Raw genomic sequence first — 57671 nt, forward strand, 5'->3', positions numbered from 1 at the left:
TCGCCGCTCTTTACCGTGAGGCGTACGGTCAGTCACCCGGCCGGGTGCTGCAGGCCCGGCGCGGCGGATCCGATCACGAGGGGTAAATTCTCGGACACTTCGCTCTGAGGTCCACGAGGCTTCGCTCAGGACGCTAGACGCCCATCCGGGCGCAGTCGAGTCTGATCGCATGACGACGCCCGCCCCCTCGCCGCTGACGATCGTCCCGCGCCTGGCAGACGCGCTCCACGAGGGAAACGAGCCGGCCGTCATGGTCGCGAACCTGCTGCGCACGTCCGTCGATCATGCGGACGTCGAACGGGCCGCGGTCGCTCTGAGCGACGATGCCGGGCGACTGGATCTCGTCGACGCCACCGATCCCGTGGCGCGCGAACTGCTCCGAATTCAGTCCGCGCACGACTGCGGCCCCTCGGTCGAGGCGCACGCGTCGGGCCGGCGAGTCACCTGCGACGGTGCACTCGAGATGCTGCGGCGCTGGCCGCGGTGGACGAGCGCCGCGGTCGCCGCCACCGTCACCGGTGTCGTGTGTCTCCCCCTTCGCTGTGGTGACGAGGTTCTCGGCACCCTCGACGTCTACACCGCCGGCGACGCCACGGTGGCGTCGGCGAGCCTCACGGCGCTCGAGACGTACGCGGCGGTCACGGCCGTCGGGCTCCTCACGCGCCGCCGCCTCGACGAGCAGGGCCTCCTCGCCGAGCAACTCCGCCGTGCACTCGACTCCCGCGTCGTGGTCGAGCAGGCCAAGGGCGTTCTCTGCGCCTCCACGGGAATGCCGTTGTCCCGAGCCTTCGGGGTCTTGCGTGCGCAGGCCCGGCACGAGCGGCGCCCCATCGGCGACGTCGCGGCCGAGGTCGTCGCGACCCTCACGGGTCCTCTTCGAGGCCACGGGGCCGCCGCGGCGACCGCACCCTGTTGACGGGGCCGACGAGACCGGCCCGGTCGGCGGCCCCCCTCCGGCCGTGACGCGGCAGAGCGGATTCAGCGCGACGGCATCACTGCCGGGCGCTCCTGACGCGACGGTCAGGCGGTGTCGAGGCGCGCGAGTTCCTCATCGGTGAGGTCGATGGCTGCGGCGGCCGCGGAGTCGGTGATCGACTGGGGCCGCTTGGCCCCCGGGATGGGGATGACGACTGGGGCCTGCGCCAGCTCCCAGGCGAGAGCGACCTGCTGCGGGCTCACGCCGCGCTCGTCGGCGATCTCGGCGAAGGCCGGGTGCTGCTCGGCGAGCTGCTTGGCCTCGTTCAAGCCACCGAGCGGTGACCAGGCGAGGAACGCGAGTCCCAGCTCGGCGCAGAGGGCGATCTCGTCGGCGCTGCTGCGAAAACGAGGGTTGAACTGGTTCTGCACGCTGACGAGCCGGGAGCCGAGCACGTCACGAGCGATGCGGATCTGCGTCGGATCGACGTTGGAGACACCGACCATGTCGATCTTGCCGGATTCGGCGATGTCGCGGACGACCTCCAGCGTCTCGGTGAAGTCGCGCGTGGGATCGGGGCGGTGGAGCTGCCAGAGCGCGATCTGCTGGACGCGCAGACGAGCGAGGCTGTCGTCGACGGCCCGGCGCAGGTGCTCGGGGCTGGAGTCGAGCTCCCAACCACCGCCCTCGGTGCGGACGTGGCCGCCCTTGGTCGCCAGCAACACCTGCGAGCGCACTCCCAACTCGTCGAGCAGACCCGCGACGAGGGTCTCGTTCTGGCCCATCCCCGAGGCTCCGTCGATGCCGTGGCCGTAGGCGTCGGCGGTGTCGAAGAGCGTGACGCCCGCATCGAGCGCGGCTCGCACCGTGTCGAGCAGTTGGTCACGCGGTGGTTCACCGTCCTGGTTCATCGTCATGAGCCCGAGGCCGACCGCCCCGACCTCGTGGCGGCCGATCTCGTCGTTGCCGATGGTGCGAGTGCGCATGAGGTTCTCCTGATCGGGCGGGTGGCGGAGCCGGAGGTGTGTGCGTTCACGGTAGTCGCGAGTGGGGGATGCGCCACTCCAGACTGCGAGCGCCGGAGCGGACGGGTCAGAGGCGTTCGAGCAGTGCCTGTGCGTCCCAGGGAGCATGGCAGTGGCCGTCGTTGTCGAAGTACACGTAGACGTCGCGGCCGGCGTCGCGATGGCCGCGAAAGCGCGCGGCCCATTCGTCGAGAAGGGTGCCGCCGCGGTACGGGCTGTCGTAGAGACCCGCGGGCCCGTGGAGCCGGACGTAGACGAAGTCGGAGGTCACCGCGTCCAGGGCCGCGAATCGTCCGCCGGTGTCGGCGACGACCGTCGCGACGTCGTGCTCGGCGAGCAGCCGGATCGCGTCGTCGGACTCGAAGGAGCGGTGCCGCGGTTCGAGTGCGTGCCGGAGGGGCAGGTCGACGACCGGGTCGAGCAGGACGCGGTCGCCGGAGATCTTGTCGTCGTGTCCCGCGGCGAGTGCTGCCGCCTCGGTCGTCGTACGCGGCAGCTCGGCGAAGAACGCCGCGAGCAGGGCGGGGTCGAACACCTGGCGTTCGGGCAGTTGCCAGAGGAACGGGCCGGTGTGCGCGCCGAGTGCCAACACGCCGGAGGCGAAGAAGTTGGCGAGCGCCGCCCGGGGGTCGCGCAGCCGCTTCATGTGGGTGACGTAGCGGCTGCCCTTGACGGCGAAGACGAAGTCCTCGCGCACTCCCCCGGCCTCACGCGCCCACTTCTCGTACGAGCTCGGCCGTTGCAGCGAGTAGAACGACCCGTTGAGCTCGACGGTGTCGAAGTGCTCGGCGTTGTAGGTGAGCTCGGCCCGCTGCGGCAGACCGGCGGGGTAGAAGTCGCCACGCCAGTACGGGTAGGTCCAGCCCGACGTGCCGACCCTGATCCGCGCCATGCGACGAGGCTAGAGCAGGCCGGCGGAAGTGCGGCCATCGAGGCGTTCGACGGCGCGGTCGGCGAGGATGGGGGTGGCCGCGCACAGGGGTTGTCGCGACATCGCGGCGATGTGTACGGTGCTCACATCGTACTCGCGGGCCGCGCGAGACGCGCGAGAGGATCACTCATCATGACCACCCCCACCACCCCGTGCCTGTGGTTCGACGGCGACGCCGAGGAGGCGGCCGAGTTCTACGTCTCCGTCTTTCCCGACTCCCGCATCACCGGCGTGCAGAAGATCGTCGATGCCGATCACCCCACCGGGATGCCGGTCGGCTCGGTGCTCGCGATCTCGTTCGAACTCGAGGGCCGGCCGTTCTTCGCCCTCAACGGAGGGCCGGGATTTCCGTTCACCCAGGCCGTGTCGTTCCAGACGTTCTGCGCGACCCAAGCCGAGCTCGACGCCCGTTGGGACGCGCTCGTCGAGGGCGGCGAGCCCGTGCAATGCAGCTGGCTCGTCGACCGGTTCGGGCTCAACTGGCAGGTCGTGCCGCAGGCGTACGCGGACGCGGTGGCCTCCGGTGACCAGGACGTCATCGGTCGCGTCCACGCCGCACTGCTGACCATGGTCAAGCCCGACGTCGCCGCCATCGAGGCCGCGGCGCGGGGCGAGTGACGTGGCCGGCCACCGCATCTTCGGGACCCCGCTCGCCGACATCCACCCGCACTACGTCGCCAAGGCGGAGCGCAAGGGGCACACGCGTGCGGAGGTCGACCTCGTCATCCGGTGGCTCACCGGTTACGACCAGGCCGGGCTGCAGGAATCGTTGGAGCAGAACACGACCCTCGAGGACTTCTTCGCCGCCGCCCCCGCGATGAATCCGAAGGCTTCTCAGATCACCGGATCGATCTGCGGGTACAAGGTCCAGGAGATCGAGGACCCGCTCATGCAGCGCATCCGGTACATGGACAAGCTCGTCGACGAGGTCGCCCGCGGCAAGAAGACGACGTCGATTCTGCGCGGAGACGACCCGGCGGACTTCTGAGGCCCCGGGCGCGACACGAGGGCCGGGATCGGCGCGCCCCCCGCCTAGACGACGAGGGAGAGCAGCAGAGCGAACACGAGGCCGCAGACGGAGATGACGGTCTCCATGACCGACCAGGAGAGCAGGGTCTCCTTGACCGTCATGCCGAAGTACTCCTTGACCATCCAGAAGCCGACGTCGTTGACGTGGGAGAAGAACAGCGAGCCGGAGCCGATCGCGATGACGAGGAGCGCGACCTCGGCCGGGCTCTGGCCGGCGGCGAGGGGAGCGACGATGCCCGCGGCGGTGATCGTCGCCACCGTGGCCGAGCCGGTCGCGAGGCGGATGCCGACCGCGACGAGCCATCCGAGCACGAGGACGTTGAGATTGGCCCCCTTGGCGTACTCGGCGATGAGGTCACCGACGCCGGAGTCCACGAGGGTCTGCTTGAACCCGCCACCCGCGGCGATGATGAGCAGCGTTCCGGCCATGGGTGGCAGCGACTTCTCGATCGACGTCTTGATGCCCGCACGCCCGGAGCCCACGGCGTAGCCGAGGAACACCATCGTGGCGAGGGTGCCGAGGAGCAGCGCGACGATGGGGGTGCCGAGCACGTCGAAGGTCGTACGAACCGGGTTGCCCTCGGGCATGGTGATCTGGACGATCGCGCGGCCGAGCATGAGGACGACCGGGAGCAGCACGACGGCGACCGTCGTCCAGAACGACGGGGTGCGGCCGGCGCGCTTCTCGTCCATGGCCGAGACGTCCTCGGCCGTCATCATCGCGCTCGACTCGGGCGGCTGCTGCGGGCCGAACGGCGCGACGATCCGGCCGAGGATCGGCCCGGAGACGATCACGGTCGGGACCGCGATGACGAGGCCGAACGCGAGGGTGAGGCCGAGGTCCGCCTTGAGCGCGTCGATCGCGACGAGCGGCCCGGGGTGCGGCGGCACCATGCCGTGCAGCACCGAGAGGCCCGCGAGCGCGGGGATGCCGACGAGCAGCAGCGGGAGTCTGGATCGCCGCGCCACCATGAGCACGATGGGGATGAGCAGCACGACCCCGATCTCGAAGAACATCGGCAGTCCGATGAGCGCCGCCGCGCCGGCGAGGGCCCACGGCAGCGTCTTGCCCGGCACCCGGTCGACGATGCGGTCGACGACCCGGCCTGCCCCACCGGAGTCGACGAGCAACCGCCCGACGATCGCACCGAGGGCGACGAGTACGCCCACGTTGCCGAACGTCTCGCCGACGCCTTTGGTGAAGCTCTTGACGGCAGCATCGGGCGCCACCCCGGCAGCGAGGGCGAGCGCCGCCGAGCCCAGCATCAGGGCGAGGAAGGGGTTGAGCTTGGCCCACGAGATGAGGACGACGACGACCCCGATGGCGAGGAGCGTGGCGATGACGAGTTGAACCTGCGCGCCGGCCCCCGCTGCCGTCGCCAGGGCGGATGGACTGGAGAGGACGTCTGCCATGTCGGCATCCTTCCAAAACTCACCCGAATTCTGAGCTGGGAGAGCGACATGATCGGGCCGAGGGCCGGGCGCGCGGCGACCGGTTGGGCCAGGCGGGAGCGATCCGAGCCGCGGGGCGAGGAGCGCGGCTGGGAGGCGCCGCGCACCCCGCCCCTGGCCCCACGACTCCGGTGGCCACCGCCCATGGATCACCCGAGGCCGAGGTCACTCACCTCGAGCGCAGACGATCGAACACCCCGTACATGAAGTTCGTGCCGGTGGCGAGGGCGTCGACCCAGATGCGTTCGTCGTTGCCGTGCATGCCGATGAGCTGCTCGTTGGTGATGACGTAGGGGTACACGCCGTAGCCGGGGATGCCCTTCTTGCGCCAGGGGCCGAGTGACGTGCCGGCCTCGAAGAGCGCCGGGGTGAAGGTCGCCTCCGGGTAGGTCTGGCGCGCCGAGGCGCTGATGGCGGAGAACAGCGGGTTGTCAAGCGCGGCAGGTGCGGTGGCCCAGGTCTCGTCGAGGGTGGCGAGCTGTTCCTCCTCGCTCACGCCCTCCGGGGTGACGAGGGTGACTTTCACGTCCTTGTCGCGCAGGATCTGGCGCACGGTGGCGAGGAACTCGCGCGGCTTCTGCCCGCCGGGGACGGCGCGGCAGTTGACGCGGCAGGTGGCCTCGGAGGGGATGACGTTCTCCTTGTAGCCGGATTCCTCGATGACGTACGCGGCGGTGGTGCGCAGCAACGCCGAGTGCAGGTGCGGGTAGGCGGACCGTGCGACGACGAGCTTGGCGGCGCGCTCGCGCATGCGCTGGTCGCGGGCGTCGAGCAGCATCGAGATGGCGCGGGCGAAGCGGCGGTCGTCGGTGGCGTTGGCGAGGGCCGAGAAGTACTGCCGGGTGACCGGGGTGAGACGCACGGGGGCGAGGTGGTCACCGAGTTCGGAGACCGCACGCGAGAGGGCGACGATCGCCGAGTCGGGCATCGGCTTGGACGAGTGGGTGGCGGTGCCCTTCGCGGTGAGGTCGAGGTTGAAGTAGACCTTGTCCTGGCGCGTGACGGTGACGAGCATCGGGGTGGTGCCGTCGCGCTGGGCGAGGAACCAGCCGCCCTCGGTGAGCACGGCGCCGGCATCGAGCTTGTCCCAGTGCGTCTTGGCCAGCCATGCGGAGCCGTAGTCGCCGGCCTCCTCGTCGGCGTCGGTGAGCACGATGATGTCGCGGTCGAAGGTGTGACCTTCGGAGAGGTGCCGCAGGAGGGCGGAGATGAACGCGGCGTTCGCGCCCTTCATGTCGAGGGTGCCGCGGCCGTAGATCTCGCCGCCCTTGACGGTGCCGGCGAAGGGATCGACCGACCAGTTCTCCTTCTCCACGGGAACGACGTCGCTGTGACCGAGCAGCAGGATCGGCTTGTTCGCGCTGCTCGTGCCCTTGATGCGGGCGATGAGGTGGACGTTGTCGGTGATCGGGGTGGGGATGATCTCGGTGGAGACGCCGGCTCGTTCCCACACGGCCTTGAGCATCTCGGCGTGGGCGCGGGTCTTGCCGCCCTTGCCGAAGTTCTGGGTGTCGAACGACACCATCCGCTTGAGCAGGTCGAGGGAGTCGAGGTCGGACTTCGGGATGGTCGCGGTGGGCGCCGCGGCGGCGGTGGCAGGTGCGTCGGCGCGGGCGAGTCCTCCGAGCCCGAAGGCCGTGGCGCCGACGGCGCCGGCACTGCCGAGGAGGAACCCGCGTCGACCGACGGATCCGCGGGATGCCCGGTGATCCTCGGTGGCGATGTGATCGGTCATGTCGTGCCTCCTACAGGGGTGAGGGGAATCTGCCCATCCGCTCATGACGGGCACGCGCCGACAATGCGCGCGGCGCGTGGCGTCGGTGAGCGGCACACCCGCTGCGACGAGCGGTCACGTTGCGGCCGAACGGGTTTCGCGCCGTTCGGCCCGATCTCCGACGGGCGTCGGGGCGGCATCGACCCCGGGCCCGCGCGCCCACCCCCACTCGTCCGGCTCCCGGCGAGATGTGAGGACAGGCTTACCTCACAACGCGCCTGACCTGCAGACTCGCGCGCCGAAACGCATTTACACGGCTTATTCCGGGTGTAATCTTCGGGACATGGGTCCCAATGTCGACTTTCCGCTCTGGCTGCGCGCGACGCACCTGATCAACTTCGTCCTCATCGGCATGCTCATCCGCTCCGGCATCGAGATGCTCGCCTCACTCCCCCGGCTCTGGTGGCGCAAGGACTGCGCCCCCGGCACCGAGTGGCTGCGCTTCACGCGGCGCAAGCTGCCCAAGGAGGAGGGCGTCTACACGTCCCTGATGGATGAGATGTCCGTCTCTCCGCTGTTCGCGCTCCCCGGGCGCGAGAACATCGGCCTGGGTCGGCACTGGCACGGCCTGTCCGTGATGCTGTGGGTCCTCAACGGCCTCGTCTACGTCACGTTGCTGTTCGCCACGGGCCTGTGGCGGCGCATCGTGCCGACCTCGTGGGACGCGGTTCCCGAGGCGTGGGAGTCGGCGAAGATCTACGCGGGCCTGCACGCACCCTCGATCGAGCACTTCCAGCCCTACGACGCCCTGCAGATGTTCGGGTACACGTTCGTGATCTTCGTGCTCGCGCCGTTCATGATGCTCACCGGCCTGGCGATGTCCCCGGCGATTCGCAGCCGCTTCCCGCGGTACGTGAGGTTCTGGGGCGGCCACCAGGGGGCGCGGTCACTGCACTTCATCGCCATGGTGCTCATGACCGGGTTCGTCGTCATGCACGTCGGTCTCGTGTTCCTCGTCCACCCCGAGCACAACGTGGCGCACATGATGATCGGCGACGTCGACACCGCGCGGGCGGCGCAGGCGTACACGATCGTCATCGCCACCTTGATGATCGTCGGCATGTTCTGGATCCTGCTCAGCTACTGGAGCCTTGCCGATCGCGCTCGCACGCACCGCATCCTCGTGCCGCTCACGGAGTTCGGTCGCAAGCTCTTCCTCAACCACCTGCGGCCGCGCAACACCCGTCAGACGGCGTACACCGACGACGACATCTCGGAGTTCCACTGGACCAACGGCCTCCCGCCGACCGAGGACGAGTCGGTCGAGTGGGTCGAGGGGCGTGACAACGGTTGGGCGAACTGGTCGATCACGATCGGCGACGACACGAGCGGTCGCAGCCGGGTCCTCACGCTGGAGGACATCAAGGCGTTGCCGCAGACCTCCTACATCGCCACGCACACGTGCATGCAGGGCTGGTCGGCGACCTCCCGGTGGACAGGCGTGCGCCTGCGTGACCTGCTCGCCCTGCTCGGCCCGAAGCCGGAGGACGCGCAGTACGTGCTCGTCGACTCCCACGGCCTCGCCCAGAAGATGTACGACAACCGGCCGCGCGAGCCGTTCTACGCCTGCTTCGACCTCGACACCGCGTTCGAGGACGACACGATCCTCGCCTACGAGCGCAACGGGCACCCCATCGAGAACCACCTCGGGGCTCCCGCGCGTATCCGGGTCGAGTCGAACCACGGCTACAAGCACGTGAAGTGGGTCCGGTCGGTGCGGTGGATCCACGACTACGCCGACTATGGTGACGGCCGCGGCGGCACCCGTGAGGACTCCGCCCTCCAGGCTCTCAACGGAAGGATCTGATCGGCCGATGAGCGAGATCGTCTCCACCCGCTTCGCCGTCCGCGGCGTGCACTCCGACGACGACGTGCGCAAGGCCCTGCAGGCGCTCTTCGACATCTTCGCCGACGAGGGCCTGGGTCAGGCGACCTTCGAGCTCGCCGGCGGCCCGACGGCCGACCTCGTCGTCAAACACCAGGCCTCCGTGGTCCCCGACCGCGACGCGATCGACGCCGCGCTCGCCCGCGCCGGGGACTACCGCCTGGCCGGGTGACACGGCCGACCGAGCGACAGGACGGCATCACGCTCGCCGATACTCGGTCCCCCGCGGGCCCGCCGGCCGTCTACCGTCGGGGCATGACGGTCATCCGGCTCCGCCCCCTGCGCGCCGACGAGCGAGAGCTCTTGCAGACGGCCACCTTGGGCAACGTCAACTGGTGCGGTGAACGCTTCACCAGGCATGACGTCGTGGCGCGGCCCGAGTTCTCGCACTACACGCACATCGATCCGGCACGTGGCGACTTCGGGATCGTCGCAGAGTCCGACGACGCCACGGTAGGAGTGTGTTGGGCACAGTTCCTGCCGGCGGACGAACCGGGATTCGGATTCGTCGCCGAGACCACACCCGAGGTCAGTGCGTGGGTGTCGCCGGCAGCCAGGGGCCGCGGGGTCGGCCGCCGACTCATGGAGTCCCTCATCGTCACGGCGAGGGAGTCCGGCCTCGAACGACTCAGCCTGTCGGTCGAGGACGGCAACGTCGCCAGACGTCTCTACGAGTCACTGGGGTTCTCACCCGTGGCCGGCCGCGAGGACGAGGGCGTCATGCTGCTCCGACTGTGACCTGCACGCTCGTGGAGGCCCCCGGGCCGATGGCCTGATCCCCCGCCGCGTAATCCCGTCGAGACCTGTCTCCGCTCTCTGGAACAATGAGGCCCATGACCGACACCCCCCAGCGTCCGAGCATGCCCGCGATTCCCGACAAGCCGTCCGTCGACGGTCTCGAGGACCGCTGGGTCGACGTCTGGGCGCGTGAGGGCACGTACACCTTCGACCGGTCGCGGGCCATGCAGGTGCCGCGCGAGCAGGTGTACGCGATCGACACCCCGCCGCCCACCGCGAGCGGATCGCTGCACGTCGGTCACGTGTTCTCCTACACGCACACCGACTGCCTCGCGCGGTACAAGCGCATGCGGGGTCTCGAGGTGTTCTACCCGATGGGCTGGGACGACAACGGCCTGCCCACCGAGAAGCGGGTGCAGAACTACTACGGCGTGCGCGGCGACGCCTCGGTGCCGTACGTGGAGAACTACGAGCCGAAGTTCCGCGGCACGATGTCGGCGAAGGACGTCAAGGACGCCTCCAAACAGGAGCCGGTGAGCCGCCGCAACTTCATCGAGCTGTGCGACGAGCGCACCGTCGAGGACGAGAAGACCTTCGAGCACCTGTGGCAGCGGCTCGGGCTCTCGGTGGACTGGGACATCAGCTACCGCACCATCGACGACCGCAGCCGGGCCGTGAGCCAGCAGGCGTTCCTCGACCACCTCGCGGCGGGCAACGCCTACCAGTCCGAGGCTCCCGGCCTGTGGGACGTGACGTACCAGACCGCCGTGGCGCAGGCCGAACTCGAGGCCCGTGACTACCCGGGTCACTACCACCGGGTCGCGTTCCACCGCCCCGACGGGTCGCCGGTGTACATCGAGACGACGCGCCCCGAGCTGCTGCCGTCGTGCGTGGCGCTCATCGCGCACCCCGACGACGAGCGCTACCAGTCGTTGTTCGGCACGAGCGTGACGAGTCCGGTGTTCGGCGTCGAGCTGCCCGTGCTCGCGCACCCGGGCGCCGAGATGGACAAGGGCGCGGGCATCGCGATGTGCTGCACGTTCGGTGATCTCACCGACGTCACGTGGTGGCGCGAGCTCGGGCTGCCCATGCGCTCGCTCGTCGGCCGCACCGGTCGCATGGCCGCCGAGACCCCCGAATGGCTCTCCGGTGACGGTGCGTCGTTCTACGCCGAGAACGTGGCGGGCGCCACGACGTTCGCGGCCCGCAAGGCCGTGGTCGAGGGTCTCGTGGCCTCCGGCGATCTCGACGGCGAACCCAAGGCGACCCAGCGCAAGGCCAACTTCTACGAGCGGGGCGACAAGCCGCTCGAGATCGTCACGAGCCGCCAGTGGTACATCCGCAACGGAGGCCGTGACGCCGAACTGCGCGAGGCGCTCATCGAACGCGGCCGGCAGGTGGCGTTCCATCCGGAGTTCATGCGCGTGCGCTACGAGAACTGGGTGGGCGGCCTCAACGGCGACTGGCTCATCAGCCGTCAGCGGTTCTTCGGCATCCCCATCCCGCTGTGGTACCCCATCGACGAGCACGGGGAGCCGGTGTACGACTCCCCCATCGTGCCGTCGTTGGAGTCGCTGCCCGTGGACCCGTCGGCCGACGTGCCGCCCGGGTACAGCGAGTCGCAGCGTGGTGAGGCCGGTGGGTTCGTCGGCGACCCCGACGTGATGGACACGTGGGCGACCTCGTCGCTGACCCCGCAGCTCACCACGGGCTGGGGCGAGTTCGGTGGTGACGCCGAGCTGTTCGACCGGCTCTTCCCGATGGACCTGCGTCCGCAGGGCCAGGACATCATCCGCACGTGGCTGTTCTCGACGGTCGTGCGCGCCCACCTGCTGCAGGACTCCGTGCCGTGGCGGCACGCGGCGATCTCGGGATGGATCCTCGACCCCGACCGCAAGAAGATGAGCAAGTCCAAGGGCAACGCGGAGACGCCCGAGGGCATGCTCGACCAGCACGGTTCGGACGCGGTGCGTTACTGGGCGGCCTCGGCGCGCCTGGGTACGGACGCGGCGTTCGACACCGGCCAGATGAAGGTCGGGCGCCGGCTGGCGATGAAGGTGCTCAACGCGAGCAAGTTCGTGCTCTCGTTCGGCGAGGCCGAGGGCGAGGGCGATCTGCTCACGCAGGTCACCGAGCCGCTGGACCGGGCGATGCTCACCTCGCTCGCCCAGGTGGTGGAGCAGGCCACGGCCGGGTACGAGAACTACGACCACACGCGGGCGTTGGAGGTCACCGAGACGTTCTTCTGGACGTTCTGCGACGACTACCTCGAACTCGTCAAGGCTCGTGCGTACGGCAGCGACGACGGCAGTGCGATCTCGGCGGAGACGGCGAGCGCCCGCGCGGCGCTGCGTCTGGCGCTGGGGGTGTTGTTGCGTCTGCTGGCGCCGGTGCTGCCGTTCGCGACCGAAGAGGTGTGGAGCTGGTGGCAGACCGGTTCGATCCACCGCGCGTCGTGGCCGGAGGCGTCGGAGGTGATGCCGGCGGAGTCGGGTGACGCGACGATGCTGGCCTCGGTCGGCCAGGCGTTGGGTGGTGTGCGTCGGGCGAAGTCGGACGCGAAGGTCGGTATGCGGGCGACGGTGTCGTCGGTGACGATCGCGGGCCCGGACGCCGCGCTGGAGGCGGTGCGCGCCGCGGAGGGCGACCTGCGCGCGGCGGGCCGGATCGACGGCGACATCACCTACGCCCCCGCCGACCACGTCGAGGTGCGGGACGCCGAGCTGGTCCCCCCGCCCCCGAAGAACTGACCCAGCCGCCCTTTCCACCCAATCCTCCCGGCAGGAGGATCGCTGACAGGAGGGCCGGAAACGTCGGCTGTCTCGACATGGCCTCCGGCGGACGATCCGGGCACCCGGCCCCACGCCAGCCGCTCGGGATCCCCCTCGTGAAGTCATCGCCGCCGAGGCAGCGTGCCGAGGGGATCCCGGGCGGCCCGTTCAACCACGAGCGAAGCGAGTCTGGTTGAACGGAACAAAGAGTCGCTTCGCGACTACGGCTCGACGGTCACCTTGATGGCTTCGCCCTTCTTGACGATGTCGAAGGCCTGGAGGACGTCGTCGAGGGGGAGGTGTTTGGTGATGAGGTCTTTGACGGGGATCTGGCCGGTGGAGACGTACTGCAGGGCGGCCTTGTGGTGGCGGGGGGCGGAGCCGTTGGCGCCGTGGATGTGCAGCTGGCGGTAGTGGACGAGGTTGGAGTCGCACTTGATGAAGGGGTCGGTCTTGGGGAGGCCGCCGAAGAAGGAGATGCGTCCGTTGCGGGCGGCCATGGAGATGGCCTGTTCCTGGGTGATGTTGGCGGGGGTGGCGGTGATGATGACATCGGCGCCGCGGCCGCCGGTGAGTTCCATGATCTTGGCGACGACGTCCTCTTCGGCGGAGTTGACGACGTGGTCGGGCTTGACGGCCTCGGCGGACATCGCGAGGCGGTCGGCGTTGATGTCGACGAGGACGACGGGGCCGACCTTGTGGACGCCGCGGGCGATGCGGATGTGCATGCAGCCGATGGGGCCGGCGCCGAAGACGACGGTGAAGTCGCCTTCTTCGATGCCGAGTTGCTCCTGGGCGTTGATGGCGCAGGCGAAGGGCTCGAGGGCGGAGGCCTCGTCGAAGCCGACGTTGTCGGGGATGCGGTTGAGGCCGTCGACCTTGAGGACCTGCATGGGGACGATCATGTACTCGGCGAATCCGCCGTCGTACTGGTAGCCGATCGAGGTCTGGTTCTGGCAGACCTCCATCCAGCCCTTCTTGCATTCGTGGCATTCGCCGCAGGGGACGGCGGCGATGACCTGGACGCGGTCGCCGACCTCGAAGCCGCCGAGGGCGTTCTCGCCGACCTCGACGACCTCGCCGGCGATCTCGTGGCCCATGACCGTGACTCCGGTGATGTTGACGTGGCCGTTGTTGAAGATCTTGACGTCGGTGCCGCAGGTCGAGCAGTTCTTGACCTTGATCTTCACCTCGTCGGCGCCGCACACGGGTTCGGGAACGTCCTCGAGTCGGACGTCTCCGGGGGCGTAGAACCTCAGGGCCTTCATCGCTTGCTCCTTTGCATGCGCCCGTCCACATGTCGGTTTGTGTGGGATTCGGACGCGTCCAGCCTGCACCTCTGACGCTCTCGCGTCAAGAGACCCCTTGACCGGACCCAAGCAGACAGATATAAAAGCGTTCAGAGATCCACGATGGTGTGGGTCCACGCAGACAGGAGTGTCCTTCATGGCCACCACAGCAGCGGCCGACGCCGCCCCGAGGACCTCCGTGCGGGTCCGGGTCCAGCAGTTCGGCACCTTCCTCTCGAACATGATCATGCCGAACATCGGCGCGATCATCGCCTGGGGCTTCGTGACCGCCCTGTTCATCGACGTGGGCCCGTTCCCCAATCCGCAGATCGCGGCGATCGTCGGTCCGAGCATCTACTTCCTGTTGCCGATCCTCATCGCGTACACCGGCGGCACGATCATCCACGGCACCCGCGGCGGTGTCGTCGGCGCGTTCGCGGTCATGGGTGTCATCCTCCCGGCCAGCGGTGATCTCGTCGTCAAGGCCGCGGAACTCTACCCGTGGACCAACGGCCACCAGGCCCCGATGTTCATCGGCGCGATGATCATCGGCCCGCTGGCCGCCTGGGTGATGAAGAAGTTCGACCAGTGGGTCGACGGCCGCCTCAAGCCCGGTTTCGAGATGCTCGTCAACAACTTCTCCGCGGGCATCATCGGCCTCCTCATGGCCATCGCGGGCATGTTCCTGCTGGCTCCGGTCGTGCTGCGGATCGTCGGGTGGCTCGGTGACGGTGTGCACTTCCTCGTCACCCACCACCTGCTGCCGTTGACGTCGATCCTCATCGAGCCGGCGAAGATCTTCTTCCTCAACAACGCGATCAACCACGGCGTGCTCACTCCGCTCGGCATCGAGCAGGCGGGCGAGGCCGGCAAGTCGGTGCTCTTCCTGCTCGAGGCGAACCCCGGTCCGGGCCTCGGCATCCTCCTCGCCTACATGGTCTTCGGCCGCGGTGCCGCTCGGGCTTCGGCTCCGGGTGCTGCGATCGTGCACTTCCTCGGCGGCATCCACGAGATCTACTTCCCCTACGTGCTCATGAAGCCGAAGCTCATCCTCGCCGCGGTCGCCGGCGGCATGACCGGCGTGTTCATCAACGTGATGTTCGACGTCGGCCTGCGCGCCCCTGCGGCACCCGGTTCGATCATCGCGATCTACCTGCAGACGGCGAGCGACAGCTACCTCGGCGTGACCCTCTCGGTGCTCGCCGCCACCCTCGTCAGCTTCGCGGTGGCCGCTCTGCTGCTCAAGACCGACAAGGCCACCGACGACGGTGACCTCTCCGCGGCCACCGCGTCGATGGAGTCGATGAAGGGCAAGAAGTCCTCCGTCTCGGGCGTGCTCGCCGGCGACACCACCGACGGCTCCCACGAGGGCCCGATCCGCACCATCGTGTTCGCGTGCGACGCGGGTATGGGCTCCTCGGCGATGGGCGCCTCGGTGCTGCGCAAGAAGGTGCAGCAGGCCGGGTTCGCCGACGTCTCGGTGACGAACAAGGCCATCGCGAACCTCACCGACACCGTCGACCTCGTCGTCAGTCACCAGGACCTCACGCCTCGAGCCCGGCAGCGGACCGGCTCCGCGATCCACGTCTCGGTCGACAACTTCATGAACAGCCCGCGCTACGACGAGATCGTCGACCTGCTCGAGCGCACCAACCGCGAGGGCGTCGGTCGCGCCGAGACCGATGTCGATCGCCACGCCGCCGTCGCCGCTCCGACGTCAGCTCCCGCCGACTCACAGAGCACCGATGCCGCTGGAGCCTCCTCGCCCCTCCCCCTCGAGGGGATCCGCCTCGGCGGCCGGGCCGACAGCCGCGATGCCGCCATCGACGAGGCCGGGCAGCTGCTGCTCGACCAGGGGGCGGTCGACCAGGCGTACGTCGACTCGATGCACGAGCGGGAGGCCTCGGTCTCGACCTACATGGGCAACCTGCTCGCCATTCCCCACGGCACCAACGAGGCCAAGAGCGCGATCCGTCGCACCGGGCTCTCGTTCGTCCGCTACGACGAGCCGGTCGACTGGAACGGTCAGCCGGTGCGTTACGTCGTCGGCATCGCCGGCGTCGGCGACGACCACCTCGCGATCCTCGCCCAGCTCGCGGGCATCTTCCTCGACGAGGAGAAGGTCGCGCAGATGGACCGCGCGACGAGCCCGGAGGAGATCCAGCGCCTGCTGTCGGGGATCACCGTCTGAGGCCGAACCCGCCCGTGAAGAAGGCTCCCGGGGGCGTGCCGATGATTCGGCACGCCCCCGGAGTCATGTCGTCAGGTCGCGAGGCCGCAGACCTCGACCGACGATGTGATGATCAGGCCGATTCGCGCTCGTCGCCACGCTTGCGGCGACGTCCGTCGGCGCCGCCGTGGCGCACCACCGTGGGCGTCACCCGGTCGAGCACGACCTCGCGCGTGACGACGACGCGCGCGATGTCGTCGTCGCTCGGCACGTCGAACATGACCGGCTGGAGGACCTCCTCCATGATCGCCCGCAGACCACGAGCACCCGTTCCCCTCGACAGTGCCTGCTCGGCGAGGGCCTCGACCGCGCCGTCGGTGAACTCGAGGTCGACCCCGTCGATCTCGAACATGCGCTTGTACTGCTTGATGAGCGCGTTGCGCGGCTCGACGAGGATGCGCACGAGCGCCTCGCGATCCAGCGGCGCGACCGTGGTGATCACCGGAAGCCGGCCGATGAACTCGGGGATGAGCCCGAACTTCATGAGGTCTTCGGGCATGACGTCGGCGAAGTACTCGGCGGGCGCCTTGACCGCCTGCAGGGCCGCGCCGAACCCGAGGCCGGTCTTGCCCGCGCGCGACTCGATGAGCTTCTCCAGCCCCGCGAACGCACCGCCCACGATGAACAGCACGTTGGTCGTGTCGATCTGGATGAACTCCTGGTGCGGGTGCTTGCGCCCGCCCTGGGGCGGCACCGACGCGGTCGTGCCCTCGAGGATCTTCAACAGTGCCTGCTGCACACCCTCACCGGAGACGTCCCGGGTGATCGACGGGTTCTCGCTCTTGCGAGCGATCTTGTCGACCTCGTCGATGTAGATGATGCCCGTCTCGGCCTTCTTGACGTCGTAGTCGGCGGCCTGGATGAGCTTGAGCAGGATGTTCTCGACGTCCTCGCCCACGTACCCGGCCTCGGTGAGCGCCGTGGCGTCGGCGATGGCGAACGGCACGTTGAGCATGCGCGCGAGCGTCTGCGCCAGGTAGGTCTTGCCGCACCCCGTGGGGCCGATGAGCAGGATGTTCGACTTCGCGATGTCGACCGGCTCCTCGCCCTTCTTGAGCGACTCCCCCGCCTGGATGCGCTTGTAGTGGTTGTAGACGGCGACGGCGAGCGCCCGCTTGGCCTCGTCCTGACCGATGACGAACTGCTGGAGGAAGTCGAAGATCTCGCGCGGCTTGGGCAACTCCCCCAGGCCGAGCTCACTGGCCTCGGCGAGCTCCTCCTCGATGATCTCGTTGCACAGGTCGATGCACTCGTCGCAGATATAGACACCGGGCCCGGCGATGAGCTTCTTGACCTGCTTCTGGCTCTTACCGCAGAACGAGCACTTGAGCAGGTCACCGCCCTCTCCGATACGTGCCACGTGTCCTCCCTCGTCGTTCGCCGAACTCGTCGCCCTCTCGGGCCCGTCGCGTACGTGACGGTACCGCCCCCACTTGGTTACGTCCTCCATTGAACCCCGGTGTCGGGCGGCACGGCGCCTCTGTCCGCTGAGGGCGGACAGAGGCGCATCGTGCGACGAGGTGGTGGCTCAGATCTGGATCGCTCCCGTGGCGAGACCGACGACGCCGGCTGCCGCGGCGACGACGACGATCGCGGCGATGGCCATCTCGTACGGTCGGAACACCGGCAGCCGAGCCTCTCGACGGGCCCAGACGTAGAGGCCGGCCCCGACCACGTAGAAGATGCACGCGAGCAGCAAGTACTGCAGCTCGGCGGCGTAGACGAGCCAGACGGCGTAGACGACGGCCACGAGCGCGATGACGAGCGCGCCCAGACCGATGTGCCGGTCGCCGGAGCCACCGTCACGCAGCGCCGTGACCACCGCGTACGTCACCGACCAGAAGTACGGCAGCAGAACGAGGGCCGAGGCGAGGTAGATGAGCGTGTTGTAGGTGCCGGCGTTGACGAGCGTCCACACGAGCATCGCCTGGATGCACAGGCTCGTCATCCACAGTGCGTTGACCGGCGCGCCGTTCTTGTTCTCCTTGGCGAGCCAGCGCGGCATGACCCCCTCCTGCGCCGGCTTGAGGAGGATCTCGGCGCACAACAGGGTCCAGCTCAGCAGGGCGCCGAGGATCGAGACGATGAGGCCGATCGAGATGAACCACGTTCCCCACGGACCGACGACGCTCGAGAGCACCGCGGCCATCGACGGCTTGGACAGCCCTGCGACGTCGGCCTGGGCCATGACGCCGTACGAGACGAGGTTGACGAGCACGAGCAGGGCCAGGACGGCGAGGAAGCCGACGACCGTGGCCTTGCCGACGTCGGAGCGCTTCTGCGCCCGAGAGCTGAAGATGCTCGCGCCCTCGATGCCGATGAACACCCAGACGGTCACCATCATCATGTTCTTGACCTGGTCTATGGTCGAGCCGAGCGGCTCGCCGTCCAGGGTGACCGTGCGTCCCCAGAAGTCCGCGGTGAAGATCCCAAGATCGAAGGCGACGACCGCCAGCACGACGAAGAGGACGATCGGGACGATCTTGGCGATCGTCACGACCGTGTTGAGGATCGCGGCCTCCTTGACGCCGCGAAGGATGAGCAGGTGGTAGCACCACAAGAGGACCGAGGCTCCGACGATCGAGGCCGGGGTCGGACCGAACGAACCGCCGACGCCCTCGACCTCGCGGAAGATCGGGAAGAAGTTGCCGAGCGTGCCGAACGCCATGACGAAGAACGCCACGTTGCCCACCCAGGCGCTGATCCAGTACCCCCACGCCGAGGTGTACCCGATGAAGTCGCCGAAGCCGGCTCGGGCGTAACCGTAGACGCCGCCGTCGACCTCCGGCCGGGCGGTGGACAGGGTCTGGAACGTCAGGGCCAGCATGAGCATGCCGACGCCCGTGATCGTCCATCCGATGAGCACGGGGCCGGGGGCCGCTGCGCTCGCCATGTCGGAGGGGATGTTGAAGATCCCCGCCCCGATCATCGAGCCGATCGCGAGCGCGGTGAGCGCCGCGAGCGGAAGACCGCCCGGCCTCTGGACCGCTGACCCCGCACTGCCTTCGTTCGCTCCCGGTACGAGCCGGTCGGAGATCGTCGCCATGACCTGTCCTCTCGTCTGCGCCACGTCGCGCACTGCCAGGATGACGGCGCGAGGGTGCGCTGCGCAGGAGTTTCATACCGTCCGGTCGGTACAGTCGATGTGACGTCGGTCATACGACGACGAAGGGCCGGTGGTGTCGAACACCACCAGCCCTTCGAACAGGCCTGCGCGCCGGCAGAACTCGCGCGCGGCCGGCCGGCTCAGCCCTGCTTGGACGCCTTACGGCTGACGAGCACCTCGTCGATGATCCCGTAGCTCTTGGCCTCCTCGGCCGAGAGGAACTTGTCGCGCTCGATGTCCTCGTTGACCTGCTCCGGCGTGCGGCCGGAGTGGTCGGCGAGGGTCTGCTCGAGCCAGGTGCGCATGCGGAAGACCTCGTTGGCCTGGATCTCGATGTCGCTGGCCTGACCGTAGTCACTGCCACCGAGGGCCGGCTGGTGGATGAGCACGCGGCTGTTCGGCAGCGCGTACCGCTTGCCCGGGGCGCCGGCGGCGAGCAACACGGCGGCCGCGCTCGCGGCCTGCCCGACGACGAACGTCTGCACGTCGGGGCGGATGAACTGCATCGTGTCGTAGATCGCGGTCATCGCCGTGAACGAGCCACCGGGGCTGTTGATGTACATGATGATGTCGCGGTCGGGGTCCTGGCTCTCCAGCACGATGAGCTGGGCGATGAGGTCGTCCGCCGACGCGTCGTCGACCTGGGCGCCGAGGAAGATGATGCGGTCCTCGAACATCTTCGTGTACGGGTCGGTGCGCTTCATCCCGTAGGAGGTGCGCTCCTCGAACTGCGGCAGGATGTAGCGGCTCGAGGGAACGGCGACGCGATCGGGCGCGGTGGCCATGCGGGGCGTGATGATGTCCATTCGGTACTCCAAGTCTCTTAGGTCAGGACTGCGTGCCGCCGGCGCCGGGCGCCTGGACCGCACGGGAGAAGACGTGGTCGACGAAGCCGTACTCCTTGGCCTCCTCGGCACTGAACCAACGGTCGCGGTCGGAGTCCTTGGTGATCTGCTCGACGGTCTGCCCCGTGTGCTCCGCGATGAGCTCGGCCATCTGACGCTTGATGAACAGCATCTGCTCGGCCTGGATCTTGATGTCGGTCGCCGTTCCACCGATGCCGCCGAGCGGCTGGTGCATGAGGATGCGGCTGTGGGGCGTGGCGTAGCGCTTGCCCTTGGCGCCCGCCGACAGGAGGAACTGGCCCATGCTCGCGGCCATGCCCATGGCCACGGTGCACACGTCGTTGGGCACCCAGTTCATCGTGTCGTAGATCGCCATGCCGGCCGAGATCGACCCGCCGGGGCTGTTGATGTACAGCCAGATGTCGCTCTCCGGGTCCTCTGCCGCGAGCAGCAGCAACTGGGCGCAGATGGCGTTCGCGTTGTCGTCGCGCACGTCCGACCCGAGGAAGATGATCCGTTCCTTGAGGAGCCGGTTGTAGATGTGGTCGTCGAGCCCGCCCTTGGGGCCCTGATCGGCGGCGACGATATCGCTGCGGTGGTCCACGCTGAAACTCCCTTGGTCGTGACTGGCAGGACCGCGGCGGCCGGTGGCCCGGCTCCGCCGCGTCTCTTCACACGAGGCTAACGTCGCAGGCCTGCTGCCTCTTCCCCCGCTCGGTACTGTTCGCCGTGAGCGGACTACGGGCGAGCGCACCAGGTCCGGGTGCCTCGACGAACGGCGACGGCGCCGCCCCCGAAGGGTGCGGCGCCGTGCCTCACGTCTCACTTCTCGTCGGAGTCCTTGTCGGATTCCCCGTCACCGGCCTCGTCCTGCGCGGACTCGTCGGTGGGAACGACCTCGTCTCCCTCGACGACCTCGACCACCTCGACGTCGTCGGTGTTCTCAGTGTCGTCGGCGTCGTCGCCACCGGTCTCGATCGTGGCGGAGAGGTCGACGGGCTCGCCGTTGGTGTCGGTGACCTTGGCCTCCTCCATGACGGCGGCCAGGGCCTTACGACGAGCCACTTCGGCAGCCATCGCACCGGCCTGCCGGCCCTCGTCCATCGCCTGCGCGAGCTGGCCCGGGTCCATGCCGTACTGCTGCGCGGTCATGATGAGGTACTCGATGAGCTCCTGCTGGCTGACCGTGACCTCGCTCTTCTCGGCGATGGCGTCGAGGAGGAGCTGGGTGCGCAGGGCCTGCAGCGTGTTCTCGCGAACCTCGGTGCGGTGATCCTCGTCCTCGGTCTCGTGGGTGCCCTCGGCGAAGTGCGCGTCGACCTCGGCGTCGAGAACGGACTCGGGAACCTCGAACTCGATGGTCTCGAGAAGGTGCTCGAGGATCTTGTCGCGGGCCTGCAGACCCTGCTGGAACGCCTGGGCCTGCTCGGCCTGCTTGCGCAGGTCCGCGCGCAGCTCGTCGAGCGTGTCGAACTCGGAGGCCATCTGGGCGAAGTCGTCGTCGAGCTCGGGCAGTTCGCGTTCCTTGCACGAACGCAGGGTGACGGTGATCTTCGCGTCCTCGCCCTCGCGGTCGCCGCCGGCCAGCGGCGCCTCGAAGGTCTTCTCCTCGTCGACGGTCATGCCGACGAGCGCGTCGTCCAGACCCTCGATCATCGTGCGCGAGCCGATCTCGTAGGAGACGCCCTCGACGTTGTCGATCTCCTCGCCGTCGATCTCGCCGCGCAGGTCGATCGTGACGAAGTCGCCCTCCTGGGCCGGGCGGTCGACGCCGACGAGGGTGCCGAAGCGCGCCTGCAGCTCCTCGACGCGGCGGGCGAGCTCGGTGTCGACGTCGGCCTCGGCGACGGGGTCGACCTGCACGGCGATCTCGGAGAACTCCGGCAGCTCGATGGTCGGGCGCACGTCGAGCTCGGCGGTGAACGCGAGCTGGTCACCGGCCTCCATCGGCACCTCGGTGAGGTCGACCTCGGGCTGGCCCATCGGACGGATGTCGTTCTCCTCGACGGCCTCGCCGTAGAGCTGCGGGAGCGCCTCGTTGATGGCCTCCTGCATGACCGCGCCCTTGCCGACGCGCTGGTCGATGATGCGGGCCGGCACCTTGCCGGGGCGGAACCCGGGAATGGAGATCTGCGACCCGATGGCCTTGTACGCCGCGTCGATGCTCGGCTTGAGCTCCTCGTACGGGACCTCGACGGTCATCTTGACCCGGGTCGGCGACAGGGTCTCGACGGAACTCTTCACTGCGGGCACTCCAGCATCGATCGGCAACGGATGGACGCCGGTGAGAACGAGTCGTACCTCACCGGCAAGTCTCGACACAGCGCCGGCACGATGACATGCCAGCGGACGAGACAGGTCGTTTCATGCTACCGGGTCGCCCTGCGCCTCTGTCGACTCGGGCGGCCACGGCGCCGCGGGTCGACGGAATCGGCGAACAGGCCTGCGATCCGCGCGGATGACGAGGTGGAACATGGTCGGGCTGACAGGATTCGAACCTGCGACATCGTGCTCCCAAAGCACGCGCGCTACCAAGCTGCGCCACAGCCCGTGGACTCCTCAGGGTAACCCGCGATCGACGCGCCCCCTCGCACCGGCGAGCGTGGGGTTGCGACGCGCACCACCGGCGCCGATTCGAACTGCGGCGCACCGGGCGGGTATGCTGCGTGCTGCGCTCGGCCCACGCCGGCGCGTGCGGGTGTAGCTCAATGGTAGAGCCTCAGTCTTCCAAACTGATTACGCGAGTTCGATTCTCGTCACCCGCTCCACACATCTCGAAGGCCACCGCAGCGGCGGTGGCCTTCGTCGTTCTCCGGTTCCTCGACGTGCGCCCGGGCGTCCTTCACTCACGCCAGAGAAGGATGACGCTGCGGTCGTCGGTGTCGCCGCTCGGCGCCTGCGCGCACAGCCGCCGCGCTCCCCCGTCGAACCCGCCGGTGACGAGGCATTCGGCCTTGCCGAGGAGCCGGTCGATGCCGTCGTCGAGGGCGCGATCGTGCTGCTCGACGAGGCCGTCGGAGTACAGCAGCACGGCGTCGTGGTGGCGCAGGACGCCTTCGTCGCAGCGGTACTCCGGGTCGGCGACGAGACCGAGTGCCGGCCCCACCTGCTCCTGCGCCACGGCCCAGTGGCCGCTGCCGCCGTGGAACACCGCCGCGGGCGGATGACCGGCCCGGCGGACCTCGAAGTCTCCCGTCAGGAGGTCGACGACGAGATGCACGGCGGTGGCGTATCCCTCACCCCACTGCTGCCGCAGCACGTAGTCGTTGGCCACGCCCAGCAGATCCTCCGGCGGGACCGCGCCGACGAGCGCATCGAGTGCTCCCGACAGCTGCACCGCGCGCGTCGCCGAGCGCAGACCCTTGCCCGAGACGTCGACGAGCACGGCCTCGAACCGCTCCCTCTCCGCGTCGAGGTGGGAGACGATGAAATCACCGGAGAACGGATGATCGAACGCGGGACAGATGGCGCCTTCGACACACCATCGGTGCGGCAGGCGCGGCAGCACGGCCCGCCGTTCCAGGGCGACCCGCAACTCGTCGAGCATCGCCTCCCCGCTGCGCCCTTGAACCCCGACGCGGGCGCGCGCCATCGAACGCCACATGGTCACCGTCGCGATGACCGTGCCGGCGACGAAGGAGCCCACGGCATCCGAGAAGCTCTCGTCGGTGAGCACGCCTGCGGCCGTGAGACACCCGAGGCAGATGGCCACGACGAACGCGTGGTCGCCGGGGCGGTGGATCACGCCGCTGATGACGATGATCGGCAGGAAGGCCGCCCAGGGGACCACCTCGGGGTGGTCGACCATGACGAAGAGGAACGTGAAGGCGACGAGGACGAGCAGAATCGCGCTCGCGTGCCCGTTGGGGTAGGTCGCGGCACGTGGCACCGTCGCACGCCACGCGCGGGCCGCCACCAGGTCGGGGCGTCTGCGCAGAGTACGTGCTGACAGGCTCGTCATCTTCCGGACCCTAGTCCCAATTCGAGCGGACTGACAAGGGGCCTTTCATGTCAAGCCCCGAGGGTCCCGAAGACGCTCCGAGGACGGTCGTCCCACCCCGATCAGTCGAAGATCGGATCGACGTCGCGGCTGCGCTTGAGCTCGAAGAATCCCGGGGTGCCGGCGACGAGCACGCAACCGTCCCACAGTCGCCCGGCCTGCTCGCCCTTGGGCGCCGGCGAGACGACGGGGCCGAAGAACGCGATGCCGCTCACCTCGACGACGGGCGTGCCGACGTCGGTACCGACCAGGTCGGTGGCCTCCTTGTGGGCGGCGCGCAGCAGATCGTCGATCTCGTCGGTGTGCGCGTAACGCGCGAGCTCGGCGGGCAATCCTGCAGCCTCGAGCGACTCCGCGATGACCGCACCCGTCTCGTCTCGCCGGCCGCCGGGGTGGAAGCGGGTGCCGATCTCGTCGTAGAGCCTGCGCACCGCGTCCTGGCCGTGATCGCGACCGGCGGCGACGAGGACTCGCACCGGACCCCACGCGGACTCCATGAGAGCCCGGTAGTCCTCGGACAGTTCGCGGCCCTCGTTGAGCACCGACAGGCTCATCACCGAGAACGTCACCTTCACGTCTCGGACCTTCTCGACCTCGAGCAGCCACCGGGAGGTCATCCAGGCCCAGGGGCAGGTGGGGTCGAAGAACATGCGCACGGAATCAGTCATGGCCTCATGCTGCCAAGGCCTACCGCGGGATGCAGGACGAGGTCGGCTCGCGGTCGCGCCGCGGGTGGGTCGTGTCACGCATGGGAGTCACGGGTGGGACACGGCATCCTCGCACGTCACCGTGGTTGTCGGTGACCCGTGCGAAGATGCGGGGCATCGGTCGCCACCCCCGGCCGAACGGGTCGGGCCGTGTCATCCAGCGGCGCTCCCCGGCGCACTCGTCGATCCATTCGGAGGATGCCCATGCCTGCAGAGAACCTCACCCGCGACGAGGCACGTGCGCGTTCGGAACTGCTCGAGGTGACCGCCCACCGCGTCGAACTCGACCTCACGGGGGCGACGGATCCGCACGAGGCGACGTTCCCGACCTCGTCCCGTATCGAGTTCACCTGCCGCCGACCGGGTGCGTCCACGTTCGTCGACTTCGTCGGCCCGTCGGTCGAGCAGATCGTCCTCAACGGCACCGAACTCGATCCGGCCACCCACTTCGTCGACAGCCGCATCGAGCTCCCCGACCTCGCGGAGTCCAACGAACTCCTCGTGCGTGCGAGTGGCCGCTACATGAACACCGGCGAAGGCCTGCACCGCTTCGTCGACCCGGTCGACGGAGCCACCTACCTGTACACGCAGTTCGAGGTGCCCGACGCGCGCCGGGCGTTCCCCGTGTTCGAGCAGCCCGACCTCAAGACACGGTTCACGTTCGTCGTCACCGCGCCCGCCGAGTGGTCGGTCATCTCCTGCCAGCCGGCCCCGGCGCCGGTTCCCGGCGAGAACGGCTCGGCCACCTGGGAGTTCGAGCCCACGCCGCCGCTGTCGAGCTACGTCACCGCGATCGTCGCCGGCCCGTACGAGCGAGTGGAGGACGCGACGACCACCGCTGACGGGCGCGAGATCCCCCTCGGCCTGTACTGCCGGGCGTCGATGCGCGAGTTCCTCGACGCCGACGAGATCTTCGACATCACCAAGCGAGGGTTCGACTTCTACGAGCAGGAGTTCGGACTCGCCTACCCCTTCGCCAAGTACGACCAGATCTTCACGCCCGAGTTCAACGCCGGCGCGATGGAGAACGTCGGTGCGGTGACGTTCCGCGAGTCCTACCTGTTCCGTTCCAAGGTCACCGAGGCCGTGGTCGAACGACGCGTCGGCACGATCCTGCACGAGCTCGCCCACATGTGGTTCGGCAACCTCGTGACGATGCGCTGGTGGGACGACCTGTGGCTCAACGAGTCGTTCGCCGACTGGGCGGCCACCACGGCCACCGCCGAGGCCACACGGTGGACCGAGGCGTGGACGACCTTCGCCACCTCCGACAAGAGCTGGGCCTACCAGCAGGATCAGATGTCCTCCACCCACCCCGTCGCCGCCGACATGCGCGACCTCGACGACGTGGCGGTCAACTTCGACGGCATCACCTACGCCAAGGGCGCCTCGGTGCTCAAGCAGCTCGTCGCCTACGTCGGTCGCCAGGCGTTCCGCGAGGGGCTGCGCGCCTACTTCGCCAAACACGCCTACGGCAACACGAGCCTGCCCGACCTGCTCACCGAACTCGAGACCACCTCCGGGCGCGACCTCGGCCGCTGGACGCGACTGTGGCTGCAGACGGCCGGTGTCACCACGGCCCGCCTCGTCCTCGACACCGACGAGAGCGGGACCATCGGCGCGGCGCGGGTGGAGCAGACGGCCACCGAGCAGCACCCCGACCTGCGTCCGCACCGCATGGTCGTCGGCGTGTACGACGTCGTCGACGGCTCCCTGCAGCGCCGCGAACGCATCGAGATCGACGTCGACGGCGCGGTGACCGACGTGCCCGAGCTCGTCGGACTGCGCCGGGGCGACCTCATGCTGCTCAACGACGACGACCTCGCCTACGTCAAGGTGCGTCTCGACGACCGTTCGCTGCGCACCGTGCTCGACCACCCCGCCGGCCTGACCAGCCTGCCCCGGGCCATCGTCCAGACCGCCTTGTGGGACATGACCCGCGACGGCGAGATCACCGCCCACGATTTCGTGCTCTTCACCCTCGACGTCCTCGGCACCGATCTCGACTCCAATTCGCTGCGTTACTCCCTCGCGCGCCTCGGCACCGCGGCGCGCCTGTACAGCGATCCGGCCCGACGGACCGATCTCCTGGCTGCCACCGCGAGCCGCCTTCGCGACCATGCCCTCGCCGCCGCGCCGGGCAGCGACGCCCAGCTCCAGCTCGTCGGTGCCTTCGCCGCGTTCGCGGTCTCCGACGCCGATCTCGACCTGGTCGACGACTGGTTGGAAGAGCGCGGTGTTCCCGCCGGGTTGGCCGTCGACACCGAGATGAGGTGGACGCTGCTCGCGGCGCTCGCCGAGGGCGGTCGGGCCGACGAGCAGCGCATCCGTGCCGAGGAACAGCGCGACGCCACCGCCATCGGTCGCGAACGCGCCGCCCTCGCCCGCGCGGCGCGACCCACACCCGAGGCCAAGGCCGCGGCCTGGGAGTCGACGGTCGAGCGCGACGACCTGCCGAACGCGATGATCGACGCCACCGCCCACGGATTCCTGCGGTGTGGCGTCGATCCCGAGCTGTTGCGTCCGTACGTCGAGCGGTACCACGCAATGCTCCGTCCGATGTGGCAGCACCGCACCCAAGCGATCGGCGAGTCGATCGTCGAGGGCTTCTACCCGATCGTCCTCGCCGACCAGGAGTTGCTCGAGGCCTCGGAGGCCTGGCTCGCAGAGAACGCCGATGCCCCCCAGGGGCTCGTGCGGCTCGTCGGTGAGCGGCGGGACGCGGTGCAACGCGCGCTCGCCGCTCAGGCTCGTGATGCCCGGTGAGCACCTCTTCGGAGGGCACGACCGGCGGCGACGCGGCCGATGGCGGCGTACGCGGTGAGGCGACGGCGTCGGTAACCCGAGCCGCGCCCCCGCCCAAGCGGCTCGTCGCCGCCTGGGCGGCGTGGGACTGGGGGTCGGCGGCGTTCAACGCGGTCATCACGACCTTCGTCTTCACGGTCTACCTCACGAGCTCGGGGTTCGGAGATCCGGCCTCGACGTCCGCGGCGCTCGGTCTCGGCACCGGCCTGGCCGGGGTCTGCATCGCCCTGCTCGCGCCGGTGATCGGGCAGAGCGCCGACCGGGCCGGTCGGCCCGTGCGGTGGCTCGGCATCAACACGGCGATCGTCGTCGTGCTCTCGGCCCTGATGTTCACCGTGCGTCCCCACCCCGACTTTCTGTGGTGGGGCATCGCGCTGCTGGCGGTCGGTCACGTCTTCTTCGAGTTCGCGAGCGTCAACTACAACGGGATGCTCCACCGGGTCTCCACCCCGGCGACCATCGGGCGCGTCTCGGGTATCGGCTGGGGCGCCGGGTACCTCGGTGGCATCGCGTTGCTGCTCATCCTCTTCGTGGGCTTCATCCAGCCCGAGGTGGGGTGGTTCGGAGTCACCCGTGCCGAGGGCCTCAACGTGCGCGTCTCGATGCTCGTGGCCGCGGCCTGGTTCGCCGTGTTCGCGCTGCCCGTCCTGCTCACCCTGCGTGACCGCCCGGCGGCGGCCCGCGGCCCGGCGCTCGGTGTCGCCGGGTCCTACCGGGCGCTGTTCCGCACTGTGGCCGGCCTCGCCCGCGAACATCCGCACATGCTGTTCTTCCTCCTCGCATCGGCCGTCTTCCGCGACGGGCTCGCGGGCGTCTTCACCTTCGGCGGGGTCATTGCCCAGGGCACGTTCTCGTTCACCCCGGGGCAGGTCATCGTGTTCGGCATCGCCGCCAACGTCGTCGCGGGGCTCGCGACGATCCTCTTCGGGGTCCTCGACGACCGCATCGGTCCCAAGTCGCTCATCATCGGTTCGCTCGTCGCGATGGTCGCCGCCGCGATCGGCATCTTCGCCCTCCACGATCGGGGGGCGGGCGTGTTCTGGGTGCTGGGCCTCGCCCTCTGCGTCTTCGTCGGCCCCGCGCAGTCGGCGTCGCGCTCCCTGCTCGCCCGACTCATCCCCGCCGGTCGCGAGGGCGAGATCTTCGGTCTCTACGCGACCACCGGTCGCGCGGTGAGTTTTCTCGCCCCGCTGATGTTCTCGGCGTTCATCGCGCTGGGCTCCCGCGTCGACGGTGGGGCGTCACAGCACTGGGGCATCCTCGGCATCAGCGTCGTGCTCCTCGTGGGGCTGGTGCTTCTCCTGCCGGTGCGACCCGCAGCGGCGCGGGCGACGCATCTGCCTCCGGCGGCCGTCTGACCTCACGATTCCCACCGCGCCCCGCCGCCGGCCGGGCCGGCCTCAGGCCGACCCGGCGTCGTCGCCCGCAGGTCAGCGAGCGTGATCCCCGCGCTGCACCGCGGCAGCCACCCGGCGGGCCCGGGCCGAGGAGACGATGTCCTCCAGGTGCAGCACCTCACGGTCGGGCCCTGCGAGCGAGAGCCGCCAGTTCGGGTACTCCAGGTGGGTGCCGGGCTGGTTGATCGCCCGCCGGTCGCCGACGAGATCCGGCACCGCGATGCCGACGAGCGCGGCGGGCGTCCACGAGACGTAGCGGTGGAGCGCCCCGACCGTCTCTGCCACGGCGGCGTCGCCATCGGCCGGGTCGACGCTCTCGTCGAGCAGACCGCGCCTTCGCAGCGCCGCGAGCATCCGCTCACGGGCGGCCTCGTCGTCGGCCTTCTCCTCCGCCAGCGGCCGGGTGAACAGATCCAGCTCCTCACGGATGCGCATGTGCTCGCCGGTGAGGTAACCGGCCGTGGGTGGCAGGTCGTGGGTGGTCACGGAGGCGAGGCACAGCTCGCGGTAGGTCTCCGGCGCGCGCGGGTTGCCGGATTCGTCGTTCTCGAACCACAGGATCGACGTGCCGAGCACACCCCGATCGCCGAGGTAGTCGCGCACCCACGGCTCGACGGTGCCGAGGTCCTCGCCGATGACGACGGCCCCGGCACGCTGTGCCTCGAGCATGAGGATGCCGATCATCGCGTCGTGGTCGTACCTGACGTACGTGCCCTCGAGCGGCGCCTTGCCGGCAGGCACCCACCACAGCCGGAACAGGCCGATGATGTGGTCGATCCGCAGCCCGCCCGCGTGCCGCATCGCCGAGCGGACCATGTCGCGGAACGGCGCGTAGGCGAGGTCCTCGAGGGCGTCCGGACGCCAGGGCGGCTGGCTCCAGTCCTGACCGCGCTGGTTGTAGGGGTCCGGCGGGGCGCCGACCGTCATCCCGCGCGCGAAGGCGCCGCCGAGACTCCACGCGTCGGCGCCGGTGGGGTGGACGCCCACGGCGAGATCCTGGATGACCCCGATCGACATGCCGGCCTCGACGAGCTCGCGCTGGGCCGTGGCGAGCTGGGTGTCGAGCACCCACTGGAGCCACATCGCGAACGAGATCTCGTCGGCGAGCTCTTCGCGCACCCTGTCCATGCCGGGCGAGTCCGGGCCGTCGACGCCCGCCGGCCAGCCACCCTCGGCGCCACCGTAGGTGCGCACGAGCGCCGTCCAGGTGGCGAAGTCGACGAGGCCCTGCCCCTCTCGCTCGCAGTAGGCCTCGAACCCCGCGGCCCGGCGGGGGGTCATCGGCTGTGCGTGGAGGATCCGCAGCGCGGCCTCCTTGAGGGCCCACGAGGCGTCGCGGTCGATGTGGTCGGTGTCGTTGAGCTCCTGCGCGCGCTTCGCGAGGTCGGCCACGCGGCGGCGATCCTCGGCCGGCAGGTAGGCGACCTCGGGCACGTCCTCGACCCGGATGTAGATCGGGTTGACGAAGCGGCGGGAGGTCGGCAGGTAGGGCGAGGCCTCCATCGGAGCCGTCGGCTCGGCCGCGTGAACGGGGTTGATGAGCATGAAGTCCGAGCCCAGCTCGCGGGCCGACCACGCGCCGAGCTCGGCCACGTCACCGAGGTCGCCGACGCCCCACGACCGGTTGGAGCGCACCGAGTACACCTGGTTGGTCAGCCCGGATGCGCCGTGGGCGGCCACCGGCGCGGGCAGTTCGAGCCGGGCCGGAACGACGACGACCGACCCGCTGGCGAGGTCGGAGTCGTGCTCGGCGACGAGCGTGTGCCAGCCGAGTGGCAGATCGCGCGGCAGGACGAACGTCGCCTCGCCGACGAGCGCGCCGTCGACCGTGCGCGGATCGACCCACTGGTTCGACTGCTCGAGCTCCCGACGCTCACCGGTCTCCTCGAGCTCGAGCCACACCGACACGGGATCACCGTGCGGGACGTGCACGGGCACGCTCGCTGCGTCGCCCTCCGTGACGACGAGAACGGGAGGAACACGGCGGCGCCACCCGCGCAGGACCGCCCCTTCGAGCGACGTCCGCACGGCCTGGGGGCCGGCGGCGTCGACGTCGAGCGCGGCGAGGACGGCCTCGATGGTCTCGGCGGAGACCGCGACATGCCTGCCCTGCCAGTCCCAGTAGTCGGTGGCGACGCCGTAGGCGCGGGCGAGGTCCGCGAGGCCGGACGGGAGCGGGGAGTCGTTCACGTGAGGTGCCTTCGATCGGGGGCGGGCCACGCCGATCCTAGTGGGGAGGAGGCCGCGAGGCCGCGTCGGGCGCAGCGCCCTTCGGCCACGACTCACGTCGGATGACGGCCATGACCAGGCGTCTTTCAGAGATCTTCGGCAGACTGGAGTCATGCTCGACCAGTCCCGGCCCGTCCTCAGAGTGCTCGACAAGCTGACGTGGGAGTCGGCGATCGACTGGTTCCTCGGAGTCCCGCTGCAGATCGCCCTGATCCTCGCGAGCGCGTGGATCATCCGCTGGCTCATCCACCGCGCCATCGACCGGCTCGTCGACTCCCTCGTCGCCCGAAAGAGCGCGGGCGACACCACGACGATGGGCTCGGTCGAGGCCGTCCCCACCGCACAGCTTCCGCTGATCAAGCGCTATCGCCGCAAGGCGGGGCGCGCGATCTCGCAGTCCGGGCTCGTCGCGACCCAGCGTCAGCGGGCGCGCGTCGAGACGCTCGGTTCGGTCATGCGCAGCATCGCCTCGGTCGTCGTGTGGGGAATCGCCGTACTCATGGTCGGCTCCACCCTGGGCCTCAACATGGCGCCGGTTCTCGCATCGGCGGGGGTGGGCGGTGTGGCGCTCGGCTTCGGCGCGCAGAGCCTCGTCAAGGACTTCCTCTCGGGCGTGTTCATGATCCTCGAGGACCAGTACGGCGTCGGCGACTTCATCGACACCGGCGACGTCCAGGGCACCGTCGAGGAGGTGACGTTGCGGGTGACGCGACTGCGCGACCTCGAGGGCGTCGTCTGGTACGTGCGCAACGGCGAGATCATCCGCATCGCCAACCGCTCGCAGGGGTGGAACACCGCGAGCATCGACATCCCCGTCTCGCCCAAGGTGTCGCCGGAGCGGGTCATCGCGATCCTCGGCAAGGTCGCCGAGGACATGTACGCCGACCCCGCGTGGCGCGGCAGGCTCCTCGCCGAACCCGACGTCGCCGGCGTGGAGTCGATCACCGGCAGTGCGCTCACCATCCGGGTGTTCGCCAAGTGCGCGACGAACAAGCACTGGGCGGTCCAGCGGGAGTTCCGCGAGCGCGCCGTCACCGCCCTCGAGGCCGCCGGCATCCGGGGGCCCCTGCTGGCGGTGCCGGCTCCGGCCCCCCCGACCGGGCCGCAGCCCTCCTCGCCGCCGCATCCGTAGAAGCAGGTGGGGCCGGGCTCGCGAAGTCCCGCGAACCGCGACCGTGCCCGGCTCTCGGGCGACCTGCGAGGATGGCCCCGTGAGTGACGACGCCGACGTTCCCGTGACCGCTCAGCAGTCGCCGTACGAGCGCATGGGCGGGCATGAGACCTTCGCCCGGATCGTGCGGGAGTTCTACCGCGGGGTGGCGGACGATCCCGCCCTGCGGGCCCTGTACCCCGAGGAGGATCTCGGCCCCGCCGAGGAGCGGCTGCGGATGTTCCTCGAACAGTACTGGGGTGGCCCCAGCACGTATTCCGAGCAGCGCGGTCACCCGCGGCTGCGCATGCGGCACGTGCCGTTCGCCGTCACCCCGACCCAACGTGATCGGTGGCTGCACCACATGCTCGCCGCGGTCGACACCGTGGACCTCGATCCGCAGGCCGACGCGGCCCTGCGCGACTACCTCGTGCGAGCCGCGAACATGCTGGTCAACGCCCCGGACCCGGCGTGAGGCGAGCCGGGCGCAGACGAGTCGGTGAGACGGCCTCCGCCGTCATCACACCGGGTGCGTCCCGGATGCCCGATTCGGTGATGCGTGCCGTGGTTGACACACTGGCCGCGTGACGACGCATCCCGCTCTCCTCCACTCCCCCGGCTCCGCCGACGACGCATGGTGGCGCAGCGCCGTGATCTATCAGGTCTATCCGCGGTCGTGGGCCGATTCCGACGGTGACGGCATCGGCGACCTGCCGGGCATCACCGCTCGCCTGCCCTACCTCGTCGACCTCGGCGTCGACGCCCTGTGGATCTCCCCCTTCTACCGTTCGCCCATGGCCGACGCCGGGTACGACGTCGCCGACTACCGCGACATCGACCCGCTCTTCGGGACGCTCTCCGACGCCGACGCACTCATCGCCCGGGCCCACGAGCTGGGGCTCAAGGTCATCGTCGACCTCGTGCCCAACCACACCTCCGACCAGCACGCCTGGTTCCAGGCCGCTCTCGCCGCCAAGCCCGGATCGCCGGAACGGGCGCGTTACCTGTTCCGCGACGGCCGCGGCCCGCGAGGCGACGAGCCGCCGAACGACTGGCAGTCGGTGTTCTGGGGTTCTGCGTGGACGAAGGCGGAGCCCGCCGTCCTCGTCGACGACGGCAACGGGGCGACCTTCGTCAAGCGCAAGGCGCAGTGGTACCTCAACCTCTTCGACTCCGCCCAGCCCGACCTCGACTGGAGCAACCCGGAGGTGCGCGAAGAGTTCGACTCCGTCCTGCGGTTCTGGCTCGACCGCGGCGTCGACGGGTTTCGGGTCGACGTGGCCCACGGCCTCGTCAAGCAGGAAGGGCTGCCCGACTGGAACGCCCGGGCCGAGATGGCGGGCAGCGACGCCGAGGGCATGCACACCGGCGCCGCCCCGATGTGGGACCAGGACGGGGTGCACGAGATCTACCGCGCCTGGCGGCGCACCCTCGACGAGTACACGCCCACTCGGGCCGACGGTTCGCCCGACCCCGCCGGTGAGCGCATCCTCGTCGCGGAGGCCTGGGTCGAGCCGATCGAACGCGCCGCGCTCTACGTCCGCTCCGACGAGATGCATCAGGCCTTCAACTTCCACTACCTCAACGCGCACTGGCGGGCCGAGGACCTGCGTGCCGCGATCGAGCAGTCGTTCCGCGGCAACGATCTCGTCGGCGCACCGACGACGTGGGTCCTCTCCAACCACGACGTCGTACGACATGCCTCACGACTGGGGTTGCCCGTCGACCAGCCGCGCCCCCAGGGCATCGGCGCCGACGACCCGCAGCCCGACGCCGAACCCGGCCTTCGACGGGCCCGAGCCGCGACGACGCTCATGCTCGCGATGCCCGGCTCGGCGTACCTCTATCAGGGCGAGGAACTCGGCCTGCCCGAGCACACGGCCCTGCCGGACGACGTGCGTCAGGACCCGGCCTTCCACCGCTCCAACGGCAAGGAGACCGGCCGTGACGGGGCCCGCATCCCGATGGCATGGGAGGCGGATGCGCCCGCGGCGGGATTCAACACGACCGGTGAGGCGTGGCTGCCGCAGCCGGAGGTCTACGCCGAGCTCGCCGTCGACCGGCAGCAGGGCGTCGAAGGCTCCACCCTGGAGCTGTACAAGACGCTCCTGCGACTTCGTCGCGATCGTGGGCTCGGCTCGGCCGGTCTCGCACGTCTCGAGGGGGTCGACGCCGACTCCCCCGACGTCGTGGCCTACGAGCTCGTCGGCGCTCCCGGTAGCGGATCCACGGCCGATGACGCGACCCGAACCGCGGTCGTGCTCAACCTGGGCCCGGAGCCCGTGGCGCTGCCCGAGGGTGAGGTGCTCGTCGCGAGCGGTCCGCTCGACGACGGCCGTCTTCCCACTGACACGGCGGCCTGGGTCGCCCTCGCCTGACCCCGCTCGGACAGGCACTTTCACCCGCCCGAGGGTCCGGCAACGCACTCGAACAGGCGGTTCTGTCCCCGGTGCCTCCGGTACCGCCGACAGAACCGCCTGTTCGAGCGTCTTTTTGCACCCGGGTACGCCGCGCCGGGGCGCGTCGTCAGCGGGCGAGGACGTGGCCCGCGGGGGTGGAGAGGCGGTGCCAGCGGCCGCAGGCGAACACCGCGATCTCCGGCGCCGTGAACCCCAGTGCGTGAACGGCCAGAGCGCTCCCTGCGGGGACCGACGTGCCGGGAATCGTCCTCCCCCACACCGATTCCCGCACCTGTTCGGTCCGGGCGGCTGCGATCTCGGCGATCCCGTCCTCGGCCGCCCGCTCGACCACCGCACCGGGCAGCACTCCGATCGGCTCCCACCCCGCTCGTGGCGGCGCGACGCCCGTCCAGGGGACGACGACGGGGACCGGCGGCAGCGCCAGCCGTTGGGGCACGTTCTCTCGGGAGGGCTCGGCCTCCGCCGCCGCGCGCAACCGCGCGAGCCGATCGTGCACGGCGTCGATACCGACGACGACGTCGCACGTCGCCTCCTTCGCGAGCGCGACGGCTCGGAGACCGAGTACCGTGCCCTCCCCCATCAGGCCGTGCCCGGCGAGGGCGCACACCGTGGCCGCCAGGACCCTGCCCGTGGCCTGCAGCCTGACCTCAGCCGCGTCCAACCGCCGGGCGCGGGAGAGAAAGGTCGCGAGGTCGGCGACGTCACGAGCATCGACGAGCTCGACGTGATCGCCCGATCGGCCACCGGCGTCGGTCATCGTCCCTGCTTCCGCCGGCTGTACAGGGCCGGGGGTTCGCCGAGGTGACGCTCGAAGACGGCGCGTTCGGTCTCCGAGAGCCGACGGCTGTGGCCGGCCTTGGCGTCGAAGCGGACGAGGGTGGTCTCGGCGAGGCAGTAGCTGGTGTCGCCCACCCGAGCCGGATCGCGCACCTCGTAGGCGATCGTGAAGCTCGAGGCCCCGAGGTGGCTGCACCACACCACCACTGCCACCGGCTCGGCGCGGTAGCTCAGTTGAGCGGTGTAGTCGAGCGTCTGGCTCGAGACGACGATGCCGCCCTCGAGCAGGCCGCTGTCGCCGAACCACTCGTGCAGGGCGATGACTCGCGCCTCCTCGAGCAGCGTGACGAACTTCGCGTTGTTGACGTGGCCGTACGCGTCCATGTCGGACCATCGCAGAGGAATCTCGAGCACATACGGCCGGGTCGCGTCGTCGCTGGTGTCGGTCATGGGTCCGATCCTGCCAGCCGCTCTCGCCGCTACGATCTCGGGTGTGAACGTGACGCTGCCGCCCGAGGACTTCGATCCTTTCGACGACTTGCTCGACGTGCTCGACATCGATCCCGTGGCCGACGACGTCTTCGTGGGTCGCAGCCAGCCCCAGCTCCACGGCCGCGTGTTCGGTGGGCAGGTCGTGGCCCAGAGCATCATCGCCGCCGGCCGCACCGTCGACACGGTCGACGGCCCGCCGCGCAGGCTGCATTCCCTGCACGGGTACTTCTTGCGACCCGGGGACCCGGCGTCCTCGATCCGGTACGAGGTCGAGCGGCTGCGAGACGGGTCGTCGTTCTCGGCGCGGCGGGTGCACGCCCTCCAGCAGGACCAGCCGATCCTCTCGATGATCTTCTCGTTCCAGACCGAGGACGACGGCCTCGAACACGCGACGATGATGCCGGCGGTGCCGGAGCCGGAGACGCTGCGCTCCGACGACGAGGAGCTCCAGGCTCTCGGCCACCCGGTCGGGCTGTACCTCGCCCGCACCCGACCCATCGACATCCGGCACTGCCAGGGGCACCTCTACGACAAGCCCCGCCGCCAGACGGCCTCGGATCAGAGCGTGTGGATGCGGGCCAAGGGCCGGCTGCCGGACGATCCGCTCGTGCACTGCGCCGTGCTCGCGTACGCCTCGGACTTCACCCTGCTCGAGGGCGCGCTACGGCGCCACGGCCTCTTCTGGGGTGACCCACGCATCCGCGTCGCGAGCCTCGACCACTCCATGTGGTTCCACCGGCCGTTCCGCGCCGACGAGTGGCTCCTCTACACCCAGGCCTCCCCCTCCGCGCAGGGCGGCCGGGCTCTCGGCCACGGCCACGTGTTCAGGGAGGACGGCGTGCTCGTGGCCACGGCAGCCCAGGAGGGGATGCTGCGTCTCAAGGAGTCGTGAGAGCCGACGGTCGCGGCGAGCACGGCCCGCACATGACGAGGCGGGTACCGGATTCGGATCCGGTACCCGCCTCGCGCGTTCGATGTCGGGCGATGAGTCGCGTGTGATCAGTCGCGCGTGAGCTTGCGGTAGGTGACGCGGTGAGGACGGGCCGCTTCCTCGCCGAGACGCTCCACCTTGTTCTTCTCGTAGGCCTCGAAGTTGCCCTCGAACCAGTACCACTTGGCGGGGTTCTCCTCGGTGCCCTCGTAGGCGAGGATGTGCGTCGCCACACGGTCGAGGAACCACCGGTCGTGGCTGATGACCACGGCGCAGCCCGGGAAGTCGAGCAGCGCGTTCTCCAGCGAGCCGAGGGTCTCGACGTCCAGGTCGTTCGTGGGCTCGTCGAGGAGCAGCAGGTTGCCACCCTGCTTGAGCGTCAGGGCGAGGTTGAGACGGTTGCGCTCGCCACCAGAGAGCACCCCCGCCTTCTTCTGCTGGTCGGGACCCTTGAACCCGAACTGGCTCACATAGGCGCGGCTCGGGATCTCGACGTTGCCGACCTGGATGTGGTCGAGGCCGTCGGAGACGACCTCCCACAACGTCTTGTTCGCCTCGAGCCCCTCGCGGGACTGGTCGACGTAGCTGATCTTGACCGTGTCGCCCACCTTGACGGTGCCCGCATCAGGCTCCTCGAGGCCGACGATGGTCTTGAACAGCGTCGTCTTGCCCACGCCGTTGGGTCCGATGACACCGACGATGCCGTTGCGCGGCAGGGTGAAGCTGAGGTCGTCGATGAGGACCCGGTCGCCGAAGCCCTTCTTCAGGTTCTCGACCTCGATGACCGTCGCGCCGAGGCGCGGGCCCGGCGGGATCTGGATCTCCTCGAAGTCGAGCTTGCGCGTGCGCTCGGCCTCGGCGGCCATCTCCTCGTACCGGGCGAGCCGCGCCTTGCTCTTGGCCTGACGACCCTTGGCGTTGGAGCGCACCCACTCGAGCTCGTCCTTGAGCCGCTTCTGCAGCTTGGCGTCCTTCTTGCCCTGCACCTGCAGTCGCGCGGCCTTCTTCTCGAGATACGTCGAGTAGTTGCCCTCGTACGGGTAGAGACGGCCGCGGTCGACCTCGCAGATCCAGCCCGCGACGTTGTCGAGGAAGTACCGGTCGTGGGTGACGGCGAGGACGGCACCCGGGTAGCTCGCGAGGTGCTGCTCGAGCCACTGGACCGACTCGGCGTCGAGGTGGTTGGTCGGCTCGTCGAGCAGCAGCAGGTCGGGCTTGGAGAGCAGCAGCTTGCACAGCGCCACGCGGCGGCGTTCACCCCCGGAGAGGACGGTGACGTCGGCGTCCCCGGGCGGGCAGCGCAGGGCGTCCATCGCCTGCTCGAGCTGGGAGTCGAGATCCCACGCGTCGGCGTGGCCGATCTCCTCCTGCAGCGTGCCCATCTCGGCCATGAGGGCGTCGAAGTCGGCGTCGGGCTCGGCCATCTCGGCCGAGATCTCGTTGAACCGGTCGACCTTCTTCTTGATGTCGCCCAGGCCCTCCTCGACGTTGCCGAGCACGGTCTTGCTCTCGTTCAGCGGCGGCTCCTGCTGGAGGATGCCGACGCTGTAACCCGGCGAGAGCCTCGCCTCACCGTTGCTCGGCTGGTCGAGCCCCGCCATGATCTTGAGGATCGTCGACTTGCCGGCACCGTTGGGGCCGACGACGCCGATCTTGGCGCCCGGATAGAACGACATGGACACGTCGTCGAGGATCAGCTTGTCGCCGACCGCCTTGCGCGCCTTGGTCATGGTGTAGATGAACTCGGCCATGATCCGAAGGCTATCCGCCCCGCCGTTCCCTGCCGAATCGTGCCGATCTCGCCGCGCCCGCAAGGACGGCAAGCTCGGGGTTCACCCCAGCCGACCGCGCGGTCGACCCGCACCCGTGCCCGCTCGCATGCCTGCTCTACTGGCCGCTCACGCGCCCGCGACCACGTACTCGTCGGTCTCGGCCCGCGCAGGATCGACGACCTGCGATCCGGCGGGCACCGAAGGCGCCGGCGGTCGACGGGCCTCGAACTGGCTCGCCCGGGTGAAGCTCGAGACCCCACGATGGAGGTCGTGGCCCATCGTCGTGGCCTTGATCTCGACGCTCGTGCCCTTACGGCCGTCGCGCTCCCATTGATCGACCTGCAGTTCGCCGTAGACGATCACCGCGTCGCCCTTGCGTACCGAGGTCGCCACGTGCCGCGCGAGGTTGCGATAGGCGACCACCGTGACGAAGTTCGTGGGGCCTTCGGCGTAGGAATGCTGCTCCTGGTCGTAACGGAAGCGCGTGGAGGCGACTCGCAGCGTGATCATCGCCTCGCCCTTGCCGGTGGTGCGGATCCGCGGGTCCTCCGTCGCGTTGCCGCGGAGGGTCACGTACGTCTCGTTCATGTGGGACTCCCGGGTGAGGCCGGCCGCCGGGCGGTCCGGCGACTCCTCTCCAGCGTCCCCGTCACCGATCACCCCCGGGGTGGCGCGCGATCGACCTGTGGACGGGCACGACCCCTCCGACGAGGGTGTGGAAACCCGATCTGCGAAGGGTCAGGCCCGCGTGGCGAGCACCCGATCGAGGTTCTCGCGCACGCGGCGGTGACGGCCGAGGATCTCGCTCTGCGGTGCGAGCAGCCTGTTCTTGGCCACCTCCCGGATCGCCCGGTCGAGGCGGGACTCGATGACGCGGCGGCGCCGTCTGGCACCGGCGCGCACGAGGGGCAGGCAGAGCAGGGTGATCAACAGGCCTCCGAGCAGACCACCGAGGAACATGCCGGTGGGAACGGGCACGCCGGAGTAGGTGGGCGTGTGTGGCAACGGCAGCATCGCCGCCGACATGGCCCAGAGCAGCATCAGCCACAGCAGTCCGCCGACGGCGCACAGGAGCATGAGCCAGTGCAGGGCACCGGCGACGTACCACCAGAACGGATTCCGTTCCCGAAGCGGCGTGCCGACGATCGCCTGGTCGAGCGCGTCGCCGAGATCCTTCTCGTTCGGCCCGGCCGCGGTCTCGACGGCGTCGGCCCACAGCGGCGGCAGCCCCTGGCTCGCCTTGGTGCCGAGCCGACGCATGAGGGTCGCGACCGCGGCACGAGCGGCCGGGGTGGCCTCCGGGAGCGACGAACGTGCGAGGACCGCCCCGATCTCCTGATCCTGCGCCGTCTGCTTCCCGCGGCCCGCACGTGAGCCACCGCCGAGGACGGTCTGGTCCAGCCGGAAGCGACGCAACGGATCCGGCCGGGCCGAACGCAGCCACCTCGTCAACGGCCAGCCGGTGTGCGCGGCGGCCCGGGTGCGGTAGTCGCGCTCGACGCCGTCGAGGACCACGGGGACCCCGGCGGTGCGGGCGAGACCGGAGACGAGAGCCTCGTCGGGTTCGACCGACACCGACGCCTCGCCGTCGCCGACGTGGGCGCGCAGGTCGGCGGCCGCCTGGTAGAGATCGCCGACGAGCCGGACGCGAGAGGCCGTCGCCGCGCGGACCGCTCCGGCCAACGCACCTCGAAGATCGTCGAGTCCCTGGCCCGTGCGGGCCGACACGAGCAACACCTCCGCGTTGGGCAGCCCGTCCTCGACGAGAAGCCGGTGCAGGTGGTCGCTGCAGGCCTCGGCCTCCTCCGGTGCGAGCCGGTCGGCCTGGTTGAGCACGACGAGGGTCACGGCCTCGTGCGTGCGCAGCCGCCGCAGGTAGTCCTCGTGGAGGATGCCGTCGGCGTACTTCTGGGGGTCGGTCACCCAGACGAAGACGTCGGCGAGGGCCAGCACACGATCGGCCTCGGCACGGTGCGCGACCCGGTGCGAGTCGACGTCCGGCAGGTCGAGCAGCACGAGCCCGTCGAGGTCGCTGCCGACCCCGCTGCGTTCGGCGCGCTCCCGGCTGACGCGGTGCCGGTTGGCCGAGCCCACCCAGTCGAGGAGCTCGTTGGCCGGGTCGTCGCCCCACACGGCCGAGCTGATCGTCGTGGTCGTCGGGCGCAACATTCCCACGGTCGAGACCGCGGAGCCGACGAGCCGGTTGAACGTGCTCGACTTGCCGCTACCGGTGGCGCCCGCGAGCGCGACGATCGTGTGATCACCGACGAGTTCGAGCCGTTCGGAGGCCTTGCGCAGGACCTTGCGTGCGGCCTCGACCTCGGCCGCGGGCAGCTGCTCCCCGCCCGCGTCGATCGCGGCGATGAGCCCGCCGACGGCGTCCTTGAGCTGCTCGGCGCTCGGCGCGGCGGGCCGGCGGTCTCGACGGCTGAGCAGGCGGCTCATCGGGCCACCGCCACGTCCGCGGCCGCGTCGAGCAGCAGTCCGGGTTGGTCCGGGTCGACGGCCACCGTGTCGACGGCGTCGAAGATGCGCTGCTTCTGTTCGGCGTGGAGTTCGGAGACCCGTTCCAGCAGCCGGGCCCGCGACTTGGCCGCGAGGGTACGCACCGCCTGGTCCCCGAAGATCGCCTCGAGCAGCCGCTGGGCCACGACGGCCGAGCCGCCGGCGATTCCGACCTCGGCGCCGCCCAGGGTGCCCATCGTGTGGCTGAAGACGACGAGCATGAGCACGACCCCGACGGCGTTGACGCCCATCGACAGCACTCGGGCCGTGGTGCGCCGGTCCTTGCCCTCGCTGCGGACGAGTTCGAGCAGGTCCTGCTGCCAGTCGCGCACGAGGCGGTGCACCTCGTCGTCGAAACCGGCGGCCGGGGTGCCGATCTGCGGGTTCTCGGCCAGCACCTCCTCGGCGCCGGCGATGGCGCGCCACCGCTTGACGACGGCGGCGTTCGCGTCCTCGGAGTGGGCGAGGATGAGGTCGGCCACGCCCGACTGCAGGGCCTCGCCCAGCTCGCTCGCCGGTGCGGGACGCCCGCGCAGCGCCGCCGTCAGCCGGTCGCGCAGTCGCCCGAACCCGACCTCGATCTGACGCAGGAACTCGCCGGTGCCGACGAACTCCTGCCACCGGGCCAGCACCTCGCCGCGCAGGAGCGTGCCGTCGCTCATGCCGCGCGAGATGCCGTCGAGGGCCTCGGCGTACGCGACGTCGACGACCGCCCGCATCTGCTCCACCGTCTGGACCTGGGTCGAGCTCGCCTCGGCGAGCCGGTCGACGCGGGTCGCGAGCGAGTCGAGGGCGCCGTCGAGCGTGCGGCGGACGACGAGACCGCGTGCCCGCTGGTCCTCCCCGAGCCGCGCGAGCCAGCCGCGCAGGTCGGCGACCTCCGCCTCGGGGAGCATTCCCGATTCGTCGAGCGTGGTCTCGGCGAGCGCGAACACCGGTGAGTTCGTCAGCCCTTCGTCGACGAGCATCCCGCCGAGGTGCTCGGCGATCTCCTCGGTCGCACCGTCGGGCACCCGGTCGAGGACGATGGCGACCGACGTGCCGCGCTCGACCGACCGGCGCAGCATCTCCCACGGGACGGCGTCGGCGTACCGGGCCGCCGTCGTGACGAACACCCACAGATCGGCGGCACCGAGGAGCTGACGCGCGAGGTCACGGTTGCCGGCGACGACCGAGTCGATGTCCGGCGCGTCGAGCAGCGCGATGCCGGCGGGCAGGCCGTCGGCGACGGCCAGGCGCAGCGCGGAGGGGTCGTCGGTGCCTCCGCTCTCGTCACCGCTGATGCGGGTGAGGTGCGGCAGGACGCGGGGCGTGGTGAACCACCGCTCGTCGTCGGGGTGGTGGACGAGCACGCAGGCGCGCGTCGTCGGCCGCAGCACTCCGCTCCGGCTGACCACGCGGCGGGTCAGGGTGTTGACGAGCGTCGACTTGCCCGCCCCCGTGGAGCCGCCGACCACGGCGAGCAGCGGCGCGTCGATGTCGGCGAGCCGCGGGATGATGTAGTCGTCGAACTGGTCGAGCATCTCGGTACGTGAACGCCGCGCCTCGGCCGCGTCGGCGGTGTCGAGGGGTAGTTCGGCCGAGGCCACCGCCGCCCGCAGGGCGCGCACCGCCGCCAACAGGGGGCCGGCGTCCCCCTCGGATGTCACCACCGCGGGCGCGGCACCGGCAGCCGCGCCGGCTACGCCGTCCCTTGTGTCGTGCTCGAACTCGTCGCTCACCGTCCACCCTCTCTGTCCAGCAGGACCACGGTACCGGCGCCACGCGCGGGTGCCTCGTCGACGCAACGCCCGGCGGCCTCTCGCGCATCCGTCACGGCACGATTCGACGCCGGAGTGTGACCGGATCGAGACGGGCGTCCATCGAACGCTCACGTCCGGTCGCCACGGCCCGATGGGAGGAGTACGGGACGACCCGCAGGACGCGGGTCCCGCCGAACGGCGCCCGCACCACGGAAGGAACCCGCCATGACCATGCCTGCCACCGCCCTGCTCGAGCGCGAGACCACCGAGCGCCCCACCCCGCCGCTGGGCCTCGGCGACCTCGTCGTCGACACGGACCGAGGGACGGCCGTCATCGGCGTCCTGCGCCGCTCCGACCCCCAGGCCTGGCTCTTCGCCGAGCGCGCCCGCTACCTGCTCACCGGCACGTGCGACCCGTACGCCGAGCAGCTCCTGCGCCAGGCCGGGTGCCTGCGCGACTGAGCCGCGCGATTCGGCGCCCCCGGCAGGACTCGAACCTGCGACCTAGAGATTAGAAGGCTCTTGCTCTATCCAGCTGAGCTACGAGGGCAACGCTTCGCGATTGTAGACGGCCGTGCTCACCGGCCCGGGATCGTGGCTCGACCGCACCGCTCCAGCGCTTGGGATACCGAACACCGTGTGAGATACTGATCAATGCCCGTTACGGACCGGTAGACTCGCTGGTCGGGAGCCGGTCGGTGGCGATGGCCGCGAATCCGTGGCTGTTCCCACCGAGGCGTTCGGCTGCCGGTCGGGACGAAACGGGTGCACCATACCGCTTTAGACGAACATGAGGTGACGCTGGCGGAAACGGCAGTGAGCAGTGCCCGTGGCCTCGGCCCCCCGGGGTTGTCCTCGGGCGCCACCCATCGAGCAAGGAGCACCGGAATGACCACCGCGAAACGCGTCGACACCGCCGTCCCGCGCCCTCACTGGCCCGCGGTCGCGCCGAAGAACGGCTACCAGGGTCCCTACAATCCGTGGCTCGAGCACATGCACTACGTCAGCACCACGGCGATGAAGTTCGCGTCCCTGGCAGTGGGTCTGCAGCGCGACATCTTTCGCATCCACCGTGACGTGGGCCGCATCTACGGGCAGCCGCTGTTCGTTCAGCAGATGAACTCCTACCTCGAGCGGGTAGCGGACGCGAACGTCACGCTCATGGAGCAGCTCACGCGCGAGTACACCAAGCCCGAGTTCGGCTTCACGACCACCCGCATCGACGGCAAGGACGTCCCGGTCACCGAGCGCGTCGTCGCCGACCGCCCGTTCTGCAAGCTCATCCACTTCGAGCGCGACACCGACCGCAAGGACCCGGTCGTCCTGCTCGTGGCCCCCCAGTCGGGCCACTACGCGACCCTGCTGCGACCGACGGTCGAGCGCCTGTTGCCCGAGGCCGAGGTCTACGTCACCGACTGGGTCAACGCACGCGAGGTCCCGGTCGAGGCCGGCGAGTTCACGCTCGAGACCTACGCCGACTACCTCGTCGACTTCATCACCGAGCTCGGCCCCCACGCGCAGGTCATCTCGATCTGCCAGTCGACCGTGCCGGCGGTCATGGCCGTCTCCCGCATCGCCGAGGACGCCCCCGAGGCCCAGCCCGAGACCCTCACCCTCATGGCCGGCCCTCTCGACCCGTCGGCGGCACCCACCGAGGTCACGCAACTCGCCGACCGCATGCACCTGCCGAGCTATCTGCGGATGTTCATCGCCGAGGCGCCCAACGGCCGCAAGGTCTACCCCGGTTACGTGCAGCTGATGTCGTTCATCGCGATGAATCCCGAGAACCACTTCTCCTCGCACCGCGACCTGTACCGCTACCAGGTCGCCGACAACACCAACCCCGAGATCGTGCGCATCGAGCGGTTCTACCGCGAGTACTTCGCCGTCGCCGACCTCACCGCGGAGTTCTACGCCGACACCGTCGAACGCGTCTTCATCGACAAGGAGCTCGCCAAGGGCACGATGAACTACCGCGGACGCCCCGTGCGCCCCGAGGTCATCACGTGCCCGATCATCGGCGTAGAAGGTGCGAACGACGACATCTCGGCCCCCGGGCAGACCCGCGACTTCCTCGCCAAGTTCACCGGCTCGAGCGACGTGACGTTCTACGAACAGCCGCACGCAGGCCACTACGGCGTCTTCGCCGGCGGCAACTGGCGCGAGGAGATCGCGCCGCGGCTCCTCGGCAAGATCCACGAGGCCTCGAGCGAGACGTACAGCAAGCCGCAGAAGGCCCACAAGAAGATCGAGCCGTACCACGGCTGAGGCACTCGGCCGGTCACCCCACCTCCGGTGACCGGCCGCTGTGCGAGATACGCGGCATGTTCCAAGAGAGGCGATGACGTTCGTGCGCAGGCGCATTGGGCGTGACGTGGATCACGAGGGCAGGGCCGTGACGGCTAGGGTGGGCGTGTGACTGCGCGCGAGAGGTCCCGCGAAGGGCGGCCGGTCGACGAGGTGCACGCCTACGTGTCACGAGCGATCCCGGGCGACGACTTCGTCCACCTTCTCGACGACGTCGAGCGCGCCTCGCTGGCCGTGATCCGGGCGCCCCGCGACCGCGACCGCTACCTCAGCGCTCACGTGCTCATGCGACGCGTCCTCGCCGAGCACACCGGCATCGCCGAGGACGAACAGCGTTTTCACCGGCGTTGCATCATCTGCGGGGGCCCACACGGCAAGCCACGCCTCGTACCACCGGGCGTCGACCCGTTCGACGAGAACGCGATCTCCGCGCTCGACACCCCCCAGATCAATCTCTCCTACGCCGGCAATCGGGTCATGCTCGCGCTGCGGCAGCAGGGTGCCATCGGTGTCGACATCGAGGCCTGGGCCATGACCGACTTCGTCGGATTCCCTTCAGTGGCACTCACCGCCGAGGAATCTCGAGAACTGCTGGAGTTCGGCGTCGCCGACCGGGCCGCCGCACGCACCGCCTGGTGGTGCCGCAAGGAGGCCGTGCTCAAGGCCACCGGCCACGGCCTGCGCGTCGAGGCGGTCAACCTTCGCGTCACGCCTCCCGACACCCCGCCGGCGTTGCTGGCGTGGAACGACCCCACCATCCCCCGGCCCGACGTGACGATGGCCGACGTCCCCGTCGAGGGACGCTACGCGGCCGCAGTGGCCGTCGAGGGCCGGGTCACGCTGCGCGTGCACCTGCACGACGTCGACCACCTCGCCCGCGTCTGAGACCCGCCCGGCTCGTCCCGGTGGCGGTCGCGCACACCGCCGACAGACGTGTCGGCGCTCCGCGAGAACGACGCCGAGACCCTGAGACCCCGAGGCCCCGAGACGCGGTGCGGGGTCAGCGATCCCGGGAGAAGACCTCGCGCACGGCCTCCCCGACGCGCTCGAGGACCGAATCCTCGCCGGTGCCGGTCTCCTCGTCCCACTCGTCGGCCAGGGGCTCGGTCGACGTCGCGCCGCGCGTGCGTCCGACCGCCTTGGTCTTGCCTCTGCCGCCGGGCAAGGGCGGGAGCAGCGTCTCGTCGATCCACGGGGTGAGCACACCGTCGAGACCGGGACGCACCGACGCGAGGTGAGCGCGAAAGTCGTCGGTCGTGACGACGGAGTCGTGGTGGTCGGCGACCCACGACCGCACGAGGTCGAAGAACTGCTCGTCACCGACGGCGCACCGAACGGCGTGCAGTGCGAGCGCCCCGCGCTTGTAGACCCGGTCGTCGAACATGCGGTCGGCGCCCGGATCGGCGATGCGCAGGTCCTGCGGCTCCTGACGCAAGGCGTCGTAGTAGCGGGCCACGGTCTGCGTCATCGGGCGGGCGCCGAGGTGGTCCCACCAGAGCCATTCGGCGTAGCAGGCGAATCCCTCGTTGAGCCAGATGTCGCGCCACCGCGCGAGCCCGACCGCGTTGCCGAACCACTGGTGGGCGAGTTCGTGGGCGACCAGGCGTTCGCTGTGCCGTTGGCCGCCGGCGTGGTTGCTCCCGAAGATCGACATCGACTGCGCCTCGAGCGGGATCTCCAGGGGATCGTCGGTGACGACGACGTCGTAGCGCGAGAACGGGTAGGGCCCGAACAGTCGCACGAACAGGCGCATCATCTCCGGCTGCCGGGCGAAGTCGTGGGCCGCGCGGCGACGAAGTCGGTCGGGGACGTAGATCTTCTGGGGCACCTCGCCCTTGCCGAGGTCGGCGGGCACGATCTCGGAGTACCGGCCCACCTGGATCGTCGCCAGGTACGGAGCGGTGGGGGTGGGGTTGTCGAAGACCGTCGTGGCCCGCCCCGACGAACGGACGTAGGAGATCTGCTCGCCGTTGGCGACGACCGTGTACGCCGACTCCGTCGTGACCGCGATGCGGTAGGTGGCCCGAGAGGAGGGCCGGTCGTTGCACGGGAACCACGTGGGCGCCCCGTCCGGCTGGGCGGCGACGAGGGCGCCGTCGTCGAGCTCCTCGAATCCGACCTCCCCCCACGGGCCCAGACGTGGCCCGGGCGAGCCGCCGTACTCGATGACGACCTGCACCCGGCGGCGCGCGGAACTCGTCCCGCGCAGGGGCACGACGAGCTTGCTGCCACGGGTTCGGGCCCGACGCACCGACTCACCATCGACCCGCACGTCGGACACCGAGAGTCCGACGAGGTCGAACTCGAGCTCCTTGGCGGTCTCGCGCAGGGTCACGTCGATACGGGCGGTGCCGAGGAGCCGATTCGACTTGACCGTGTAGTCGAGTTCGAGGTCGTAGTGGGTGACGTCGTAGACGCGGCTCCCCTGCTTCTTCACGTAGTCACGGTCGGGCATGGGTCACACTGTCCCACGGCGCGATGGGGTTGCCGACCCACCGGCTCCCCCGCGGAACGCTCTCACCGCGCAACACCAGCGAAGCAGGCCCCACGGAGGCGCCCCGCTCGATGCGAGCGGCCGGCAGGATGACGCTGTTCGGACCGAGTGTCGCGCCCGCCTCGAGGGTGACCCCGTCCAGGCTCATCACGCGGTCGTGGAACAAGTGGGTCTGGACGACGCAGCCGCGACCGACGGTGGAGCCGTCACCGAGTGTGACGAGATCGGCCTCCGGCAACCAGTAGGACTCACACCACACCCCGCGGCCGATGTGGGCCCCGAGGCTGCGCAGCCACACCGCCATCGCGGGCGAGCCCGTGGCCGACCACGCGAACCACGGGCCGGCGAGCATCTCGACGAAGGTGTCGGAGAGCTCGTTGAGCCACACGAAACGGCTCCACAACGGGTGCTCCGAGACCGTGATGCGCCCGATGATGACCCACTTGGCCAGGGTGGTGACGACGGCCGCCACGGCCCCGACGGCGACGACCGCGACCCCACTGAGCAGGAGTGCCGGGAGGACGCCGACGCGAGCGAGGGCGAGCAGCGCGAAGACGAGCAGCACGCCCAGCGCGACGTTGCACATGACGGGAACGACGCGGCACGCCTCGATGACCCCTCGATAGAACCGGAGTCGGGGCGTGGGCGAGAACGTGCGCACGTCGTCGAAGTTCTCGGTGGCCACCCGGCGCAGCTTGACCGGCGGGCTGCCGAGCCACGACGTGCCCGATTTCGACTTGTGGGGCGCCGCCGAGAGCACGGCCACGAGCCCGTCCTTGGGCACCTTGCGCCCGGCGGCGGTCATGCCGGAGTTGCCGAGGAACGCGCGTTTGCCCACCCGGGCACGTCCCACCCGCATCCATCCGCCGCGCAGGTCGTAGGAGGCGACGAGGGTGTCGTCGGCGAGGCATCCATCCGCCGCGCAGGTCGTAGGAGGCGACGAGGGTGTCGTCGGCGAGGAACGCGCCGTCGCCGATCTTGGTCATGCACGGCAGCAGCAGCACCGTGGACGCCTCGACGCCATGCCCCACCTGGGCCCCGAGGGCGCGCAGCCACCACGGCGTCACCTGGCTCGCGTACAGGGGGAACAGGATCGTGCGAGCCATGTCGAGCACCCGCTCGGTGACCCAGATCTGCCATCCGACCCGGCTGCGCACCGCGTGATGGCCCTCGCGTACGCCGATCGAGCACAGGCGCACGACGACGAGCACGACGAGCGCGAACCCCAGCATGCCGAGAAGCGTGGCGAGGGGCACGAGCGCGAGGGTGGGCAGCAGCGCGTCGGCGAGGACGACGGCGCCACGCGAGGGCTGCAGGAGCAGCAGCAGCGCCGGCAGGAACCCGATCAACGGCAGGAAGGAGAGCGCGAATCCGGTGGTGGCGTAGAGGGCCACCCAACTGGGGGCGCGAGCGGGACGCTGGTCGGGCCACTCCCCCACGACCTTGCGCGCCGAGGAGGGTGAGGCCGGCGAGCCCGCCCACACCTGACCGGCCGGAACGAGGCCGTGGACGGCGGATCCGGCCGAGACCACGGCGCCCTTGCCGATCGAGGCCCCGGGTAGCAGGATGCTGCGGGCTCCGACGGCGGCGTGCGAGGCGACACGGATGTACCCGACGTGGAACTGGTCGCCCTCGACCCAGTGGCCCGAGAGATCGACCTCGGGCTCGATCGCGGCTCCCCCGCCGAGGGTGAGCATGCCCGTGACCGGCGGAACCGCGTGCATGTCGACCCCGCGACCGATCTTGGCCCCGAGCCACCGGGCGTAGTAGAGCATCCACGGCGCGCTCATCAGCGAGGTCGCCCCGATGCTGTCGGCGAACTTCTCACAGGCCCACACCCGCAGGTGCACGCTGCCCGCGCGCGGGTAGGTGCCGGGACGCAGGTTGCGCAACAGGAGGCGGCTGAGGAGCACCGAGAGCCCGAGCTGCCCGGCGGGCGTCCACCCCAGGAGGAGGCCGACGACGAGGAACGGCCACGGCGTGACCGGCACGGCCGCCCAGCCCAAGGCGTGCAGGATGCGGGCGCCCAGGAGCGCGAGGACGAGCCACCGGGCGCCGCGCACCGACGCCATGAGCACGTCGATGAGCAGCTGGAACGCCTGCGTGCCGACGGGCACGGGCACGGGGTCGGGTCGGTACGACTCGTCGGCGTCCTGGGCTCCCCCGTCGCCGAGATGCGGTTCGAGCATGGCGGCCTGCGCCGCCAGACGGGGGTGATCGTAGAGGTCGGCGACGGTGACGCGCGGATGGTGCGCGCGCAGGAGTGAGACGAGGCGCGCGGCGGCGAGGCTGCTACCGCCGAGGCTGAAGAAGTCGTCGTCGGCGCCCGGATCGACGCCGAGCACCGTGTTCCACTGCTCCGCGAGCCAGGCCGCGGTGCCCTCCAGCCCCTCGCTGCCGGCTCCGGCCGGGGCCTCACCGGCGAGCGGCCACGGCAGAGCGTCTCGATCGACCTTGCCCGACGTGCGTGTCGGCATCTCGTCGACGATCGCCAGACGCGGGACCATGGCGGCCGGCAGCTGCTCCTCGAGGCGGCGACGGGCGTCGGCGAGCTCGGTGTCGCCGTACGCGTCGTCCTCCGGCAGGAGGTAACCGACGAGCACCTTGACGCCGGGAGCCGTCTCACGCACCGCGACCGCGGCCATCGCGATGCGGGGCAGAGCAGTGAGGGCCGCGTCGATCTCGCCGAGCTCGATGCGCCGACCGCCCACCTTGACCTGGTCGTCGGCACGCCCGGCGAAGATGAGGCCGTCCTCGTCCCGCACGACGAGGTCGCCGCTGCGGTACGCGCGGTCCCAGCCGAGCATGGGCGCGTAGGTGGCGGCGTCCTTGGCCGGGTCGAGGTAGCGGGCCAGGCCGACGCCGCCGATGACGAGCTCACCGGTCTGCCCGTCCTCGACCTCGAGGCCCTCGCCGTCGACGACGGCGAGATCCCAACCGTCCAGCGGCAGGCCGATACGTACGGGCTCCTCGCCGGTCATGAGGGCCGCGCAGGCGACGACGGTGGCCTCGGTGGGTCCGTAGGTGTTCCACACCTCCCGGCCCTCCGACCGCAGCCGGGCCGCGAGCTCGGCCGGCAGGCCCTCGCCACCGAAGATCAGCAGACGCACCCCCGCGAGCGACTCCTGCGGCCAGAGCGAGGCCAGGGTGGGAACGGTGGAGACGACCGTGATGCCCCGCCGCTCGAGCCAGGGCGCGAGGTCGACGCCGGACTTCACGAGCGAGCGCGGCGCCGGCACGAGCGCGGCGCCGTGCCGCCAGGCGAGCCACATCTCCTCGCACGAGGCGTCGAAGGCGACTGACAGCCCGGCGAGGATCCGGTCACCCGGACCGAGCGGGGCGTCCTGGAGGAAGAGGCGGGCCTCGGCGTCGACGAAGGCCGCCGCGCTGCGATGGCTCACCGCCACACCCTTCGGTGTGCCCGTCGAGCCCGAGGTGAAGATGACCCACGCGTCGTCGTCGAGCCCGGGCGGACGGCCGTCGTCGGGCCCCACGTCACCGCGGCGGCTCTCGATGCCGTCGTCGGTGAGGACGGCGGCGACGTCGGCCTCACCGAAGACGAGGTGGGCGCGCTCCTCCGGATCGTCGGCGTCGACCGGCACGTACGCGGCCCCTGCGCGCAGGATGCCGACGATGCCGACGTGCAGGTCGGGGCGTCCGGTGGTCATGCGGATGCCGACGCGGTCGCCGGTCCGCACGCCGGCCGCGCGCAGGTTCTGGGCGAGGTCGCCCGCCCGCTCCCACAGTTGGCGGTAGGTGAGCACCTCGGCGTCGGTGTCGATCGCGGGCTCGTCCCCGGACCGCTCGACGACCTCGGCGAGGATGTCGACGAGGGTGCGTGGAGCGGGAGCGAGATGGGCACGGCGAAGCGCGCCGTTCCGCACGTGAGCAGGCATACGCCGACCTTTCGGTGACTCGAGTCGCGCCTTCAGGACAGGAGGACGGCGTTACATCCTAGCGAACCGCAGGTTAACTCCCGGTGAACGCCCGCCGAGCACGGAGCACCGAGTCGATGAGCTCTCGCTCTTCATGGGCGATCTCGGGCCCCGACCGGCCGCGCAGATAGCGGGCGCGCAGGCAGGCGAGGTCGACCGCGTCGTCCTGGAAGTCCCTCATCGCCGCGCGAGCCTGTCGTCCGCCGACCTGCCGGGCGCGGTCGAGAGCAGCCCGGCGGGTGCGCGCGTCGCGGAGCATGGCCAGGTCGGCCGGGCTGAAGAGGCCGTGCGAGGCGTAGAAACGCAGGTTCTCGGCGACGAGGCGATCCTCGCGACGTCGCGCCCAGAGCGCGAAGCACACCGCGGCGACGAACACCGGCACCTGAACGAGCAGATAGGAGCCGATCCAGCCGGAGAAGCCGAACGAGGACCCGGCGTTCCAGAACCCGTGCAGGAGGACGGCGAGCACCCACCCTGCGATCGGTGCGAGGAAGCGCAACGGCGTGCGCCCCACCACCGCGACGCCGATCCCGACGCCCGTGCACGACGTGAAGAGGGGATGAGCGAACGGGGACATGACGCCGCGCAGCACGAAGGTCAGCGCCAGGCCCTCCGGCCCGTCCTCCTGCAGCGCCTGCCCCAGGTAGAGGATGTTCTCGGCGAACGCGAAGCCGGCGGCGACGATGCCGGCGTACACGATGCCGTCGAGCACTCCGTCGAACTCGCGACGGCGCATCGCCCAGACCACGAGGATGCCGAGGCCCTTGGCGCTCTCCTCGACCACCGGTGCGACGAAGACCGCGGCGTAGAACTCCGGGTCCAGACCGAATGCCTCGATGACCGCGGCGGCGACGGTGTTGAAGAACAACGCGATCGCCGTGGCCACGAGCGCGCCCCACCCGAACGCGACGAGGAGGGAGGAGACGGGCTCGGCCTCGAGCCGATCGAGCCAGAGGAAGGCGGGGACGACGACGGCCAGTGGCAGCACGGCCATGAGCACCGCCCAGGGCGCGAACTGCGCCTCGACGCTCGCGCCGACGGCGAACGCCAGCATCGCCCCACCCAGCAGGAACGCGAGCACCAGGGCACCCCCGACGAGCCAGCGGCGCAGGAACGGCCGGCGGGTGGCGTTGCGCGGGCCGGCCTCGGGCCGATAGCCCGAGGGCAACGGTGTCGACATGGGCATGGGCGTTCTCCTGACCTGCGGGTGCGGCGACACTACGGGACCACACCGACAACCCCCCGTCCACCCAGGATGCACGGCCGGCGCGTCACGGGCGTCGACCACTGCCGACGGACCTCGACGGCGGGGAATACAGTGAAAGGCGTGTCCAAGACCTCAGACTCCGCGCAGGACCGCATCATCTGGATCGATTGCGAGATGACCGGTCTCGACCTCGAGAAGGACGCCCTCATCGAGGTCGCCGCACTCGTCACCGACTACGAACTCAACCCGTGCGGTGAGGGGATCGACGTCGTCATCCGGCCACCGGAGGAGGCGTTGCAGCAGATGGGCGAGTTCGTGCACAAGATGCACACCGAGTCGGGTCTGCTCGACGTGCTCGACTCCGGCATGACGATGGCCGATGCTGAGGCCAAGGTTCTCGAGTACGTCCGCCGGTACGCCCCGACCGCGCGTAAGTCCGCACTGGGTGGCAACACCGTGGGCACCGATCGTGCGTTCCTCGCCCGCGACATGCCCGAGCTCGAAGGACACCTGCACTACCGCAACATCGACGTCTCCTCGATCAAGGAACTGTCGCGCCGCTGGTACCCCCGCGTCTTCCACCACGCCCCCGAGAAGCACGGCGGCCACCGCGCCCTCGCCGACATCAAGGACAGCGTCGCCGAACTGCGCTACTACCGCGAGGCGGTCTTCGTGCCCGCGCCCGGCCCCGACTCCCCCACCGCGAAGGAGATGGGCGCGCGCCACGCGGCCGCCCGCGCCGACCTCTGAAATCCGGTCTCGACCACTGCCCGAGAGCGGGTCGCGGCCACCCCAGGGGGCCGTGGTCACGAGCACTCCGGAAAGCAGGTACGATGGTCGCTGCGCTGCCACGCGAACGGCATCAGCCCTCGAACGCGGCGCATGGTGGGTGTAGCTCAGCTGGTAGAGCACCTGGTTGTGGTCCAGGTGGCCGCGGGTTCAAGTCCCGTCACTCACCCCAAACGGGTCAGGTTTGAACTTTCGACCAAGGGACCACCCTTGGTCGAGGGTTCAGCCTGGCCCATTTTCTTTGCTTCGGCGGCCCAGCTCAGTGCGTCGGCATGGAGGCCGGGGATGCTCAGCCCGTCGTACGGGTTGCGGTAGCCGACGCGCACGTCGTTGTCCTCGTCGATGTAGATCGTCTTGAACAGCGCCTGGTTGAGGAGTCGACGGTTCGCGTCATCGGCATGCTCGTAGATGTCGGCCGCGTTGGACAGCAACTTCAGTGAGTCGTCGAGGTTCTCCCGCGCGTCGGCGTAGTGGCCGTGGTGCGCGGTGATCCGGTACTCGATGGTCTCCAGCGACGCGGTGATCCGGTCCTGCTCTCGCTTGAGCAGATCGAGTGGTATCGCCCCTGCGTAATGAGCTTGGAGCAGCTTCTGTTGCTCGCCTCCGAGCTGGGTCCTCCGGGACGCGAGGTCGGCGAGTTCGGCGGCGCCTTCGGCCATCATCTCGTCGAACCGGGCATGAATCATCGCCGACACAGCCTCGATCGTCTCCGGGTCGATCTGCACCTTGGCGTAGAAGCGCTCGACGAGTCGTTCCACCTGCTCGATCAGCATCGCCTGTCGCGCGCAGTCTCCCCTGCCGCCGTGCCGGCTCGCGCACACGAAGTAGGGGTAGATCGTGCCCTGGCTGCTCTTCGCGTTGCACACGATCAGGCGCGAGCCGCACTGCCCGCAGAACACCGTGCCCTTCAAGTAGTGCTCGTGCACCTGGGTCGCGTCCGCTGCGGATCGGTGTGTGCCGAGTACGGTCTGCACCTGGTCCCACACCTCGTTCGGAACGATCGCCTCGTGCGCTCCCGCGTAAGTGACGCCTTGGTAGCGCACGCTGCCCTTGTAGTACGGGTTCGTCAGCATCCGGTGCACGGACGACTTGGCGATGGGCCGAGCTGGGCGTCGCGGTGTCGCGGCAGTGGTCAGTCCGCGCGCCACCAGCTCTTGGTGGAGTTGGCTCGTGGTCCAGTCGCCGGAGGCGAACACCTGGAACGCCCACCTCACCAGCCGTGCACGCTCCTCGTCGATCTCGACAGTGCGTACCTCCCGCCCGAAGCCGTCGCGCACGCCGACGTTGCGGTAGCCGATGGGTGCCTTCGTTACGGTGCCGCCCTGCGCGGCCTTCTGCGACAGTCCCTTGACGACCTCGGTGGCGAGGTTGCGGGAGTAGAACTCGGCAATCGAGGACATGATGCCGTGCAGCAGCATCCCCGATGGGGTCTCGTCGATGTTCTCCGTCGCCGACACCAGTGTGACGCCGGCGTCCTTGAGCGCGAGGTGGATGGTCACGTCGTCGGCACGGTTGCGTGCGAGTCGGTCAACCTTGTGCACGATGCAGTAGTTCGTCTTGTGCTGGGTGACGTACTGGATCATCCGCATGAGTTCGGGCCGGTCGGCCTTGCGCGCAGATTCGCCCGCGTCGACGAACTCCTCAATGATCGTTGCGCCGAGCTGCTCGGCCTTGCGCTGGTTCGCCTCGCGCTGCGCTGGGATCGAGAAGCCTTCCGCTTGACCGCCCTTCTCCGCCTGCTCCTTCGTGGACACCCGCAGGTACGAAACGGCGAACGAGCCGGGGAATGGCGTTGGCGCTACGAGGCTGTCTATCGCGGTGCGCTCCGCGTCGATGATTGTCATGGCTCTCCTCCACAGTCACTGGTCCTGCCGACGCGGACTATGTGAAGGCGGATGTTGATCGTGAGAAGAGCCCGAAGGCTGTAGGACTAGGCCGAGTCGGCCACGTTTGCTTTGCCTCGCCGTGGTGGCGAAGCGCTAGGACCACAACATCCGCCATCCGCGGCGGATGTGTTCATTCTACGACGAGGAGCCCGCCGAAGCACGGGAGCGCTTCGGTCGAGTCGCATCTCCCGAACGGAACGAGCCCGACTGCTGGAGCGCCATGCGGATCAGCAGCTCACTGAGCTTGTCCAGGTCGGGCGGATCGTGGAAGTCGGCGCGGATCGTCAGCTCGCGCTCGCTCTGCTGGCGTTGCCCGGTCTTCCGTGCGTAGCGGCGAGCCATGACTCACACTTCACCCGTCTCCGGGTCGGCGGCGAAGAAGGCGTCCTCTGCGTCTTGACGCGCCGCGACCTCGTCCAGGACGAACTGGACGAAGTCTTCGTCACGGTCGGTGATCGGAGAGTCCTCGATGGGTTGTGTGGGGTCTTCGCCCGGCCAGCTCGTCTGTCGTGTCGGCCGGTCACGGTCGAGGCGCGTTCCGCAGGCGGCCACCCAATCGCGAAGCCTGGCGCGGGCATCGGCGAAGTCGCGGTGCCAGCCGACCGGCGCGGAGCCGTTCTGGTCGGGGTCTGGTCTTGCCCCGTTCTGGTGGACACCTGATAGTGAGCCGCAGGCTCGCTGAAGGGAGTCCGTTATGGGCCGTCCGTCGAAGTACCCGGCGGAGTTTCGGACCGAGGCAGTGCGCCTGGTCCTGACCACTGACAAGTCGATCGCGAGTGTCGCGCGGGATCTCGGGATCAGCGACAAGACCCTCGCGGGCTGGGTCCGCAAGGACCGGGAGAAACAGACCCTGGACGCGCTGCCCGGTGCGTTGAACGAGCACGAGCGCTTGGAGTTGAAGCGACTCCGCAAGGAGGTCGCCGACCTGAAGGTCGAACGCGAGATCCTCCGCAAAGCAGCCGCGTATTTCGCCAAGGAGACGACCCGGTGAGCCGCTTCCGGTTCGTCTCTGAGCATCACGACACCTACGGGGTGAAGCGGCTGTGCACTGTTCTCGGCGTCTCCCGATCCGGCTACTACGCATGGCGCGACCGCGGCCCCTCGGCGCACGCCCAGCGCGACCTCGAGTTGGCAACTGTGGTCTGCGAGGTCCACAACCGCTCCCGCCGCACCTACGGCGCACCCCGCGTCCACGCCGAGCTCGGCCGCCTCGGGCACCGCACAGCCCGCAAGAGGGTGGCCCGGTTGATGCGCGAGTACGGCCTCGTCGGGGCGCACTCCCGCAAGAAGTGGCGCACCGGGAAGCCGAACACCGCCTGGGCACCCGACCTGGTCGAACGGGACTTCAACCCCGCCGGCCGCGACCGGCTCTGGGCAGCTGACGTCACCCAGTTCCGCACCGAGGAAGGTTGGCTCCACTTCGCCGGCGTCATCGACCTCTACTCCCGCCGCGTCGTCGGCTGGGCCATGGGCACCACCCCCGACGCCGACCTCGTCATCGACGCACTCGTGATGGCCTTCGAACGCCGCCGCCCCGACCAGCGCGTCATCCACCACGCCGACCGAGGATCGGCCTACACCTCGCTGGCCTTCGGCCAACGGCTCGAGACCCTCGGCATCACCGCGTCGTTCGGGTCCACCGGCGACTGCTACGACAACGCCGCCGTCGAGTCGACCTGGGCCACCCTGAAGCGGGAACTCGCGTCGATCCACGGACGCCAGACCTGGCCGTCGCGGGACCTGCTGCGCTCGGCGATCTTCGACTACATCGAGGGCTTCTACAACACCAGCCGCATCAAGCAGCGGCTCGGATACCGTTCACCCGCAGAGTTTGAGCAAGAGGCAATCGCCTAGAAATCCGTGTCCACGAGAACGGGACAAGACCAAATCCAGCTCTCACAAGCACTCCGAGACACCCGCCCAGAACTCGTCGGGCTAGAGACTTTCGACGCCGACCACACGCTCTCCTGGAACACCGATCACGACGGATGGCAGGCCACAGTCACCTCCTGGCTCCGGGAGCGCATCTCGCGCTGATTGACCGAGCTGAGCGTCCACGCTGACACCCACCTTGTTCGGCCACGCCCGACTAAACCCAACTCAACCCGCACCTCCACCGGTATCATCGAGAGTGT

44 protein-coding genes, 4 tRNA genes and 1 pseudogene (1 of these 49 only partly in view) are annotated in these 57671 nt (G+C 69.7%); 23 read left to right on the forward strand and 26 right to left on the reverse strand.

All coding sequences use genetic code 11. From position 1 onward, the window contains the following. On the forward strand, positions 1-86 hold the final stretch of the coding sequence (locus BN1197_RS16630; RefSeq protein WP_052466888.1) for a helix-turn-helix transcriptional regulator. Its footprint begins 904 nt before the window's first position; the window shows 86 of its 990 coding nt (coding positions 905-990); its start codon lies off the left edge, out of view; it ends in the stop codon at positions 84-86. An 83-nt stretch (positions 87-169) separates the two neighbouring features. Further along, positions 170-916: an ANTAR domain-containing protein gene (locus BN1197_RS16635; protein ID WP_040162051.1), complete on the forward strand. Its 747-nt coding sequence runs from the start codon at positions 170-172 to the stop codon at positions 914-916. Between the two features lie 104 nt (positions 917-1020). On the opposite strand, the gene BN1197_RS16640 is transcribed toward BN1197_RS16635, so the two are convergent. Together BN1197_RS16640 and BN1197_RS16645 are read right to left on the reverse strand one after the other, a co-directional pair. After that, complete coding sequence (locus tag BN1197_RS16640) at positions 1021-1902, reverse strand: aldo/keto reductase (RefSeq protein ID WP_040162054.1); 882 nt, start codon at positions 1900-1902, stop codon at positions 1021-1023. A 106-nt stretch (positions 1903-2008) separates the two neighbouring features. Next, positions 2009-2833, reverse strand: coding sequence for a DUF72 domain-containing protein (locus BN1197_RS16645; protein ID WP_040162055.1), 825 nt, complete (start codon positions 2831-2833; stop codon positions 2009-2011). Between the two features lie 171 nt (positions 2834-3004). On the opposite strand from BN1197_RS16645, the gene BN1197_RS16650 reads away from it, so the two are divergent. Next, on the forward strand, positions 3005-3490 hold the full coding sequence (locus BN1197_RS16650; RefSeq protein ID WP_176489784.1) for a VOC family protein: 486 nt from the start codon (positions 3005-3007) through the stop codon (positions 3488-3490). 1 nt (position 3491) lies between these two features. After that, positions 3492-3860, forward strand: coding sequence for a DUF2200 domain-containing protein (locus BN1197_RS16655; RefSeq protein WP_040162058.1), 369 nt, complete (start codon positions 3492-3494; stop codon positions 3858-3860). Between the two features lie 44 nt (positions 3861-3904). Here the strand turns inward: BN1197_RS16655 and BN1197_RS16660 are convergent, their stop codons facing one another. Both BN1197_RS16660 and BN1197_RS16665 read right to left on the reverse strand, forming a co-directional pair. Next, positions 3905-5314, reverse strand: a complete 1410-nt coding sequence (locus BN1197_RS16660; protein WP_040162060.1) for a GntT/GntP/DsdX family permease — start codon at positions 5312-5314, stop codon at positions 3905-3907. Between the two features lie 208 nt (positions 5315-5522). Continuing rightward, positions 5523-7088 carry a M20/M25/M40 family metallo-hydrolase gene (locus tag BN1197_RS16665; protein WP_040162061.1) on the reverse strand — a complete coding sequence of 522 codons (1566 nt, stop codon included), beginning with the start codon at positions 7086-7088 and terminating at the stop codon, positions 5523-5525. Between the two features lie 322 nt (positions 7089-7410). Here BN1197_RS16665 and BN1197_RS16670 point away from each other — a divergent pair, with 322 nt between their 5' ends. From BN1197_RS16670 to valS, 4 genes are all read left to right on the forward strand, one after another. After that, positions 7411-8934 carry a molybdopterin-dependent oxidoreductase gene (locus BN1197_RS16670; protein WP_040162063.1) on the forward strand — a complete coding sequence of 508 codons (1524 nt, stop codon included), beginning with the start codon at positions 7411-7413 and terminating at the stop codon, positions 8932-8934. 7 nt (positions 8935-8941) lie between these two features. Next, positions 8942-9184 carry a hypothetical protein gene (locus BN1197_RS16675; RefSeq protein ID WP_040162065.1) on the forward strand — a complete coding sequence of 81 codons (243 nt, stop codon included), beginning with the start codon at positions 8942-8944 and terminating at the stop codon, positions 9182-9184. Between the two features lie 83 nt (positions 9185-9267). Continuing rightward, positions 9268-9750 carry a GNAT family N-acetyltransferase gene (locus tag BN1197_RS16680; protein WP_040162320.1) on the forward strand — a complete coding sequence of 161 codons (483 nt, stop codon included), beginning with the start codon at positions 9268-9270 and terminating at the stop codon, positions 9748-9750. A 95-nt stretch (positions 9751-9845) separates the two neighbouring features. Next, positions 9846-12500: a valine--tRNA ligase gene (gene valS / locus BN1197_RS16685; protein WP_040162066.1), complete on the forward strand. Its 2655-nt coding sequence runs from the start codon at positions 9846-9848 to the stop codon at positions 12498-12500. 242 nt (positions 12501-12742) lie between these two features. Here valS and BN1197_RS16690 read toward each other — a convergent pair whose 3' ends face one another. Then, complete coding sequence (locus tag BN1197_RS16690) at positions 12743-13789, reverse strand: zinc-dependent dehydrogenase (protein ID WP_040162067.1); 1047 nt, start codon at positions 13787-13789, stop codon at positions 12743-12745. A 178-nt stretch (positions 13790-13967) separates the two neighbouring features. Between BN1197_RS16690 and BN1197_RS16695 the strand changes: the two genes are divergently transcribed. Then, positions 13968-16001 (forward strand): PTS mannitol transporter subunit IICBA, encoded by a 2034-nt coding sequence (locus tag BN1197_RS16695; protein WP_040162325.1) that lies wholly within the window; start codon positions 13968-13970, stop codon positions 15999-16001. A 112-nt stretch (positions 16002-16113) separates the two neighbouring features. Here the strand turns inward: BN1197_RS16695 and clpX are convergent, their stop codons facing one another. The 6 genes from clpX to BN1197_RS16725 all read right to left on the reverse strand — a co-directional run bounded on the left by clpX (position 16114) and on the right by BN1197_RS16725 (position 22542). Further along, positions 16114-17400 (reverse strand): ATP-dependent Clp protease ATP-binding subunit ClpX, encoded by a 1287-nt coding sequence (gene clpX, locus BN1197_RS16700; RefSeq protein ID WP_040162069.1) that lies wholly within the window; start codon positions 17398-17400, stop codon positions 16114-16116. Positions 17401-17568: 168 nt separating this feature from the next. Further along, the gene (arcD, locus tag BN1197_RS16705) at positions 17569-19086 is read right to left on the reverse strand and encodes an arginine-ornithine antiporter (protein WP_052466889.1); all 1518 of its coding nucleotides are present in this window, start codon (positions 19084-19086) and stop codon (positions 17569-17571) included. A gap of 200 nt (positions 19087-19286) precedes the next feature. Then, entirely contained in the window at positions 19287-19952 is a 666-nt protein-coding gene (locus tag BN1197_RS16710; RefSeq protein WP_040162071.1) for an ATP-dependent Clp protease proteolytic subunit, read from the reverse strand. 22 nt (positions 19953-19974) lie between these two features. After that, positions 19975-20595 carry an ATP-dependent Clp protease proteolytic subunit gene (locus BN1197_RS16715; protein WP_052466890.1) on the reverse strand — a complete coding sequence of 207 codons (621 nt, stop codon included), beginning with the start codon at positions 20593-20595 and terminating at the stop codon, positions 19975-19977. A gap of 218 nt (positions 20596-20813) precedes the next feature. After that, positions 20814-22235, reverse strand: a complete 1422-nt coding sequence (gene tig / locus BN1197_RS16720) for a trigger factor (RefSeq protein WP_040162072.1) — start codon at positions 22233-22235, stop codon at positions 20814-20816. Between the two features lie 230 nt (positions 22236-22465). Beyond that, positions 22466-22542: transfer RNA gene (locus BN1197_RS16725), tRNA-Pro, on the reverse strand. 143 nt (positions 22543-22685) lie between these two features. Here BN1197_RS16725 and BN1197_RS16730 point away from each other — a divergent pair. Then, positions 22686-22759 (forward strand) — tRNA-Gly (locus BN1197_RS16730). A gap of 74 nt (positions 22760-22833) precedes the next feature. Here the strand turns inward: BN1197_RS16730 and BN1197_RS16735 are convergent. After that, positions 22834-23952 (reverse strand): PP2C family protein-serine/threonine phosphatase, encoded by a 1119-nt coding sequence (locus BN1197_RS16735; RefSeq protein ID WP_082044005.1) that lies wholly within the window; start codon positions 23950-23952, stop codon positions 22834-22836. A 101-nt stretch (positions 23953-24053) separates the two neighbouring features. Continuing rightward, on the reverse strand, positions 24054-24659 hold the full coding sequence (locus tag BN1197_RS16740) for a mycothiol-dependent nitroreductase Rv2466c family protein (protein ID WP_040162076.1): 606 nt from the start codon (positions 24657-24659) through the stop codon (positions 24054-24056). Between the two features lie 243 nt (positions 24660-24902). On the opposite strand from BN1197_RS16740, the gene pepN reads away from it, so the two are divergent. After that, complete coding sequence (gene pepN / locus BN1197_RS16745; protein WP_040162079.1) at positions 24903-27464, forward strand: aminopeptidase N; 2562 nt, start codon at positions 24903-24905, stop codon at positions 27462-27464. Further along, complete coding sequence (locus BN1197_RS16750; protein WP_052466892.1) at positions 27461-28861, forward strand: MFS transporter; 1401 nt, start codon at positions 27461-27463, stop codon at positions 28859-28861. The genes pepN and BN1197_RS16750 overlap by 4 nt, the downstream gene beginning before the upstream one ends. 72 nt (positions 28862-28933) lie before the next feature. Here BN1197_RS16750 and malQ read toward each other — a convergent pair whose 3' ends face one another. Further along, positions 28934-31090 (reverse strand): 4-alpha-glucanotransferase, encoded by a 2157-nt coding sequence (gene malQ, locus BN1197_RS16755; RefSeq protein ID WP_040162082.1) that lies wholly within the window; start codon positions 31088-31090, stop codon positions 28934-28936. A 151-nt stretch (positions 31091-31241) separates the two neighbouring features. On the opposite strand from malQ, the gene BN1197_RS16760 reads away from it, so the two are divergent. The 3 genes from BN1197_RS16760 to BN1197_RS16770 all read left to right on the forward strand — a co-directional run bounded on the left by BN1197_RS16760 (position 31242) and on the right by BN1197_RS16770 (position 34657). Beyond that, positions 31242-32261 (forward strand): mechanosensitive ion channel family protein, encoded by a 1020-nt coding sequence (locus BN1197_RS16760; RefSeq protein WP_052466893.1) that lies wholly within the window; start codon positions 31242-31244, stop codon positions 32259-32261. Between the two features lie 133 nt (positions 32262-32394). After that, on the forward strand, positions 32395-32754 hold the full coding sequence (locus BN1197_RS16765) for a globin (protein WP_040162350.1): 360 nt from the start codon (positions 32395-32397) through the stop codon (positions 32752-32754). Between the two features lie 109 nt (positions 32755-32863). Beyond that, positions 32864-34657 (forward strand): glycoside hydrolase family 13 protein, encoded by a 1794-nt coding sequence (locus BN1197_RS16770; protein WP_040162084.1) that lies wholly within the window; start codon positions 32864-32866, stop codon positions 34655-34657. Between the two features lie 148 nt (positions 34658-34805). Here BN1197_RS16770 and BN1197_RS16775 read toward each other — a convergent pair whose 3' ends face one another. Then, positions 34806-35456, reverse strand: coding sequence for a DUF8185 domain-containing protein (locus BN1197_RS16775; RefSeq protein WP_040162087.1), 651 nt, complete (start codon positions 35454-35456; stop codon positions 34806-34808). After that, the gene (locus BN1197_RS16780) at positions 35453-35926 is read right to left on the reverse strand and encodes an acyl-CoA thioesterase (RefSeq protein ID WP_040162090.1); all 474 of its coding nucleotides are present in this window, start codon (positions 35924-35926) and stop codon (positions 35453-35455) included. The genes BN1197_RS16775 and BN1197_RS16780 overlap by 4 nt, the downstream gene beginning before the upstream one ends. 49 nt (positions 35927-35975) lie before the next feature. Here BN1197_RS16780 and BN1197_RS16785 point away from each other — a divergent pair, with 49 nt between their 5' ends. After that, a complete protein-coding gene (locus BN1197_RS16785) occupies positions 35976-36860 on the forward strand; it encodes an acyl-CoA thioesterase (protein WP_040162353.1) in 885 nt (294 codons plus the stop codon). 107 nt (positions 36861-36967) lie between these two features. Here BN1197_RS16785 and ettA read toward each other — a convergent pair whose 3' ends face one another. The 4 genes from ettA to BN1197_RS16805 all read right to left on the reverse strand — a co-directional run bounded on the left by ettA (position 36968) and on the right by BN1197_RS16805 (position 42825). After that, the gene (gene ettA, locus BN1197_RS16790) at positions 36968-38650 is read right to left on the reverse strand and encodes an energy-dependent translational throttle protein EttA (RefSeq protein ID WP_040162093.1); all 1683 of its coding nucleotides are present in this window, start codon (positions 38648-38650) and stop codon (positions 36968-36970) included. Between the two features lie 147 nt (positions 38651-38797). Next, complete coding sequence (locus tag BN1197_RS16795; RefSeq protein WP_040162356.1) at positions 38798-39259, reverse strand: single-stranded DNA-binding protein; 462 nt, start codon at positions 39257-39259, stop codon at positions 38798-38800. Positions 39260-39409: 150 nt separating this feature from the next. Then, positions 39410-41116, reverse strand: a complete 1707-nt coding sequence (locus tag BN1197_RS16800) for a GTPase (RefSeq protein WP_040162096.1) — start codon at positions 41114-41116, stop codon at positions 39410-39412. Then, positions 41113-42825, reverse strand: coding sequence for a GTPase family protein (locus BN1197_RS16805; RefSeq protein WP_040162360.1), 1713 nt, complete (start codon positions 42823-42825; stop codon positions 41113-41115). Before BN1197_RS16805 ends, BN1197_RS16800 begins: the two co-directional genes overlap by 4 nt. 318 nt (positions 42826-43143) lie before the next feature. Here BN1197_RS16805 and BN1197_RS16810 point away from each other — a divergent pair, with 318 nt between their 5' ends. Further along, complete coding sequence (locus BN1197_RS16810) at positions 43144-43380, forward strand: hypothetical protein (RefSeq protein WP_040162099.1); 237 nt, start codon at positions 43144-43146, stop codon at positions 43378-43380. A 14-nt stretch (positions 43381-43394) separates the two neighbouring features. Here the strand turns inward: BN1197_RS16810 and BN1197_RS16815 are convergent. Further along, a tRNA-Arg gene (locus BN1197_RS16815) sits at positions 43395-43468 on the reverse strand. Positions 43469-43806: 338 nt separating this feature from the next. Here BN1197_RS16815 and phaZ point away from each other — a divergent pair. Both phaZ and BN1197_RS16825 read left to right on the forward strand, forming a co-directional pair. Continuing rightward, positions 43807-45186, forward strand: coding sequence for a polyhydroxyalkanoate depolymerase (gene phaZ / locus BN1197_RS16820; protein ID WP_052466895.1), 1380 nt, complete (start codon positions 43807-43809; stop codon positions 45184-45186). Between the two features lie 147 nt (positions 45187-45333). Further along, positions 45334-46110, forward strand: a complete 777-nt coding sequence (locus tag BN1197_RS16825) for a 4'-phosphopantetheinyl transferase family protein (RefSeq protein WP_040162102.1) — start codon at positions 45334-45336, stop codon at positions 46108-46110. Positions 46111-46225: 115 nt separating this feature from the next. Here BN1197_RS16825 and BN1197_RS16830 read toward each other — a convergent pair whose 3' ends face one another. The 3 genes and pseudogenes from BN1197_RS16830 to BN1197_RS16840 form a co-directional block, all read right to left on the reverse strand. After that, entirely contained in the window at positions 46226-47680 is a 1455-nt protein-coding gene (locus BN1197_RS16830) for a M1 family metallopeptidase (protein ID WP_082044010.1), read from the reverse strand. Beyond that, positions 47667-51615, reverse strand: a pseudogene (locus BN1197_RS16835) (non-ribosomal peptide synthetase). The gene BN1197_RS16830 and the pseudogene BN1197_RS16835 overlap by 14 nt, the downstream one beginning before the upstream one ends. A gap of 73 nt (positions 51616-51688) precedes the next feature. Beyond that, the gene (locus BN1197_RS16840) at positions 51689-52840 is read right to left on the reverse strand and encodes a PrsW family intramembrane metalloprotease (protein ID WP_082044011.1); all 1152 of its coding nucleotides are present in this window, start codon (positions 52838-52840) and stop codon (positions 51689-51691) included. Between the two features lie 141 nt (positions 52841-52981). Between BN1197_RS16840 and orn the strand changes: the two genes are divergently transcribed. Both orn and BN1197_RS16850 read left to right on the forward strand, forming a co-directional pair. Continuing rightward, positions 52982-53611 carry an oligoribonuclease gene (gene orn, locus BN1197_RS16845; RefSeq protein WP_040162106.1) on the forward strand — a complete coding sequence of 210 codons (630 nt, stop codon included), beginning with the start codon at positions 52982-52984 and terminating at the stop codon, positions 53609-53611. A gap of 135 nt (positions 53612-53746) precedes the next feature. Next, positions 53747-53822: transfer RNA gene (locus BN1197_RS16850), tRNA-His, on the forward strand. On the opposite strand, the gene BN1197_RS16855 is transcribed toward BN1197_RS16850, so the two are convergent. Further along, positions 53815-55494: a recombinase family protein gene (locus tag BN1197_RS16855; protein WP_052466908.1), complete on the reverse strand. Its 1680-nt coding sequence runs from the start codon at positions 55492-55494 to the stop codon at positions 53815-53817. The two genes, BN1197_RS16850 and BN1197_RS16855, sit on opposite strands and share 8 nt — an antisense overlap. Before the next feature lie 177 nt (positions 55495-55671). Beyond that, positions 55672-55878, reverse strand: coding sequence for a hypothetical protein (locus BN1197_RS16860; RefSeq protein WP_040162109.1), 207 nt, complete (start codon positions 55876-55878; stop codon positions 55672-55674). Between the two features lie 352 nt (positions 55879-56230). Here BN1197_RS16860 and BN1197_RS16870 point away from each other — a divergent pair, with 352 nt between their 5' ends. After that, positions 56231-56527, forward strand: coding sequence for a transposase (locus tag BN1197_RS16870; RefSeq protein ID WP_040156944.1), 297 nt, complete (start codon positions 56231-56233; stop codon positions 56525-56527). Next, positions 56524-57390, forward strand: coding sequence for an IS3 family transposase (locus BN1197_RS16875; protein ID WP_040156942.1), 867 nt, complete (start codon positions 56524-56526; stop codon positions 57388-57390). The genes BN1197_RS16870 and BN1197_RS16875 overlap by 4 nt, the downstream gene beginning before the upstream one ends. Positions 57391-57671 lie beyond the last annotated feature (281 nt).

Source organism: Mobilicoccus massiliensis, from assembly GCF_000826525.2.
Taxonomy (GTDB): Bacteria; Actinomycetota; Actinomycetes; order Actinomycetales; family Dermatophilaceae; genus Mobilicoccus; species Mobilicoccus massiliensis.

Excerpts from the sequence above, each read along its gene's own strand:
- BN1197_RS16635 (WP_040162051.1), top strand. The coding sequence starts at position 170 with ATGACGACGCCCGCCCCCTCGCCGCTGACGATCGTCCCGCGCCTGGCA.
- BN1197_RS16640 (WP_040162054.1), bottom strand. The coding sequence starts at position 1,902 with ATGCGCACTCGCACCATCGGCAACGACGAGATCGGCCGCCACGAGGTC.
- BN1197_RS16645 (WP_040162055.1), bottom strand. The coding sequence starts at position 2,833 with ATGGCGCGGATCAGGGTCGGCACGTCGGGCTGGACCTACCCGTACTGG.
- BN1197_RS16650 (WP_176489784.1), top strand. The coding sequence starts at position 3,005 with ATGACCACCCCCACCACCCCGTGCCTGTGGTTCGACGGCGACGCCGAG.
- BN1197_RS16660 (WP_040162060.1), bottom strand. The coding sequence starts at position 5,314 with ATGGCAGACGTCCTCTCCAGTCCATCCGCCCTGGCGACGGCAGCGGGG.
- BN1197_RS16665 (WP_040162061.1), bottom strand. The coding sequence starts at position 7,088 with ATGACCGATCACATCGCCACCGAGGATCACCGGGCATCCCGCGGATCC.
- BN1197_RS16670 (WP_040162063.1), top strand. The coding sequence starts at position 7,411 with ATGGGTCCCAATGTCGACTTTCCGCTCTGGCTGCGCGCGACGCACCTG.
- BN1197_RS16675 (WP_040162065.1), top strand. The coding sequence starts at position 8,942 with ATGAGCGAGATCGTCTCCACCCGCTTCGCCGTCCGCGGCGTGCACTCC.
- BN1197_RS16680 (WP_040162320.1), top strand. The coding sequence starts at position 9,268 with ATGACGGTCATCCGGCTCCGCCCCCTGCGCGCCGACGAGCGAGAGCTC.
- valS (WP_040162066.1), top strand. The coding sequence starts at position 9,846 with ATGACCGACACCCCCCAGCGTCCGAGCATGCCCGCGATTCCCGACAAG.
- BN1197_RS16690 (WP_040162067.1), bottom strand. The coding sequence starts at position 13,789 with ATGAAGGCCCTGAGGTTCTACGCCCCCGGAGACGTCCGACTCGAGGAC.
- BN1197_RS16695 (WP_040162325.1), top strand. The coding sequence starts at position 13,968 with ATGGCCACCACAGCAGCGGCCGACGCCGCCCCGAGGACCTCCGTGCGG.
- arcD (WP_052466889.1), bottom strand. The coding sequence starts at position 19,086 with ATGGCGACGATCTCCGACCGGCTCGTACCGGGAGCGAACGAAGGCAGT.
- BN1197_RS16710 (WP_040162071.1), bottom strand. The coding sequence starts at position 19,952 with ATGGACATCATCACGCCCCGCATGGCCACCGCGCCCGATCGCGTCGCC.
- BN1197_RS16735 (WP_082044005.1), bottom strand. The coding sequence starts at position 23,952 with ATGACGAGCCTGTCAGCACGTACTCTGCGCAGACGCCCCGACCTGGTG.
- BN1197_RS16740 (WP_040162076.1), bottom strand. The coding sequence starts at position 24,659 with ATGACTGATTCCGTGCGCATGTTCTTCGACCCCACCTGCCCCTGGGCC.
- pepN (WP_040162079.1), top strand. The coding sequence starts at position 24,903 with ATGCCTGCAGAGAACCTCACCCGCGACGAGGCACGTGCGCGTTCGGAA.
- BN1197_RS16760 (WP_052466893.1), top strand. The coding sequence starts at position 31,242 with ATGCTCGACCAGTCCCGGCCCGTCCTCAGAGTGCTCGACAAGCTGACG.
- BN1197_RS16765 (WP_040162350.1), top strand. The coding sequence starts at position 32,395 with ATGGGCGGGCATGAGACCTTCGCCCGGATCGTGCGGGAGTTCTACCGC.
- BN1197_RS16775 (WP_040162087.1), bottom strand. The coding sequence starts at position 35,456 with ATGACCGACGCCGGTGGCCGATCGGGCGATCACGTCGAGCTCGTCGAT.
- BN1197_RS16780 (WP_040162090.1), bottom strand. The coding sequence starts at position 35,926 with ATGACCGACACCAGCGACGACGCGACCCGGCCGTATGTGCTCGAGATT.
- ettA (WP_040162093.1), bottom strand. The coding sequence starts at position 38,650 with ATGGCCGAGTTCATCTACACCATGACCAAGGCGCGCAAGGCGGTCGGC.
- BN1197_RS16795 (WP_040162356.1), bottom strand. The coding sequence starts at position 39,259 with ATGAACGAGACGTACGTGACCCTCCGCGGCAACGCGACGGAGGACCCG.
- BN1197_RS16800 (WP_040162096.1), bottom strand. The coding sequence starts at position 41,116 with ATGAGCCGCCTGCTCAGCCGTCGAGACCGCCGGCCCGCCGCGCCGAGC.
- BN1197_RS16810 (WP_040162099.1), top strand. The coding sequence starts at position 43,144 with ATGACCATGCCTGCCACCGCCCTGCTCGAGCGCGAGACCACCGAGCGC.
- phaZ (WP_052466895.1), top strand. The coding sequence starts at position 43,807 with ATGACCACCGCGAAACGCGTCGACACCGCCGTCCCGCGCCCTCACTGG.
- BN1197_RS16830 (WP_082044010.1), bottom strand. The coding sequence starts at position 47,680 with ATGCCCGACCGTGACTACGTGAAGAAGCAGGGGAGCCGCGTCTACGAC.
- BN1197_RS16840 (WP_082044011.1), bottom strand. The coding sequence starts at position 52,840 with ATGCCCATGTCGACACCGTTGCCCTCGGGCTATCGGCCCGAGGCCGGC.
- BN1197_RS16855 (WP_052466908.1), bottom strand. The coding sequence starts at position 55,494 with ATGACAATCATCGACGCGGAGCGCACCGCGATAGACAGCCTCGTAGCG.
- BN1197_RS16860 (WP_040162109.1), bottom strand. The coding sequence starts at position 55,878 with ATGGCTCGCCGCTACGCACGGAAGACCGGGCAACGCCAGCAGAGCGAG.
- BN1197_RS16870 (WP_040156944.1), top strand. The coding sequence starts at position 56,231 with ATGGGCCGTCCGTCGAAGTACCCGGCGGAGTTTCGGACCGAGGCAGTG.